The 57,671-nt window shown below is 32.1% G+C and carries 60 protein-coding genes and 1 pseudogene (2 of these 61 running past the window's edge); 59 read left to right on the top strand and 2 right to left on the bottom strand.

Going from position 1 to position 57,671, the window contains the following annotated elements; all coding sequences use genetic code 11:
- The 4 genes in view from ACYQ1E_RS15520 to ACYQ1E_RS15505 are tightly spaced (each overlapping or abutting the next) and all read left to right on the top strand, a layout consistent with a single transcriptional unit that may run on beyond the window.
- A protein-coding gene (locus ACYQ1E_RS15520) for a DUF4178 domain-containing protein (protein WP_459881403.1) crosses the window boundary here: on the top strand, positions 1-23 show its 3' portion. Its footprint begins 505 nt before the window's first position; 23 of the gene's 528 nt are visible here — the last part of the coding sequence; its start codon lies off the left edge, out of view; the stop codon is at positions 21-23.
- Positions 4-357 carry a hypothetical protein gene (locus ACYQ1E_RS15515; protein ID WP_459881400.1) on the top strand — a complete coding sequence of 118 codons (354 nt, stop codon included), beginning with the start codon at positions 4-6 and terminating at the stop codon, positions 355-357. The genes ACYQ1E_RS15520 and ACYQ1E_RS15515 overlap by 20 nt, the downstream gene beginning before the upstream one ends.
- Positions 358-1,200 (top strand): DUF350 domain-containing protein, encoded by an 843-nt coding sequence (locus ACYQ1E_RS15510; RefSeq protein WP_459881397.1) that lies wholly within the window; start codon positions 358-360, stop codon positions 1,198-1,200.
- Complete coding sequence (locus ACYQ1E_RS15505; RefSeq protein ID WP_459881394.1) at positions 1,197-2,729, top strand: polyamine aminopropyltransferase; 1,533 nt, start codon at positions 1,197-1,199, stop codon at positions 2,727-2,729. Before ACYQ1E_RS15510 ends, ACYQ1E_RS15505 begins: the two co-directional genes overlap by 4 nt.
- Before the next feature lie 36 nt (positions 2,730-2,765).
- Here ACYQ1E_RS15505 and ACYQ1E_RS15500 read toward each other — a convergent pair whose 3' ends face one another.
- On the bottom strand, positions 2,766-3,725 hold the full coding sequence (locus ACYQ1E_RS15500; protein WP_459881391.1) for an ABC transporter permease: 960 nt from the start codon (positions 3,723-3,725) through the stop codon (positions 2,766-2,768).
- Positions 3,726-4,214: 489 nt separating this feature from the next.
- Here ACYQ1E_RS15500 and ACYQ1E_RS15495 point away from each other — a divergent pair, with 489 nt between their 5' ends.
- The 4 genes from ACYQ1E_RS15495 to ACYQ1E_RS15480 are packed head-to-tail and all read left to right on the top strand — an operon-like array spanning position 4,215 to position 9,874.
- Positions 4,215-6,191 (top strand): PAS domain-containing sensor histidine kinase, encoded by a 1,977-nt coding sequence (locus ACYQ1E_RS15495; RefSeq protein WP_459881388.1) that lies wholly within the window; start codon positions 4,215-4,217, stop codon positions 6,189-6,191.
- Positions 6,188-7,411 carry an HDOD domain-containing protein gene (locus ACYQ1E_RS15490; RefSeq protein ID WP_459881385.1) on the top strand — a complete coding sequence of 408 codons (1,224 nt, stop codon included), beginning with the start codon at positions 6,188-6,190 and terminating at the stop codon, positions 7,409-7,411. The genes ACYQ1E_RS15495 and ACYQ1E_RS15490 overlap by 4 nt, the downstream gene beginning before the upstream one ends.
- Before the next feature lie 12 nt (positions 7,412-7,423).
- The gene (locus ACYQ1E_RS15485; protein ID WP_459881382.1) at positions 7,424-8,689 is read left to right on the top strand and encodes a cyclic di-GMP phosphodiesterase; all 1,266 of its coding nucleotides are present in this window, start codon (positions 7,424-7,426) and stop codon (positions 8,687-8,689) included.
- Positions 8,690-8,704: 15 nt separating this feature from the next.
- On the top strand, positions 8,705-9,874 hold the full coding sequence (locus ACYQ1E_RS15480; protein ID WP_459881379.1) for an HD domain-containing phosphohydrolase: 1,170 nt from the start codon (positions 8,705-8,707) through the stop codon (positions 9,872-9,874).
- 16 nt (positions 9,875-9,890) lie between these two features.
- On the opposite strand, the gene ACYQ1E_RS15475 is transcribed toward ACYQ1E_RS15480, so the two are convergent.
- Positions 9,891-10,049: a hypothetical protein gene (locus ACYQ1E_RS15475; protein WP_459881377.1), complete on the bottom strand. Its 159-nt coding sequence runs from the start codon at positions 10,047-10,049 to the stop codon at positions 9,891-9,893.
- 377 nt (positions 10,050-10,426) lie between these two features.
- On the opposite strand from ACYQ1E_RS15475, the gene ACYQ1E_RS15470 reads away from it, so the two are divergent.
- From ACYQ1E_RS15470 to ACYQ1E_RS15220, 51 genes and pseudogenes are all read left to right on the top strand, one after another.
- Positions 10,427-11,158, top strand: a complete 732-nt coding sequence (locus ACYQ1E_RS15470) for an HD domain-containing protein (protein WP_459881374.1) — start codon at positions 10,427-10,429, stop codon at positions 11,156-11,158.
- A 5-nt stretch (positions 11,159-11,163) separates the two neighbouring features.
- Entirely contained in the window at positions 11,164-11,901 is a 738-nt protein-coding gene (locus ACYQ1E_RS15465) for an ATP-binding protein (RefSeq protein WP_459881371.1), read from the top strand.
- Between the two features lie 33 nt (positions 11,902-11,934).
- A complete protein-coding gene (locus ACYQ1E_RS15460) occupies positions 11,935-12,129 on the top strand; it encodes a hypothetical protein (RefSeq protein ID WP_459878957.1) in 195 nt (64 codons plus the stop codon).
- 15 nt (positions 12,130-12,144) lie between these two features.
- Positions 12,145-12,546 carry a helix-turn-helix domain-containing protein gene (locus tag ACYQ1E_RS15455; RefSeq protein WP_459879352.1) on the top strand — a complete coding sequence of 134 codons (402 nt, stop codon included), beginning with the start codon at positions 12,145-12,147 and terminating at the stop codon, positions 12,544-12,546.
- Positions 12,543-12,992 (top strand): transposase, encoded by a 450-nt coding sequence (locus tag ACYQ1E_RS15450; RefSeq protein WP_459879350.1) that lies wholly within the window; start codon positions 12,543-12,545, stop codon positions 12,990-12,992. The genes ACYQ1E_RS15455 and ACYQ1E_RS15450 overlap by 4 nt, the downstream gene beginning before the upstream one ends.
- Before the next feature lie 41 nt (positions 12,993-13,033).
- Positions 13,034-14,692 (top strand): hydroxylamine reductase, encoded by a 1,659-nt coding sequence (gene hcp, locus ACYQ1E_RS15445; RefSeq protein WP_459881368.1) that lies wholly within the window; start codon positions 13,034-13,036, stop codon positions 14,690-14,692.
- 708 nt (positions 14,693-15,400) lie between these two features.
- Positions 15,401-16,008 (top strand): annotated as a pseudogene (locus ACYQ1E_RS15440) (DUF3373 family protein).
- A gap of 31 nt (positions 16,009-16,039) precedes the next feature.
- Positions 16,040-16,381 (top strand): YeeE/YedE thiosulfate transporter family protein, encoded by a 342-nt coding sequence (locus ACYQ1E_RS15435; RefSeq protein WP_459881812.1) that lies wholly within the window; start codon positions 16,040-16,042, stop codon positions 16,379-16,381.
- 192 nt (positions 16,382-16,573) lie between these two features.
- On the top strand, positions 16,574-16,726 hold the full coding sequence (locus ACYQ1E_RS15430) for a hypothetical protein (RefSeq protein WP_459881365.1): 153 nt from the start codon (positions 16,574-16,576) through the stop codon (positions 16,724-16,726).
- 122 nt (positions 16,727-16,848) lie between these two features.
- Positions 16,849-17,169 carry a hypothetical protein gene (locus tag ACYQ1E_RS15425; protein WP_459881362.1) on the top strand — a complete coding sequence of 107 codons (321 nt, stop codon included), beginning with the start codon at positions 16,849-16,851 and terminating at the stop codon, positions 17,167-17,169.
- Between the two features lie 386 nt (positions 17,170-17,555).
- Entirely contained in the window at positions 17,556-18,872 is a 1,317-nt protein-coding gene (locus ACYQ1E_RS15420; protein ID WP_459881359.1) for a nucleotide sugar dehydrogenase, read from the top strand.
- A gap of 331 nt (positions 18,873-19,203) precedes the next feature.
- Positions 19,204-19,734 (top strand): coiled-coil domain-containing protein, encoded by a 531-nt coding sequence (locus ACYQ1E_RS15415; protein ID WP_459881356.1) that lies wholly within the window; start codon positions 19,204-19,206, stop codon positions 19,732-19,734.
- A gap of 342 nt (positions 19,735-20,076) precedes the next feature.
- Positions 20,077-20,946, top strand: a complete 870-nt coding sequence (locus ACYQ1E_RS15410; protein WP_459881353.1) for a PD-(D/E)XK nuclease family protein — start codon at positions 20,077-20,079, stop codon at positions 20,944-20,946.
- A 308-nt stretch (positions 20,947-21,254) separates the two neighbouring features.
- Positions 21,255-21,467 carry a hypothetical protein gene (locus ACYQ1E_RS15405; RefSeq protein WP_459881297.1) on the top strand — a complete coding sequence of 71 codons (213 nt, stop codon included), beginning with the start codon at positions 21,255-21,257 and terminating at the stop codon, positions 21,465-21,467.
- Positions 21,451-21,864 (top strand): PIN domain-containing protein, encoded by a 414-nt coding sequence (locus tag ACYQ1E_RS15400; protein ID WP_459881350.1) that lies wholly within the window; start codon positions 21,451-21,453, stop codon positions 21,862-21,864. Before ACYQ1E_RS15405 ends, ACYQ1E_RS15400 begins: the two co-directional genes overlap by 17 nt.
- A 238-nt stretch (positions 21,865-22,102) precedes the next feature.
- Entirely contained in the window at positions 22,103-22,468 is a 366-nt protein-coding gene (locus ACYQ1E_RS15395; protein WP_459881347.1) for a hypothetical protein, read from the top strand.
- 353 nt (positions 22,469-22,821) lie between these two features.
- Positions 22,822-23,772, top strand: coding sequence for a hypothetical protein (locus ACYQ1E_RS15390; protein ID WP_459881344.1), 951 nt, complete (start codon positions 22,822-22,824; stop codon positions 23,770-23,772).
- Positions 23,773-24,034: 262 nt separating this feature from the next.
- Entirely contained in the window at positions 24,035-24,229 is a 195-nt protein-coding gene (locus ACYQ1E_RS15385; protein WP_459881341.1) for a hypothetical protein, read from the top strand.
- A 150-nt stretch (positions 24,230-24,379) separates the two neighbouring features.
- A complete protein-coding gene (locus ACYQ1E_RS15380; RefSeq protein ID WP_459881338.1) occupies positions 24,380-24,892 on the top strand; it encodes a coiled-coil domain-containing protein in 513 nt (170 codons plus the stop codon).
- A 106-nt stretch (positions 24,893-24,998) separates the two neighbouring features.
- Complete coding sequence (locus ACYQ1E_RS15375; protein ID WP_459881335.1) at positions 24,999-25,133, top strand: four helix bundle protein; 135 nt, start codon at positions 24,999-25,001, stop codon at positions 25,131-25,133.
- A gap of 805 nt (positions 25,134-25,938) precedes the next feature.
- On the top strand, positions 25,939-26,730 hold the full coding sequence (locus ACYQ1E_RS15370) for a PD-(D/E)XK nuclease family protein (RefSeq protein WP_459881332.1): 792 nt from the start codon (positions 25,939-25,941) through the stop codon (positions 26,728-26,730).
- 202 nt (positions 26,731-26,932) lie between these two features.
- Positions 26,933-27,301: a four helix bundle protein gene (locus tag ACYQ1E_RS15365; RefSeq protein ID WP_459881329.1), complete on the top strand. Its 369-nt coding sequence runs from the start codon at positions 26,933-26,935 to the stop codon at positions 27,299-27,301.
- Between the two features lie 1,147 nt (positions 27,302-28,448).
- Entirely contained in the window at positions 28,449-29,339 is an 891-nt protein-coding gene (locus ACYQ1E_RS15360; protein WP_459881326.1) for a PD-(D/E)XK nuclease family protein, read from the top strand.
- A gap of 760 nt (positions 29,340-30,099) precedes the next feature.
- On the top strand, positions 30,100-30,513 hold the full coding sequence (locus tag ACYQ1E_RS15355; RefSeq protein ID WP_459881323.1) for a hypothetical protein: 414 nt from the start codon (positions 30,100-30,102) through the stop codon (positions 30,511-30,513).
- Between the two features lie 259 nt (positions 30,514-30,772).
- Positions 30,773-31,111, top strand: a complete 339-nt coding sequence (locus ACYQ1E_RS15350; protein WP_459881318.1) for a hypothetical protein — start codon at positions 30,773-30,775, stop codon at positions 31,109-31,111.
- 598 nt (positions 31,112-31,709) lie between these two features.
- A complete protein-coding gene (locus ACYQ1E_RS15345; protein ID WP_459881321.1) occupies positions 31,710-32,123 on the top strand; it encodes a hypothetical protein in 414 nt (137 codons plus the stop codon).
- A 259-nt stretch (positions 32,124-32,382) separates the two neighbouring features.
- Positions 32,383-32,721 (top strand): hypothetical protein, encoded by a 339-nt coding sequence (locus tag ACYQ1E_RS15340; RefSeq protein ID WP_459881318.1) that lies wholly within the window; start codon positions 32,383-32,385, stop codon positions 32,719-32,721.
- 360 nt (positions 32,722-33,081) lie between these two features.
- The gene (locus ACYQ1E_RS15335; protein WP_459881315.1) at positions 33,082-33,549 is read left to right on the top strand and encodes a hypothetical protein; all 468 of its coding nucleotides are present in this window, start codon (positions 33,082-33,084) and stop codon (positions 33,547-33,549) included.
- A gap of 357 nt (positions 33,550-33,906) precedes the next feature.
- Positions 33,907-34,353: a hypothetical protein gene (locus ACYQ1E_RS15330; protein ID WP_459881312.1), complete on the top strand. Its 447-nt coding sequence runs from the start codon at positions 33,907-33,909 to the stop codon at positions 34,351-34,353.
- 337 nt (positions 34,354-34,690) lie between these two features.
- Positions 34,691-35,266, top strand: a complete 576-nt coding sequence (locus tag ACYQ1E_RS15325) for a hypothetical protein (RefSeq protein ID WP_459881309.1) — start codon at positions 34,691-34,693, stop codon at positions 35,264-35,266.
- A 600-nt stretch (positions 35,267-35,866) separates the two neighbouring features.
- Entirely contained in the window at positions 35,867-36,652 is a 786-nt protein-coding gene (locus ACYQ1E_RS15320) for a UDP-N-acetyl glucosamine 2-epimerase (protein WP_459881306.1), read from the top strand.
- Positions 36,653-36,819: 167 nt separating this feature from the next.
- A complete protein-coding gene (locus tag ACYQ1E_RS15315; protein ID WP_459881303.1) occupies positions 36,820-38,136 on the top strand; it encodes a nucleotide sugar dehydrogenase in 1,317 nt (438 codons plus the stop codon).
- 94 nt (positions 38,137-38,230) lie between these two features.
- Positions 38,231-39,412, top strand: coding sequence for a coiled-coil domain-containing protein (locus tag ACYQ1E_RS15310; protein ID WP_459881300.1), 1,182 nt, complete (start codon positions 38,231-38,233; stop codon positions 39,410-39,412).
- Between the two features lie 336 nt (positions 39,413-39,748).
- On the top strand, positions 39,749-39,961 hold the full coding sequence (locus tag ACYQ1E_RS15305) for a hypothetical protein (protein WP_459881297.1): 213 nt from the start codon (positions 39,749-39,751) through the stop codon (positions 39,959-39,961).
- Positions 39,945-40,220, top strand: a complete 276-nt coding sequence (locus ACYQ1E_RS15300) for a PIN domain-containing protein (protein WP_459881294.1) — start codon at positions 39,945-39,947, stop codon at positions 40,218-40,220. Before ACYQ1E_RS15305 ends, ACYQ1E_RS15300 begins: the two co-directional genes overlap by 17 nt.
- Positions 40,221-40,251: 31 nt before the next feature.
- Complete coding sequence (locus tag ACYQ1E_RS15295) at positions 40,252-40,464, top strand: hypothetical protein (protein WP_459881292.1); 213 nt, start codon at positions 40,252-40,254, stop codon at positions 40,462-40,464.
- Positions 40,461-40,913, top strand: a complete 453-nt coding sequence (locus tag ACYQ1E_RS15290) for a type II toxin-antitoxin system VapC family toxin (protein WP_459881289.1) — start codon at positions 40,461-40,463, stop codon at positions 40,911-40,913. Before ACYQ1E_RS15295 ends, ACYQ1E_RS15290 begins: the two co-directional genes overlap by 4 nt.
- 354 nt (positions 40,914-41,267) lie before the next feature.
- Positions 41,268-41,909 (top strand): hypothetical protein, encoded by a 642-nt coding sequence (locus ACYQ1E_RS15285; RefSeq protein WP_459881286.1) that lies wholly within the window; start codon positions 41,268-41,270, stop codon positions 41,907-41,909.
- Positions 41,910-42,075: 166 nt separating this feature from the next.
- Positions 42,076-42,630 (top strand): hypothetical protein, encoded by a 555-nt coding sequence (locus ACYQ1E_RS15280; protein WP_459881283.1) that lies wholly within the window; start codon positions 42,076-42,078, stop codon positions 42,628-42,630.
- An 82-nt stretch (positions 42,631-42,712) separates the two neighbouring features.
- Positions 42,713-42,859: a four helix bundle protein gene (locus ACYQ1E_RS15275; RefSeq protein ID WP_459881280.1), complete on the top strand. Its 147-nt coding sequence runs from the start codon at positions 42,713-42,715 to the stop codon at positions 42,857-42,859.
- Positions 42,860-43,006: 147 nt separating this feature from the next.
- Positions 43,007-43,540 carry a hypothetical protein gene (locus ACYQ1E_RS15270; protein ID WP_459881277.1) on the top strand — a complete coding sequence of 178 codons (534 nt, stop codon included), beginning with the start codon at positions 43,007-43,009 and terminating at the stop codon, positions 43,538-43,540.
- 1,142 nt (positions 43,541-44,682) lie between these two features.
- Entirely contained in the window at positions 44,683-45,762 is a 1,080-nt protein-coding gene (gene wecB / locus ACYQ1E_RS15265; RefSeq protein ID WP_459881274.1) for a non-hydrolyzing UDP-N-acetylglucosamine 2-epimerase, read from the top strand.
- Between the two features lie 168 nt (positions 45,763-45,930).
- Positions 45,931-47,247, top strand: a complete 1,317-nt coding sequence (locus ACYQ1E_RS15260; RefSeq protein WP_459881271.1) for a nucleotide sugar dehydrogenase — start codon at positions 45,931-45,933, stop codon at positions 47,245-47,247.
- 761 nt (positions 47,248-48,008) lie between these two features.
- Positions 48,009-48,761 (top strand): class I SAM-dependent methyltransferase, encoded by a 753-nt coding sequence (locus ACYQ1E_RS15255; protein WP_459881269.1) that lies wholly within the window; start codon positions 48,009-48,011, stop codon positions 48,759-48,761.
- Positions 48,762-48,843: 82 nt separating this feature from the next.
- Positions 48,844-50,343 (top strand): flippase, encoded by a 1,500-nt coding sequence (locus tag ACYQ1E_RS15250; RefSeq protein ID WP_459881266.1) that lies wholly within the window; start codon positions 48,844-48,846, stop codon positions 50,341-50,343.
- Between the two features lie 229 nt (positions 50,344-50,572).
- Positions 50,573-51,808: a TolB family protein gene (locus tag ACYQ1E_RS15245; RefSeq protein ID WP_459881263.1), complete on the top strand. Its 1,236-nt coding sequence runs from the start codon at positions 50,573-50,575 to the stop codon at positions 51,806-51,808.
- Positions 51,809-51,877: 69 nt separating this feature from the next.
- A complete protein-coding gene (locus ACYQ1E_RS15240; RefSeq protein ID WP_459881260.1) occupies positions 51,878-52,903 on the top strand; it encodes a polysaccharide deacetylase family protein in 1,026 nt (341 codons plus the stop codon).
- A gap of 15 nt (positions 52,904-52,918) precedes the next feature.
- Positions 52,919-54,208, top strand: a complete 1,290-nt coding sequence (locus ACYQ1E_RS15235) for a polysaccharide pyruvyl transferase family protein (RefSeq protein ID WP_459881257.1) — start codon at positions 52,919-52,921, stop codon at positions 54,206-54,208.
- Between the two features lie 15 nt (positions 54,209-54,223).
- Complete coding sequence (locus tag ACYQ1E_RS15230; RefSeq protein WP_459881254.1) at positions 54,224-55,111, top strand: sulfotransferase domain-containing protein; 888 nt, start codon at positions 54,224-54,226, stop codon at positions 55,109-55,111.
- 52 nt (positions 55,112-55,163) lie between these two features.
- Entirely contained in the window at positions 55,164-56,498 is a 1,335-nt protein-coding gene (locus ACYQ1E_RS15225) for an O-antigen ligase family protein (RefSeq protein ID WP_459881251.1), read from the top strand.
- A 1-nt stretch (position 56,499) separates the two neighbouring features.
- A protein-coding gene (locus ACYQ1E_RS15220) for a hypothetical protein (protein ID WP_459881248.1) crosses the window boundary here: on the top strand, positions 56,500-57,671 show its 5' portion. Its footprint extends 652 nt past the window's final position; 1,172 of the gene's 1,824 nt are visible here — the first part of the coding sequence; the start codon lies at positions 56,500-56,502; its stop codon lies off the right edge, out of view.

Here is a 57,671-nt window from a genome sequence, read left to right as displayed (position 1 = left end):
AAGATGTCTTTTCTAAAAAATAATAAAGGGCTCTCTTCTGTTGAAGTAATAATCATAATAGTAATTTTGTTTATTATTATCAGTGTAATCTCTTCAATATACTCTTTTGTCCGTCCAAGAATTTGGCCAGGATATTATGGCTATCCAGGATATTATTACGGTTCCACTTATTATGGGGATCATAGATACAAAGACAAATATTCGAAAAAATATCCTACAACATCCAGAGGTTCAAAATTTAATGAGAGGTTTTCGTCAAAGTCACAATCCTCATCTTTTGCATCTAGATTTTCTTCAAAATACAATAGAAGTAGGGTATCAGGATTTAGATCATCAGGATTTTTTGGAGGTAAATAAATGATTTCAACAGTAAATTTAGTAGCAATATTGGCATGGATATTTATATGGATTATAATAGGCAAATTTGTGTTTGATAAAATTTATTATAAAAAAATCTCCCTGGAAATGGAATTGCTCTCAAAAAATAATATGGCACTTGCAATATCATTCTCAGGATTTATACTCGGCTTTTCCATTGCTTTAATACATTCCATTGATCCCATATATCCTATTTATATAAATGGAATAACAGGGACCCTAATGATAGTACTAATCCTTCTGTTCACCAGGATATTTGACTGGATCTTTTTACAAAAAATTAACCTGCCAACAGAAATAATTGACCACAACAACCATGCCTCAGGACTTGTTGAAGGTAGCTTTTTTCTATCAATGGGATTGGTTATATCTGGAGCATTCTCAGGTTATGATGTTATAACATCATGGTCTTATATGTACTTTGAATCTATTTTATATTGTCTCTTGGGATTAATTCTCCTCTTTATAAGCTCTATAATCCTTTCTTTTATACTTAAGGTTAATATGCAAGAGGAGCTTTTAAAAAATAACAGTGCTGTTGCAATTAGCTTTTCAGGGATTTTCATAGCAACAGCTATGGTGATTAAAGATGCCATCTCAGGACCTACACAAGATAAAATATTATATGATATTTTAATAACTTCACTTGATTGGATTGTTGCTCTGGCTATAATGGTTATCTTATTCTTTTTGTTTGACTTAGTACTTTTTAGAAAATTTTCTTTTAAAGATGAATTAAAAGAACCAAATATTGGTACAGGCATTATTATTGGTATTATATTTATCTCTTCTGCCTTAATCTCATCTCTCCTTATACCGTGATAAGCAAAAAGACCACCTTAAAGCTCTCCATCTTTTTTACAGGATTTGCAGGTATTGTTGCAGAATACCTGCTATCTACCCTTGCATCATACTTGCTTGGCGATACCATATTCCAATGGACAATGACTATCTCTCTAATGCTTCTTGCCATGGGAATAGGTGCAAGGATAAGCAAGAAGATAAAAAAACAGGATTTAGTTAATTCTCTTATATTGATTGAAATATGTATTAGTCTCACTGTTAGTTTTTCTGTGTATTTATCTTACATCCAGGCCCCATACTCAGATAGACTCTCTTTTTTCATCTATTTTATGTGCTTCTTAGTGGGTAGTTTAATTGGAATGGAAATACCGCTGGCAGTTAGGATAAATGATTCCTTTGAAGACCTAAAGGAAAATATCTCTAATATTCTTGAAAAAGACTATCTTGGAGCCCTACCTGGTGGTATTTTATATGGTTATTTTTTCCTTCCAAAATTAGGACTTATCTATACTCCAATTATTGTAGGGTCTATTAATTTATTAGTGGCAGGACTAATTTTTATTAGTTTTTCAAAAGAGATCTCAAAAAAAATTTTATCATTGTATATCCTATCCATCCTAATAATAGGAACTTTTACCCTTATTGCAAAACCTATTTATTTAAAGGCTGAACAAAAGTTTTATAGAGACCCAATTGTTTCAATCAAACAAACCAAGTATCAAAAGATCGTGTTAACTAAATGGCAAGATAACTACCTCCTTTATTTAGATGGACATCTTCAACTAAACACTGTTGATGAAAAAAGATATCATGAACCAATTGTACATATACCAGTCAGTATTGTTAAACCTTCTAAAGTGCTGGTAATAGGAGGTGGAGATGGATGTGTAATAAGGGAACTTGAGAAATACAAAGATATAAAAAAAATAGTATTAGTAGATTTAGATAAAGAATTTGTGAAATTTTCAAAAAATAATGTTATAATGAAAAAAATAAACAAAAATAGCTTTTTTGATAAAAGAGTAAAGGTTTATTTTGAAGATGGATTTAAGTTTGTTAAAGTTTATAATAAAAAAAATAGAGATTGCTTTGATTTAGTTATAGTAGATTTAACAGACCCACGAAATATAAGGAGTGCAAGATTATATACAAAGGAATTTTATACCTTTTTATACAACATAATATCTCCCAAAGGAGCTATAATAACTCAGGCCTCTAGCCCATTTTTTGCAGAAAAGACATTTTGTTGCATTATAAAAACCATAGAATCAGGTAATTTTTATACATATCCAATGTACATTTCTATTCCATCCTTTGGTGAATGGGGATTTGTGCTCGGATTAAAGGAAAATATATCTACTCAAAGATTAAAAAAAATTATTTATAAAAATTTTAATGAAACATGTACTAATTACTTAACAAAACAAATAGCTATTTCTCTTTTTAATATGCCCAAAGATTTTGGTTGTAATAATATAAAAATAAATACATTGATAAATCGTATAATAATACAATATTATGATGATAAGATGTGGGATCTGCTTTAAGTAACTATTTTTTTCTTAAGTGAAGAAAATAACTTGTTAAATTCTTATTCTTGGATCAACAATCATATACAAAAGGTCTGATATAAATGTCCCAATTAACACAAGTACTGCTGATATAAAATTCAGGGTCAAAATAACAGGATAGTCTCTGGCCAATATTGCCTGATAGGCCATAAGACCAATCCCTGGCCATGAAAAAATAGATTCAATTATCACAGATCCACCTATTAGGCCAGGTATAATCAGGCCAAACATTGTGACAAAGGGTAGGAGTGCATTTTTTAAGGCGTGTTTATAAATTACATCGTCTTCAGACAGCCCTTTTGCCCTTGCTGTCCTTATGTAATCTGCATCTTGCACCTCAATCATCTCATTTCTAACATATCTGGACAAAATAGCTATCCCACCAGCTGCTGATAAAAGAGATGGAATAAGCAGATGCCAGAGTCTATCCATTAGAGAGATAAAAAAATTTTTAGACAAAACACCAAAGGTCTTCATGCCAATGACAGGTACATGGAGGTAAGTTACAACCAGGATTATCAGAACATATGCAAAGAAAAATCCAGGGATGGATATCAGCACATAGGCAATAAATGTGGTGGTCCTATCAAATAGAGAACCCCGATGTAGGGCGCTTTTTATGCCAACAGGAAAGGACAATGTCCAGGTTATCAATGTACCTATTAAAAATAAAGGAAAGCTATTTAAAAACCTCTCCCAAATCTTTTTTAAAACTGGTTGATTGTCCTGCCAGGACAGACTTCTTCCTGTAAAAAGGTCTCGATAAAAAAGAAAATATTGCTCATATAATGGCTTATCTAAATGAAAATGTTGCCTATATCGCTTTAAAAGCTCTGGGGTAAATTTTGGATTCATTGGATCTATTTGAGATGGCTTGCCTGGAGCAAGATAAATAATTAAAAAGGATATAATTGAAACAAAAACAAGGGTTATGGACTTTTGCACTAAATTTCTCAGAATAAAATCAAACATTATCCACCTACACACCTTTTTTAATTAAAATACTTGCCTTTAACTGAATAAAAGTAATCTTAATCAACTTTCTTTTATCTTTCAATATTCAATAATAAGTGGATAATGATATTATAGTGTTTAATTAGAACCGCCAAATCTTGGAGAACACCTTGACTAACCATTCAAATTATGTCATTTTTTTTGACGAATAATAAACTATTTTTTTTTAGTCAAATTAATAAAAATTCTTTGAAGTGCAATTAAAAGAAATTAATCCAAGTAAACAAGGTCATTATTGCTAAGGACTATATGGGGCATCGGTGATTAAAACATTTATTAATTCAGATTTTTAAAAATGTTAAAGAAATTGTGGAAATTTCAATGCCTCTATTTCTCATTATGAACCCATTAGTTTTACCAGATTTAAAAATATTTTAAAAGACAGAGCTTTAAGGGCAATAGCATTTTTTCTTATTTTTTTACTTTAGAGTAAAAGAGGAGATAAATATGAAGTGTATTATTTTAGGACAAATAAAGGAAGATCCTGGTTTTTGTAAACTTTTGAATGACCTAGGATTAGAGATAAAGTCATATCCTAATGAAGAAAATATACTGTCTTTCATTAAAAAAAATGAGTTGCCAGAAATTTTTATAGTTGATAGTAAACTAAAAGAAAACGAGACGATTATAGCTTCAATAAAAAAGAGTGAATTTTTTAAAGAAAAATACCCTTATATATTTGTGTGTTTATATAAATTTGACTTTGATGAATATATAAAGTTTTTAGAGTTGGGTATAGACGACTTTTTCTTGTATCCCTTTAGAGAACAGGAAGTATTAAAAAAGATTAAGCGTGCCAAAGATTTTATAAACACAAAAAATAAAGCAACTGATAGTAGTAAATTCTATTTACATTTATTTAAAGATAACATGCGTCCTATGGTAATCTTTGACCATAATAAGGTAATTAAAGACATTAATTTATCTGCATGCACATTTTTTAATATAAATAATCAAGAAGCAAAAAATAAAGGTCTTTTTGAATTAATCCAAGTAGATGATAAAAAAGAATCATTTTTATGGGATCATATTAAAAATAAAAAGAGAAGACGTCTTTTAATTGATTGTTTAATAAATAATAGAAAAAAATATTTAGATATTAGTGTTGGAGAGATTTTTTTAAAAGGAACTTCTTATTTTTATGCATGTATAAGTGATATTACAGAGCTAAAAGAAATAGAACAAGAATTAAAAAAGGCATATTCAGAAAATGAACTTATTATAAATTCAATAAATTCAATCTTGATATCTATTGATTTTGAAAAGTGCATATTTAGATGGAATAAAGAGGCGGAAAATTTATTTGAAATCCCTGCAGAAAAAGCAGTTGGTTATAAATTGATGGATTTAAATATTAATTGGGAAATAGATAAAATTTTAAATGTATTGGATAATTGCAAAAAGGATTCAAAACATTTATCAGATATTACATTTATTGATAAAGATGGAAATGTAAGAATTTTAGCAATAACCATTTACCCTATTATTAAAAATGCGAATTTACAGGGATATCTGATTTTAGGAAAGGATATAACTGAGAAAAAAATAATTGAATCTCAGTTAGTTCATTCTCAAAAATTAGAAGCAATTGGAGGATTAGCTGCAGGAATAGCCCATGAAATAAATACCCCGGTTCAATATGTTTATGGGAATATAACTTATTTAAAAGATATATTGCTTAATATATTGGCTTTAATGGAAAAATATAAAATTGCTATATCCCAAATTTCAAATAATAAAGATTTAATTAATAATGATCTGATAAAAGAGATTTTAGAAAAAGAACAAGATATTGATATAGAATTTTTACAAGAAGATATTCCCAATGCATTAGATGAAAGTATTCAAGGTTTAGAACAGGTAATACGAATTGTAAAATCCATGAGGGATTTTTCTCATCCAGGTAAACGGGAGAAAAAATTATTTGATGTTAATAAAGCTATCGAGGATACTATTACAATAAGTAGAAATGTGTGGAAATATCATTCAGAAATAAAATTAGAATTAGCACAAGACTTGCCTCCAGTTTATGGTTATGGAGATGAGATAAATCAGGTACTCTTAAATATAATTGTAAATGCTGCACATGCAATCACACAAAAAGTAGAAGAATCTAGTTCTGAAGAAAAAGGTATTATCACAATACGAACCCTGCAAAAGCAAGATCTTGTAGAAATCCAGATACAAGATACGGGAACTGGTATACCAGAACAAATTAGAGACAAAATATTTGATCCATTTTTTACTACTAAAGAAGTGGGTAAAGGAACAGGCCAGGGACTGTATCTGGCATATAATATAATAAAAAAACATAACGGGAGGATATTTTTTGAATCACAAGTAGGAAAAGGTACTACATTCTATATCCAGATTCCTGTTGCTGAATCATCTCAGGAAAATATGGATTTAGAGGAGCTTATATGAAATTAAAAGTTTTATTTGTTGATGATGAAAAAAAAGTATTAAGTTCATTAAAAAGATTATTTTATAATAAAAAAGATGAATGGGAAATGGATTTTGTTTTAGATGGAAGGGATGCACTTAAGCAGGTTAAAGAAATAGAATATGATGTGGTAATTTCTGACATGCATATGCCTGGTATAGATGGTGCTTATTTATTAGAACAAATTCAGACAATTTCACCTTATACACTTAGATTTATATTATCTGGATATAGTGATATAGATCTTGTAAAAAAGACATTAAGAGTTACTCATAAATTTTTTCACAAACCTTGTCCTAAGGATAAATTAGAAAAGGTTATTAATAGAGTTGTTTTCTTAAGGAAATTGTTACCAGATAAGGGTTTGAGAGAAAAAATAAATCAAATAGGTGTATTACCATGTAATCCCTTGATATATGCAATGTTAGTAGAAGCACTTTCAAAATCTGATTTAAAAATTTTTCAAGATACTTTGTATTATGATGTTTGTATGTTTTTAAATATATTTAAAATTATCATGAATTCTTTTTTTGTTGAGACAAAAGGAATATCTAGTTTCTTTAAATTGCTGCACAATATAGATTTATCTATTTTGGAAACAATTTTTTTATCTCAGGAAATCTTTTTAGATTATAGTGATTTTACATTTAAAGATTTTTCAATAAATGAAATATGGAGACATTCTAGACTTGTTGCATATCTTTCAAAGGCAATAGCTCAAACTTTATATAAAGATTATAAATTTATAGAGGACTGTTTTATAGCGGGATTACTGCATGATATTGGTATATTTTTGATGCTTTTAATATTTAAGGAAAGATATTTAAATTTTTTAAAAAAAAGTTTTTATAAATCCAATTTTGTTAAAAAAGAACTTGATGAATTTAAATGTTCTCATGCCTTAGTAGGTGCATATTTAGCAGGTTTATGGGGAGCTAATTTAAATATTGTAGAAGCAATAGCTTTTCATGCACAGCCATCTTTAATTAAAAAAAAGAAATTAAGTCCTCTCAGTATTATTCACTATACAGGTGTATATAGTTTAAAAAATATAAATCCCTTTGAAGAAGAAATAGATATAAATTTAGATTTTACACATTATAAAAATATGATATCTCCTTCTACATTAAAAAAATGGAATGATATATGTGAAAATTTTTTAAAAATGATTATTAATAGAATTAATAAAAAAATTTTATAACTTTTATAGTATATGGAAGAAAAGGAAATATTTGTATCACAATTACAAGTAGGATTATTTATTAAACTAAATTTGCCGTGGTTTTCTCATCCATTTATGTTTAATTCTTTTAAGATAAAGAATCAGGAGCAAATTGATACAATAAAGTCCCTTGGAATAAAAAAGGTAATATATATACCAGAAAAGAGTGATGTAGAGCCCTTGTCAAAGGTTGAGGAAAAAACCATTGCAGAAGCAGAAAAAGAACCACAAGAATCTAAGATTATTAAACAAAATATAGAGAAAAAATTAATAAAAATTAAAGAGCTTAAAAATATTAAAGATTCCTTAGCTTTTACTCAAAAAATATACTTATCTAAGTTAAAACAATTAAATAATTCTTTTAGATTATTATTAGGAAAAGATGAAAGGGGACTTAATCTCATTCATGAAATAGTAAAAGATGGGGTGGAGTTAATATTTTCCAAATCAGACATTGTTATACACTTAGTTGCTGAAGGAAGTATGGATGTAGAGGACTATTCTCATGCTATAAATGTAATGATATTATCTTTGTTGATTGGCAAAGAGTTAGGTATTGAAGAGGAAAAAATGGAGTATTTGGGAATCGGAGCTTTATGTCATGATATAGGTAAATTAAAAATTGAAAAGAAATACTGGAGAAAATCTGTTGATAAAATGACAACCTCAGAAAAGGATTTGGTAAGGCTCCATCCTAAATATGGATTAGAGCTTTTAAATTCCATAAGGCCCTGCCATAAAGATATATGTGATATAGTTTATCAACATCATGAGAGATTTTTAGGGGGCGGATTTCCTCAAGGACTCAAAGGGGAAAAAATAAATCAATTGAGCAGAATTGTTTCATTAGCTAATATTTACGATAGACTATGTAATACATACGATGTTGAAAAAAGATTAGGTCCTTTAGAGGCTTTGCAGCGCCTTTTCAAAGAATATTATTTTGTTATTGATTTAAAATTATTTGATGTAATGGTCAAAGTATTGGGTATCTATCCTCCTGGAACTATTGTAAAATTAAATAATGGCATGATAGGAAAGGTATTAACCATTAGATTAAATGATTTATTTAGGCCATGTCTTATGATATATGATCCAGATATTCCTAAAAGAGAAGCAGTTCTATTTGATTTAATGGAACATCCTGACCTACATATTGTATCAAGTGTTAGTTTAAAGGACTTAGATATAAAAATAGTTCGTTATTTAGATGCAACTAATAGAGTTAATTTTTCTATTGACAGTTTAGATAATTAATAGGAGTTGCTGATTATGGATAAAATCCTGTTTGTAGATGATGAAAAAAATATTTTATCATATTTTAGACGGAAATTTCACAAAAAATACAAGGTTCTAACCAGTGAAGATCCAATTGAAAGTTTGAATATAGTAAAAAAGAATAAAGATATTGCTGTGGTTGTATCTGATATGAAGATGCCTAATATGGATGGCATTACTTTGTTAAATCATATTTCTAAAATCTCACCAAAAACAGTTAGAGTCCTATTAACAGGTTATGCTGATTTAGAAACAGCAATTTTGGCAGTTAATAAGGGAAATGTTTTTCGTTTTTTGACAAAACCATGTGAAGACACCTTATTGGAACAAGTATTAAGTCAATGTGTTAAACAATATAAACTTGTTATCGCAGAAAGGGAATTACTACATGGCACTTTGAAAGGAAGTATTAATCTTTTATCAGATATCCTCTCACTCACAAATCCAGAAGCATTTGGGAGAGGGGCGCGTATAAAGAGAATGGTTAGATGGTTTGCTATTTATTTTAAGGTTAAAGATGTTTGGAAATATGAGCTTGCGGCTCTGTTGTCCCAAATCGGATGTGTTACCATATCTTCAGAAACCTTGCTAAAGATATACAAAGGGAAAAAACTTACAGAAGAGGAAATACAATTGTATGAGATGCATCCAGGAATAGGGCATAGTCTTTTAAAAAATATACCGAGGCTTGGCGATATTTCTCGGATGATATTGTACCAAAATAAATGTTATGATGGTAAAGGAATGCCACAGGATGGGATAAAAGGAGAGGATATACCCCTAGGAGGAAGATTCCTCAAAGTTGCATTAGATTTTGACTTATTACAAAATCGAGGAATGAGCAAGGCTGAGGTTTATAAATTCATGATTAATCAAAAGGGAGTTTATGATCCAAAAGTCTTGAAGGCATTAGAAGAATTCTTAGGAGAAGAAGCAAAATTTGAAGTTAAGGAGCTATATTTAAAAGACATATTACCTGGAATGATCTTTGGCGAGGAGGTAAAAACCAATAATGGTTTATTACTCTTGGCAAAGGGACATGAGGCCAATTGGACTGTTCTTTTAAAATTAAAGGAGTTTGGAAAACGGTTTGGCATAAAAGAACCCATAAAGGTGTTAATTCCCATAAAATCAGATGTTGAGAGTGAAGAACTTGATGAATAAGGAAAGGAGTCTAATATTATTTGTGGATAATAAAGTCATGGTTGAAAAAAAGTGAAATGCCATTAGAATCCTTTCCCAAAAGATTAACTCTTTTCAACTTGTCAGGATACATTGCAAGGTCTTCAAGTATTTCTTCTACAGCACCTGTTTTCACCTTCAATTCAGAATAAATCATTCCTCTTTTGGGCAAGGGCATCCCAGTAATAAAGGTTTTGTTAAATATTTTTTATTCCATAGGGGGAAAATTTTCTTTGTATCTTCCCTATTGTCTCATTTTTAATTTGGAACACCCAATTTTTTTTAATAACTAATTATAAATATTAGTTATTTATAAAGGTGTCTCATTTAAATGTATCATAAAGAATCCCTTTTTAAAAAAGGTGTTTCAAAAATACTAAAAAAATTTTATAAAATTTTCATAAAACTTATATTTTCAAAAGCTTTTAATAATAAAGGTTTTGTTTGGCACATTAGTTGCTTAATTTTTTAAGAGCGTAATCTAAAAAAAATAAGCTAGAAATATTTAAGATTCAAAATTTAGGAGGTAAAAATATGAAATGTCCAGGTCAAGATACACAATTCTGGGATCAATCTGCGGTTTTTGAAGTACGATGTCCAAATTGTGGAAAAGAAGTAGAATTTTTTAAGGATGATACAATGAGAAAATGTCCCCATTGCGGATATAAGTTTTTAAATCCAAAGATGGATTTTGGTTGTGCTGCATATTGTCAGTATGCTGAACAGTGCCTTGGAAATCTCTCCCCTGAGCTTTTGGCACAGAGAAAAGACATGCTAAAAGATAGGGTTGCAATAGAGATGAAGCGAAGATTTGGTCAGGATTTTAAAAGGATTGGACATGCTGTTAAAGTTGCCAGATATGCTGAACAGATTGCAAGGGATGAAGGAGCAGACATGGGAGTTGTTTTAATAGCTGCATATCTACATGACATAGGAATAAAAGAAGCAGAAAAAAAATATAACTCTTGTGCTGCAAAATATCAGGAAGAATTAGGGCCTCCTCTAGCTGAGGAAATCCTTAAAAAACTGGGGGCAGAGGATGCTCTTATAAAAGAGGTATGTAATATAATAGCACATCACCATCATCCAGGGGAAGATGAAACAGTTAATTTTAAGTGCCTATTTGATGCAGACACTATTGTGAATTTGGAAGAAAAAATAAAAAAACAGGAAATTTCCAAAGAAAAAGTAGAAGAAATTATAAATAAAACATTTTTCACAAAAACTGGAAAAAATTTAGCAAAAAAGGTATTAATTAAGGAGTAATTTTTATGAAGGTACTGAGAAAAATAATAGAAATTGATGAAGAAAAGTGTGATGGCTGCGGGCAATGTGTGCCAGCATGTGAAGAAGGGGCCATTCAAATTATTGATGGAAAGGCAAGACTGATTGCTGAAAAATACTGTGACGGACTTGGAGCCTGCCTTGGGGAATGCCCAAATGACGCAATTAAGCTAGTTGAGAGGGAAGCAGAAGACTTTGATGAAGAAGCAGTTCAGGAATATTTAAAATCCAATCCTAAACATAAGGACCAACTAGCCTGTGGTTGTCCATCCAGCCAGGTTCAAATTCTGTGTAAAGATATATCTCAATCCGATGCTGGAGCCAAACTAACCTCTGCCTTATCTCATTGGCCAGTTATGATCAAGCTTATTCCCCCACATGCACCTTTTTTACAAAATGCAGATATTCTCGTAGTAGCTGATTGTGTTCCTGTTGCCTATCCAAATCTTCACAGAGATTTTTTGCCAGGAAAGGTGATTATGATTGGGTGTCCAAAATTTGATGATCCCAATGAATATGTAGAGAAATTCAAGCAGATCTTTTCTAAAAACAATATAAATTCTGTTGAAGTCCTTATTATGACGGTTCCATGCTGCTCTGCTCTGCCCTCAATTGTAAAAAAAGGGATGGAATTTAGTGGGAAAAATATCCCAATTAAACAGAGGGTTATAAGTCCAGAAGGCAACATTGTTGATAATTTAATTATAGTATCCTTCAGAACTTGATATAATAGGAACGATTTGATATAATGAATATTTATGAAAGGGGAACGTATTAAGGTTAAAAATTTAGAAGAGCTAAAAGAAAAATTAAAGAGTGAGAAGAAAGACAATATTTTAGTAAAACTTATTTTTCTAAATTTTATAGGAGAAGGGGTAAATTTTGAAAAGGCGTGTAGCAGTTGTGGGATAGCCCAATCGACAGGATACTTAGGGATAAGGGAATGGAACTAAGAGGGTTATAAAGGGATAAAAGGTAAAGGAAGAGGAAAAGGGGGAGGAAGGCCAAGTAGGCTGTCAGAGGAAGATTTAAAAAAGCTTAAGGAATTACTTAAAAAGAGAGCCTATTGGACTACAAAAGAAATAAGGGCATTGCTAAAAGACACTTTTGATATAGAATACTCCCAAGACCATGTAGTAAGGATACTGAGAGATAAGCTTAAGATGCATTTTTCTAAACCATATCCGATGGATTATAGGAAACCAAAAGATGGAGAGAAGATATTAGAGAATCAACTTCAACTTACTTTTTCTCTGTTAAAGGAGAAAGGATTTAAAGAAGAGGAGATAGCAATAGGTTTTATAGATGAAACAAGTCCGCAGAACACCGCCAATACAGTAAGGGTATGGAGTTTTGAGAAGACAAGATAAAAAATACAACAAAGTTCAAGACAAACACAATAGGTTTTTATGCTATAAAAGGAGAAAGTGTAAAATCATTTTTAGAAGATTCAAAAGGCTTATCAATAGCTAAGTTTTTAGAAAAGATAAGAGAAGTAAATAAGAAATATAAAGCGATAGTAGCAATAATAGATAATTTTTCATCCCATAAGAGTAAAGTAGTAAGAGAGAAGGCATCTGAGTTAGATATTTATCTAGTCTATCTTCCCCCTTATTCACCAGAGTTAAATCCTATTGAGTATATCTGGAAAAGTATAAAAAGAGTGCTTTCATTAGTTTTTGTAAAAGATATAAAAGAGATGAAGGAGGTTATATCAGAAGCATGGAATAGGTTATGTAAAAAACTAAGTTTTGCTAAAAGTTGGATAGAAAAATTTTTAAAGGGCACCCCATATTATATGAAGTTGTGCGGATAACTATAAATAGTTAACAAATAAAACTAAAAAAGGAGTAGTCTATGTTTTGTAATCAGTGTCAGGAAACTGCAAGAAACCAGGGTTGTACAAAGGTCGGGGTATGCGGCAAAAAAGAAGATTTAGCGAATCTTCAGGATCTTTTAATTTACCTGGTAGAAGGCATATCCATTTATGCAAAAAAACTAAAAGAATTAGAGGATGTGGACAGTAGTGTTGGTAGATTTGTATGTGAAGCCATGTTTAGCACCATTACAAATGTAGGATGGGATAATAAAAAGTTTGAAGATTGGATTAAGAGGGCCCTTAAAGTAAGAGAAGGGGTAAAGGAAAAATTCCTTGCTGCGTACAAGAACAAATATGGGAAGGAATTTAATGAGCCCTTAGATGATGCTGCCACATGGACAAGCTCAGACCCAAAGGATTTTTATGAAAAGGCCAAAGAAGCAGGCTGGCTCAGGTTTGAAAATGAAGATTTAAGGTCGTTAAAACAAACTATCTGTTTTGGCATTAAAGGCATATGTGCCTATGCTGACCATGCCGCACTTCTGGGGTTTGAGGACAAGGATATCTATAATTTTATCTTTGAGGCAATGGCAGCTATGACAGAAGACCTCTCGGCTGATGAGTTATTTAATTTAACACTCAAGACTGGTGAATATGGCGTTAAGACCATGGCGCTTCTAGATGAGGCAAACACATCAACCTATGGCCATCCAGAAATCACAGAAGTATATTTAGGCGTTAGAAATAATCCAGGTATCTTGATAAGTGGCCATGACCTAAAGGATTTGGAAGAGCTTCTTGAACAGACAAAGGGAACAGGAATTGATGTATATACTCATGGAGAGATGCTCCCTGCACATTATTATCCTGCATTTAAAAAATATGACCATTTTGTTGGAAACTATGGTAGTTCCTGGTGGCATCAAAACAAGGAATTTGAATCTTTTAATGGACCAATTATCCTTACAACCAACTGTCTAATACCTGTTAAAGGTAATTATTTAGACAGATTGTTTACAACTGGTGTGGTTAATTATCCAGGGGCAATACATATTGAAGATAGGCCAAAAGGTGGAGCTAAGGACTTTTCAAAAGTGATTGAAAGGGCAAAATCCTGTCCAGCCCCGACACCTTTAGAAGACAAAAAAATTGTTGGTGGCTTTGCCAGAAATCAGGTACTTGGACTTGCTGATAAGATAGTGGATGCAGTTAAGTCTGGAGCCATTAAAAGATTTATAGTCATGGCAGGATGTGATGGTCGGCAGAAAAAAAGGGAATATTACACAGAAGTAGCAAAAAACCTCCCAAAAGACACTGTTATCTTAACAGCTGGGTGTGCAAAATATAGATATATAAAACTAGATCTCGGAGATATTGGCGGGATTCCAAGGATTTTAGATGCTGGACAGTGTAATGATTGTTATTCCCTTGCAGTTATTGCCCTTAAATTAAAAGAAGTTTTCGGTGTTGATGATATAAATGAGTTACCAATATCCTTTGATATTGGATGGTATGAACAAAAGGCCATAACTGTATTTCTGGCACTTCTTTACCTTGGCTTTAAAGGACTAAGGGTTGGACCAACTTTTCCTGGATTTTTCTCACCAAATATTGCAAAAACTTTAGTAGAAAAATTTGATCTAAAGCCAATAGGCGATCCCAAAGAAGATATTGAAGCAATGATGCAGGGGAAATAGTTAGTTAATTAAATCTTATTCCAGTACCCGGGCATAGTTTTGTCCGGGTTTTTGATTTTATTAACTAAATTCAAAAAATTGGTTAACTTAATTGTAATGGTCTGGGTCTATATTTTGATGTTGACCAATAAAAATATAAAGGGCAATAACGTTAACGAAACACATTATTAAAAACTTTAAGGTGGTATGGTTTTAAGGAAATTTTTGTTAATGGCGTGGGTTTGTTGTAGTTTTTTGGGTTTTATCCTGTCCCCTATTTTTGGATGAGACCCTTTCACTCCTAATGGGAATCAGAGAAAGGGCAAGTATCTCTACACAAAGTATTGTAGAAAATGCCATGATGGTTCAGCAGCAGAAGAACTTTCCCCAAGCTCTAAAAATATGGGTGATTGGGAACAGGTCTTTGCTAATTATCAGAATTTAGAGTGCAAGGATGAGTGGAATAAGTTAAAACACAAGGATTTGAATGATATTTTCACCTATTATCTTTTCTCCTCTTATTTTTTTCATATGGTTATGCAAAAACAGATACTGAAGGGCTTTTAAAACAAACCCAGGAGCTAAAATCCCAGTTAAATAAGCTTCAAAAACAGATGTTGCTCCTTCAACAAAAATTAATGGAGACTCAAAAGAAGTTAGAGCAGAGGCAAAAACAACAAGAAATGGCTAACAAAAAGTAGAGACCTTAAAGACCAGGGTTGTCAAGGCATAGAAACACGCAGCTGGCGACAAAATGTTGGCAGATCTCCGCTTGCCACAATTATCAACTGGGAATTTGACGGGGCACCCCTTGGATTTAACTTTGAAGACCTTCCAGGAATCCCCGGGCTTGCCTTTAAGCGCTGTTATGGACGGCCTTTGATAGCCAGTATGGAACCACTAATGCATTTGTGAGTCAGCCAGTCTTAGATGATGTTGATCTCTTTGTGTTTATTGGAACATTGTATAATGGGTGGATGGATTCACTTAATATGGATTTAAAAGTCATGTTCAATTATGCATATGCACCTGATATATCTGATGGATTTACTGATCTCACTGTCATGCCTTTTAATATTTACAAAGATTCCGAAGGGAAATATCATTTTGAGCAAAATACAGGACTCTTTGTAGATAGGGTTGAACCTCAAACTGACATTGGTAAATGGCAGGCAGCTAGTTTGCTTATTCAAACCAATATGTTAGAGGGTGCCCTTGATCTATTTCTCTTTGGATCATGGTCACACACAGAAGCAGAAAGGGTATCAAAAATACCTCTATATCAAATGTTGGGGTATAGTTTATTTTCCCTAAAAGGAGAACCACCAAATGTCTGACAATTGATTTTTTAGTTTTGCTAAAAATGAAATAAAACAAGGATATTCTTTTATTTTTGAGCAAAAATGGCCTGCGTGGTTGGCAGGTATTTTTCTTGCTTTTCTGGCTATTATAATCTTTTTGTGGTGGCATACATGGGGTGTTGCTGGTGGGTACAGGAACTGGGGGGATTGGTTTTATTATTTAATTGGCCTGTACAACAAACCTCCACAAAAATCGCCCTTACAAAATGGAATGAGTGTATCCAATATTGGAATCATCCTTGGTGCCTTTGCGTCTGCCCTTTACAGTAAACAATTTAAAATAAACCCTGTCCCTAAGTGGGAATATCTAAAGGGTATTAATAGAATATATTCTCAAATTGAGATTTAAAAAGGAAAAACCATTGACTCATTTACACATTTACTAATATACTCATAAACCCATTAGAAATAAAATATTAGCTGGTGGTAACATGGGTGGAAGGGATAAATGAGTGTATATGTGATGCCTATAAGTGTATCCATTAGCTTCACGCATTTACCCATTTACCCATGTAGGAGGGTTGTGGGGGATGTTAATTCTATGGCTTGTTCAGTAGTGGCTAAAAAGTTAAGAATTAAAAGGGCGAAAGAGTGGCGAAGGAGAAAAATAAAAATAAAAACATATCGGGAAGTTCCTTATATAGAAAACTGGGTATATGATGAAATACTTTTTTACGATCTCCTTGAGCTTTAAGATAAGGGGAAATAGCAGGAGATGTGAAAAAGGCATGAAGTTGTTTTTAGAAAAAGGGAAAAAAACAGAAAAGAGAGAGTAAATTATGTTAATTAAGGATATCAAAAAAGGAAATAAGAGATATGTCTGTTATAACTGTTAATCTTTTTAAGAAATTAGAAACAGTAGAGCCCGGTTTAAGAGGGGTTTTGCTGGCAATACTAGAAGAGATAGAAAAGCAGCAAAAAGAAAGAGTAACAAAAGATGAATTCAGAGAGTTAAGAGAGATTGTTGCAGAACTTGCACAAGCTCAGAAGAAGACAGAGGATCGGGTTAAAGAGCTTGCCGAGGCTCAGAAGAGGACAGAGCAGCGGTTGAATGAACTAGCGGAGGCTCAGAAGAAGACAGAAGAGGAGTTAAAAAAACTTGTATCTGAACACAGAAAGACAAGAGAGCAACTTTGAGGGCTTTCTCATACTGTGGGATATGTATTTGAAGATAGGGCATATATAGCACTTCCCCAAATTTTGGGCATTACATAGCTGCCTTGTCAGCTATTATAAAGTTGATGTTAAAATAAAAATTCCCTCATGTGTGGATGGGTAAATGTGTGGATGGGTGAGTGGGTGATGCATAAGGGTTTGGATATTTGGAGTTTATTCAATTTTTATATATCAGTCTTGGCTCATTGGGTTAACTGGAAGCTCAGATCATCTGAATTAGGATATATTTCTTCAAATAATAGAATATTTTCTCAAATTGAAATTTTAAGACGAAAACCCATTGACTTAATTACACATTTACTCATAAACGCATAAAGCCATTACCCCAAGAATGTGGAGAAAATAATATGTATTCAGTGGAGGATTTTTTATCTCAGAAGCACAAAATAATAATAGTTGGTTTAGGTTATGTTGGTCTTCCTCTTGCGGTATTATTGAATAAAAAGTTTGATGTAATAGGCTTTGATATCAGTGCTCAAAGAATAGAGGAATTAAAAAAAGGATTTGATAGGACCAGAGAAATAAGTAGTGAAGAGCTTAAAAATTGCTCAATAGATTTTACAGACAACCCTGAGAAAATTTCTGAGTGTAAATTAATTATTGTTACAGTTCCAACCCCTATTAATCAACACAAGATGCCAGAGCTCCATCCCATAAAATCCGCTTCAGGTACAATTGGCAAATATTTATCCAGAGGCTCAATTGTGGTGTATGAATCAACGGTATATCCAGGAGTTACTGAAGATATATGCGTGCCAATACTTGAAAAAGAGAGTGGGCTTAAGTGGAAGAAAGATTTTCAGGTAGGTTATTCCCCTGAAAGGGTGAATCCTGGAGACAAAAAACATACCGTAGATAAAATAACAAAGGTTGTAGCTGGTGATACAGAGGAGGTCAGGGATTTTCTTGCTGGAATTTATGGCAGTGTTATTAGTGCAGGAATATTTAAAGCCACAGATATAAAAACAGCAGAAGCAGCAAAGGTTATAGAAAATACTCAAAGGGATTTAAACCTTGCCCTTATAAATGAGTTATCCATAATTTTTAATAAAATGGGACTTGATACAAAATCTGTGTTAGAAGCAGCAGCAACAAAATGGAATTTTTTGAAGTTTGAACCAGGACTTGTTGGGGGACATTGTATCGGAGTAGATCCCTATTATCTTACATTTAAAGCTCAAGCATTAGGCTATCATCCACAGGTCATTTTAGCAGGTAGAAGAATAAATGACTATATGGGCAAGTTTGTTGCAGAAATTACAGTAAAAAAATTGATCGCAGCTGGAAAAGCAGTAAAAGGTTGTAAGGTTTTGATTCTGGGATTTACTTTTAAAGAAAATATAAGTGATATAAGAAATACAAGGGTAATAGATATTTATAATGAGTTAAGAGAATATGGAATAGATGTTTTTGTATATGACCCATATGTTTATAAAGATGAAGTAAAAGCAGAGTATGGGATTGATTTGATAGAAGATATACAGGAATTCAGTCCATACGATGCAATAGTAGTTGCTGTAAAGCATGATGTTTTTTGTAAAGAATTAGATTTTAAAAGATTAAAGGAATTATCAAATACAGGTAAACCAATTTTAATTGATGTTAGGGGAGTTTATAATAGAGAAAAGGCAAAAGGGGAAGGGTTTTTGTATTGGAGGTTGTAGATTGCTTTTGGGTGCGATATCATCAATAGTATTAATAAATTTATATGACTTAAGGAGTTTGAAGATGTCCATGTTTTAATGGTTGATGGGTGGATGGGTTAATGCGTTTAATTTTTTTATATCAGGGTGGGGTCATTGGCGGAATTGGAAACTCAGATGGTAATATCATCAGAATTAGGATATATTTCTTCAAATGAGAGAATATTTACGCAAATTGAGATTTTAAAACGAAAACCTATTGACTTAATTACACATTTACTCATATACTTATTGACCCATTAACCCATAAACTCATTAACTCATACACATTTATAACATAAGGGGTTTGAAGATGTCAGTGCATTTACCTTATGAACTAACAAAATCAATAGAAGGAGTAATATTAGATCCTGAGGTAGCTAAAAAGGTAATAAGGTCCATAGAAGAAGGTCTTCTGAGTATTGAAAATAAAGCAAAAGAACAAAAAATAGTAATAAAAAATGAGCTAAAAGATGAATTAACAAAAGAATTGGTGACTAAGGATGAACTTAAGGCTACAGAAGAAAGACTGAAAGGAGAGATAAAATCAACAGAGGAAAAACTGAGGGGGGAGATAAAAGAGATTAGAGGAGAAATAAAGGCTACAGAGGAAAAATTGAGAGGAGAGATAAAAGATGTAAGAGGAGAGATAAAAGATGTAAGGGGAGAGATAAAAGATGTAAGGGGAGAGATAAAAGATGTAAGGGGAGAGATAAAAGCCACGGAAGAGCGTTTAATGAGAGAGATCCATAAGTGGAGAGCTGATACAATTAAATGGATGTTTATCTTCTGGATAGGTCAAATAGCTGCGTTGACGGCCATTATAAAATTGATATTGAAATAAAAAATCCCTCTTTTGGGGATGGGTTAATGGGTAAATGTGTGAATGTGTGAATGGGTGAATGGGTGGACACGTGTATGTGAGCAACACCACATTCTAAAAAAGGGATTTATTCAACAACCTATTGACTCATTTACTCATATACCAATTTAAAAAATGGCACTTCTTTAGGTTCACTATTTACAGTGATCAGTGTGAGTGCGAGAAACAGATCACACACACAGATCACAGACACTAACAAGAGTGACCAGTGTGGGTGATCAGTGTGTGTGGAAAACAGATAACAGATCACACACACAGATAACAGATAACAGAGACTGATCTAAATTATGGAGTGTAAATTTTATGACTTTTTATGATGTTGAGAATTTATCAGAAGAAGTAAAGAAGATAATTTATAAAGAGATTCCAAATATTTTAGAAAAACATCCTGAGGTGAAATTGATATTGTGGAAGAAACTTGTGGATAGTTTTGCGGACAAAAAGGAATCAGAGTCAAAATTTGATACTTTGCTTAGAGAATTGAAAGAGCTAAAACAGGAATCAGATCGGAAATGGAGGGAACTAAAACAGGAATCAGAAATCAAATGGAAGGAATTAAAAGAGGAGTCAGATCGGAAATGGAAGGAATTAAAAGAGGAGTCAGATCGGAAATGGAGGGAACTAAAAGAGGAGTCAGATCGGAGATGGGAAGAATTTCAACGGAAGTGGAAAGAACTAAAAGAGGAGTCAGAGAGCAGGTGGAGGGAACTAAAACAGGAATCAGATCAGAGGTGGGAGACTTTGTTAAAGGAACTTCGAAATGTAAATAAAAGGATAGACAGAACCATTGGTGCTCTTGGTGCAAGATGGGGATTGAATACAGAAAGGGCATTTAGACAGGCAATTAAATCTATTTTAGAGGAATTAACTGATTTAAAAGTTGAGAATTATCCAGGGTATGATGAAAAGGGAGAAGTATTTGGACATCCAGATCAAATAGAATTGGATGTTGTTTTAAAGAATGGAGAGGTGTGGGTTATAGAGATAAAGTCTTCTATGAGCAAAGCTGATATGTATATATTTGATAGAAAAGTGAAGTTTTATGAGAAAAAAGAAGGAAAAAAAGTAAATCGTAAGATGGTGATATCTCCTATGATAGAAGAAAAAGCGTATGAGGTGGCAAGGAGATTGGGAATAGAAGCGTATAAGGAACCAGAGGATTTAATGGAGTAAATAAAAGAGGAGGATGTAAGGGTATGTAACAAAAAGTGTGGAAATACTTTAATAAGAGTGATCTGTGTGAGTGATCAGTGTGTGTGGATAACAGATAACACACACAGATAACAGACACTAACAAGAGTGACCAGTGTGGGTGATCAGTGTGTGTGGATAACAGAAAACAGATCACACACACAGATAACAGATAACAGTAACCAGTGTGAGTGCGAGAAGACGAAAACTCATATACTCTTTTACCCATTTACCCATATACTCATTTACCCATTAACGCAAGAAAGTGATGAAGAAATAGGGAGAAAATTATGAGAGAACTAACAATTAAAATACCCGTTAATTTGTTAGAGATGGACTTTGTAAAAAAATTTGTTGAAAGAGTAAAATTAGAATTAGCAGTAAATGAGTTAGATCTTGATGAAGATGAATTATTGTGTTTTGCAGAAGAGATTAAAAAATTGTGGTGGGAGAGGAATGGGAATAAGTTTTTGGAAGGAATTAGAGATGAAAATAGTTGTTGATACTAATATAATTTTCTCCGCTCTTTTAAAAAAGAAAAATAAGATTAGAGATATTTTGCTTGAAGGTGAAAATTTTTCTTTTTACAGCTGTAATTTTGTTTTTGTGGAACTTTTTAAACATAAAGAGAAATTATTGAAACTAACACGTAATAAAGAAGAAATTTTAACTTCTTTAGAGGTTATCTTGAAAAGAATTACCTTAATCAACGAGGGAACTATATCTCTCTTTTCAAGAAAAAGAGCCTATAAACTGGTAAAAGATGTTGATTTAAAAGATTTACCATTTGTATCTCTTGCTTTGGAGCTGGATGCTTTTTTATGGACTGGAGATAGAAAATTGCAGAGGGAATTGGGGAATAAGGGTTTTAATAAATTTTTTATTTTAAAGAATTTTTAACAAAATGGCTTTTTAAAAATTTGTCAAAAAGTGGATTAGTTATATATATGGCTCCCCTAAAAAATTGAATGAATAAACAATATAGAGTTATATAAACAAGACTTAAAAAGGGGGGTAGAAGCAAGAAGGGGAGGTAATAAAGTCCATAGAAGAAGGTCTTCTGAGTATTGAAAATAAAGCAAAAGAACAAAAAGTAATAATAAAAAATGAGCTAAAAGATGAATTAACAAAAGAATTGTTGACTAAAGATGAACTTAAGGCCACTGAAGAGAGATTAATGGGCGAAATAAAAGAGGTTAGAGGGGAGATAAAGGCCACAGAGGGAAAATTGAGAAGGGAAATAAAATCAACTGAAGAGAAATTAAGAGGAGAGATAAAGGCTATAGAGGGAAAATTGAGAGGAGAGATAAAATCAACTGAGGAGAAATTAAGAGGGGAGATAAAATCAACTGAGGGAAAATTAAGGGGAGAGATAAAAGCCACGGAAGAGCGTTTAATGCGAGAAATCCATAAATGGAGAGCAGATACAATTAAATGGATGTTTATCTTTTGGATAGGTCAAATAGCTGCCTTGACGGCTATTTTAAAATTGATGTTGAAATAAAAAATCCCTCATTTGGGGATGGGTGAATGGGTGGATGCGTGTATGGGTACATGGGTAAATGCGTGGATGGATGAGTAAATGAGTACATAGATGACGCATAAGGATTTGGATATAGGCTTAGGTTCTTTGGCGGAATTGGACACTCAGACGGTAATACCATCCAAATTAGGATATATTTCTTCAAATAATAGAATATTTTCTCAAATTGAGATTTTAAGACGAAAAACCCATTGACTTAATTACACATTTACCCATATACTCATTAACCCATTAACTCAAAAATTCATTAACCCATTAACCCATAAACTCATTAACTCATTAACTCATATACACATAAAAGGGAAATAAGAGATATGTCTGTTATAACTGTTAATCTTTTTAAGAAATTAGAAACAGTAGAGCCCGGTTTAAGAGGGGTTTTGTTGGCAATACTAGAAGAGATAGAAAAGCAGCAAAAAGAAAGAGTAACAAAAGATGAATTCAGGGAATTAAGAGATATTGTTGCAGAGCTTGCACAAGCTCAGAAGAAGACAGAAGAGCGTCTTGATTCACTTACTCAAAAGGTAAATGAATTAGCGGAGGCCCAGAAGAAAACAGAGCAACGGTTAAATGAATTGGCTGAGGCTCAGAAGAAGACGGAAGAGCGTCTTGATTCACTTACTCAAAAAGTAAATGAATTGGCCGAGGCCCAGAAGAAAACAGAGCAACGGTTAAATGAATTGGCTGAGGCTCAGAAGAAGACAGAAGAGCGTCTTGATTCACTTACTCAAAAAGTAAATGAATTGGCCGAGGCCCAGAAGAGAACAGAGCAACGGTTAAATGAATTGGCTGAGGCTCAGAAGAAGACGGAAGAGGAATTGAAAAAACTTGTATCTGAACACAGAAAGACTAGAGAGCAACTTGGAGGGCTTTCTCATACCGTGGGATATGTACTTGAAGACAGGGCATATATAGCACTTCCCCAAATTTTGAACAAAGATTTGGGACTAGAAGTTAGAGAAATAAAAAGAGATTTTATAGAATTATCTCCGAATAATTATGAAGAACTAAACATTATAGGAAAAGGGAAAAAGAATGGATCAGTGGTATGGATCCTTGGAGAATGTAAGACTCAGCTAAAGAAAAAAGATGTAGATAATTTTCTTAAAAAACTATCCAGAGTGGAGCATCTTTTTCCTGGAGAAAAGGTGTTAATAATGGTAACATATCAAACATCGCCCCAGGTAAAAAGGTATGTCCAAGAAAAAGGAATAAGACTTTATTTTTCATATCAGTTGCAAAATGCAATTTTGGATTTACTTTAAATGTGTGAATGTGTAAATGTGTGGATGGGTGGATGGGTAAATGGGGGACGCATAAGGAGTTGGATATAAGCTTAGGCTCTTTGGCGGAATTGGACACTCAGACGGTAATACCATCTGAATTAGGATATATTTCTTCAAATGAGAAAATATTGTCTCAAATTGAGATTTCAAGATGAAAAACCCATTGACTTAATTACACATTTACTCATATACTCATTAACCCATATACCCATTAACCCATTAACACATTTACCCATAAATAATGGGCGAAATAAAAGAGGTTAGAGGAGAAATAAAGGTTACAGAAGAAAAACTGAGGGGAGAGATAAAAGCCACGGAAGAGCGTTTAATGCGAGAAATCCATAAATGGAGAGCAGATACAATTAAATGGATGTTTATCTTCTGGATAGGTCAAATAGCTGCCTTGACGGCCATTCTAAAATTGATGTTGAAATAAAAAATCCCTCTTTTGGGGGATTGATTTTCCTTGATTAGTTAAAAAAAGCATATCTAAAAAAGAATAAGCTCTTATTTTTGTATAACTCGCTTTTTTTTAATTCCCAGGGATGGAGAAGTTAAATTTTATTGAAAATTCCAGGAGAAAATAATGTTCTATTTATTAATAGAAAAATCAAAGCTAAAAAAGACAATAATATTTTTATTATTCATTTTATTTGGGAGTTCCTCTGTATTTGGCATGACGCCGTCAGAGGAAAAGAAACTTTTTCAGGACATCTCAGAGATAAAGGCAACTTTAAAGATATTTATGGAACAGACAGATAAGAGATTTAGAGAGCTTAGAGAGGATGTAAATAAGCGGTTTGAACTGATAGATAAGCGATTTGAACAGATGGATAAAAGATTTGAAGACGTGAACAAGAGATTTGATGAGATAATAAATTTTTTGTGGATATTAACTGCTATATTCACAACCCTCACAGCTACAGTAATAGGATTTGCTTATTTGGACAGGAGGACCATAATAAAAAAATCAAGGGATGAAGCAATAGAGGCAATTGAAAGACAAGGGAAATTGAGAGATCTCATAAATGCCTTAAGAGAACTCGCAGAGCAAAAACCAGAACTCAGAACAGTATTAAAACAATTTAATCTGTTATGACATGTGGATGGGTAGATGAGTAAATGCGTTAATGGGTTAATGGGTAAATGTGTGGATGCGTTAATGGGGGGATGGGTGAGTGGGTGACTCATAAGGGTTTGGATATTTGGAGTTTATTCAATTTTTATATCTTGGTCTGGGGTCACTAGCTGAACTAGAAACGCAAATGATAATATCATCCAAATTAGGATATATTTCTTCAAATAATAGAATATTTTCTCAAATTGAGATTTTAAGATGAAAACCCATTGACTTAATTACACATTTACCCATATACTCATATGCCCATTTAGAGTAAACAGGGTCAGTAGATTACAGATAACACACACAGATAACAGACACTAATAAGAGTGACCAGTGTGAGTGATCAGTGTGTGTAGAAAACAGAAAACAGATAACAGACACAGATCACAGATAACAGTAATCAGTGTAAGTAGATTCCAGATTACAGATCACACACACAGCTCACAGACACTAATAAGAGTGACCAGTGTGAGTGATCAGTGTGTGTAGAAAACAGAAAACAGATAACAGACACAGATCACAGATAACAGTAATCAGTGTAAGTAGATTCCAGATTACAGATCACACACACAGCTCACAGACACTAATAAGAGTGACCAGTGTGAGTGATCAGTGTGTGTAGAAAACAGAAAACAGATAACAGACACAGATCACAGATAACAGTAATCAGTGTAAGTAGATTCCAGATTACAGATAACACACACAGCTCACAGACACTGACAAGAGTGACCAGTGTGGGTGATCAGTGTGTGTGGAAAACAGAAAACAGATCACACACACAGCTCACAGACACTAATAAGAGTGACCAGTGTGGGTGATCAGTGTGTGTAGAAAACAGAAAACAGATAACAGACACAGATCACAGATAACAGTAATCAGTGTAAGTAGATTCCAGATTACAGATCACACACACAGCTCACAGACACTAATAAGAGTGATCAGTGTGTGTGGAAAACAGAAAACAGATAACACACACAGATAACAGATAACAGAGATTGATCTAAATTATGGAGTGTAAATTTATGACCTTTTATGAAGTTGAGAATTTATCAGAAGAAGTAAAGAAGATAATTTATAAAGAAATTCCAAATATTTTAGAAAAACATCCTGAGGTGAAATTGATATTGTGGAAGAAACTTGTGGATAGTTTTGCGGACAAAAAGGAATCAGAGTCAAAATTTGATACTTTGCTTAGAGAATTGAAAGAGCTAAAAGAGGAATCAGATCGGAGATGGGAAGAATTTCAACGGAAGTGGAAAGAACTAAAAGAGGAATCAGATCGGAGATGGGAAGAATTTCAACGGAAGTGGAAAGAACTAAAAGAGGAATCAGAGAGCAGGTGGAGGGAACTAAAACAGGAATCAGATCAGAGGTGGGAGACTTTGTTAAAGGAACTTCGAAATGTAAATAAAAGGATAGACAGGACCATTGGTGCTCTTGGTGCAAGATGGGGATTGAATACAGAAAGGGCATTTAGAGAGGCAATTAAATCTATTTTAGAGGAATTAACTGATTTAAAAGTTGAGAATTATCTAGGGTATGATGAAAAGGGAGAAGTATTTGGACATCCAGATCAAATAGAATTGGATGTTGTTTTAAAGAATGGAGAGGTGTGGGTTATAGAGATAAAGTCTTCTATGAGCAAAGCTGATATGTATATATTTGATAGAAAAGTGAAGTTTTATGAGAAAAAAGAAGGAAAAAAAGTAAATCGTAAGATGGTGATATCTCCTATGATAGAAGAAAAAGCGTATGAGGTGGCAAGGAGATTGGGAATAGAAGCGTATAAGGAACCAGAGGATTTAATGGAGTAAATAAAAGAAGAGGATGTAAGGGTATGTAACAAAAAATGTGGAAATACTTTAATAAGAGTGATCTGTGTGAGTGATCAGTGTGAGTGGAAAACAGATAACACACACAGATCACAGACACAGACAAGAGTGATCAGTGTGAGTGGATAACAGAAAACAGATCACACACACAGATAACAGATAATTGAGCCCTGGCACATCTAAAATGAAAAGCATAGAAGAGTTAGAAGTTTTTAAAAAAGTTCATATTTTGACTTTAAAGTTATATAAAATTACAGCTAGTTTCCCTCAAGAAGAGAAGTTTGGGTTGATATCTCAGATAAGAAGAGCAAGTAGCTCAGTTGGTGCTAATTTAATAGAGGGAAGTCATAGAATTAATAAAAAGGAATTTAGGCAGTTTGTAGGAATTGCAAGGGGCTCTATTGGAGAACTAAAATATCATTTATTATTGGCAAAAGATTTGGGATACATAAAAGAGGATTTATATCGACAAATAAAAGAGGAAATAAATATAATTAGTAAGATGCTATATGGACTTATTCAGTCCCTTACTCATACAGATAACAGACACTAATAAGAGTGACCTGTGTGAGTGATCTGTGTGTGTAGAAAACAGAAAACAGATAACAGACACAGATCACAGATAACAGTAATCAGTGTAAGTAGATTCCAGATTACAGATAACACACACAGATCACAGACACAGACAAGAGTGATCTGTGTGAGTGATCAGTGTGTGTAGAAAACAGATAACAGACACAGATCACAGATAACAGTAATCAGTGTAAGTAGATTCCAGATTACAGATAACACACACAGATCACAGACACAGACAAGAGTGATCTGTGTGAGTGATCAGTGTGTGTAGAAAACAGATAACAGACACAGATCACAGATAACAGTAATCAGTGTAAGTAGATTCCAGATTACAGATAACACACACAGATCACAGACACAGACAAGAGTGATCTGTGTGAGTGATCAGTGTGTGTAGAAAACAGATAACAGACACAGATCACAGATAACAGTAATCAGTGTAAGTAGATTCCAGATTACAGATAACACACACAGATCACAGACACAGACAAGAGTGATCTGTGTGAGTGATCAGTGTGTGTAGAAAACAGATAACAGACACAGATCACAGATAACAGATAACAGATAACAGATAACAGTAATCAGTGTAAGTAGATTCCAGATTATAGATAACACACACAGATCACAGACACAGACAAGAGTGATCTGTGTGAGTGATCAGTGTGTGTAGAAAACAGAAAACAGACACAGATAACAGATAACAGTAATCAGTGTAAGTAGATTCCAGATTACAGATAACACACACAGATCACAGACACTGACAAGAGTGATCAGTGTGAGTGGAAAACAGATAACACACACAGCTCACAGACACTAATAAGAGTGACCAGTGTGAGTAACCAGTGTGTGTAGAAAACAGAAAACAGACACAAATCACAGATAACAGATAACAGATAACAGTAATCAGTGTAAGTAGATTCCAGATTACAGATAACACACACAGATCACAGACACAGACAAGAGTGATCTGTGTGAGTGACCAGTGTGTGTAGAAAACAGAAAACAGATAACACACACAGATCACAGACACTAATAAGAGTGACCAGTGTGAGTGGATAACAGAAAACAGATCACACACAGCTCACAGATAACAGAGATTGATCTAAATTATGGAGTGTAAATTTATGACCTTTTATGAAGTTGAGAATTTATCAGAAGAAGTAAAGAAGATAATTTATAAAGAAATTCCAAATATTTTAGAAAAACATCCTGAGGTGAAATTGATATTGTGGAAGAAACTTGTGGATAGTTTTGCGGACAAAAAGGAATCAGAGTCAAAATTTGATACTTTGCTTAGAGAATTGAAAGAGCTAAAACAGGAATCAGAAATCAAATGGAAAGAGCTAAAAGAGGAATCAGATCGTAGATGGGAAGAATCTCAACGGAAGTGGAAAGAACTAAAAGAGGAATCAGATCGGAAATGGAAGGAATTAAAAGAGGAGTCAGATCGTAGATGGGAAGAATTTCAACGGAAGTGGAAAGAACTAAAAGAGGAATCAGATCGGAAATGGAAGGAATTAAAAGAGGAGTCAGAGAGCAGGTGGAGGGAACTAAAACAGGAATCAGATCAGAGGTGGGAGACTTTGTTAAAGGAACTTCGAAATGTAAATAAAAGGATAGACAGAACCATTGGTGCTCTTGGTGCAAGATGGGGATTGAATACAGAAAGGGCATTTAGACAGGCAATTAAATCTATTTTAGAGGAATTAACTGATTTAAAAGTTGAGAATTATCTAGGGTATGATGAAAAGGGAGAAGTATTTGGACATCCAGATCAAATAGAATTGGATGTTGTTTTAAAGAATGGAGAGGTGTGGGTTATAGAGATAAAGTCTTCTATGAGCAAAGCTGATATGTATATATTTGATAGAAAAGTGAAGTTTTATGAGAAAAAAGAAGGAAAAAAAGTAAATCGTAAGATGGTGATATCTCCTATGATAGAAGAAAAAGCGTATGAGGTGGCAAGGAGATTGGGAATAGAAGCGTATAAGGAACCAGAGGATTTAATGGAGTAAATAAAAGAAGAGGATGTAAGGGTATGTAACAAAAAATGTGGAAATACTTTAATAAGAGTGATCTGTGTGAGTAACCAGTGTGTGTAGAAAACAGATAACAGATAACAGACACAGATCACAGACACAGACAAGAGTGATTTGTGTGAGTGATCAGTGTGTGTAGAAAACAGATAACAGATAACAGACACAGATCACAGACACTAATAAGAGTGACCTGTGTGAGTGATCTGTGTGTGTAGAAAACAGATAACAGATAACAGACACAGATCACAGACACTAATAAGAGTGACCTGTGTGAGTGATCTGTGTGTGTAGAAAACAGATAACAGATAACAGATAACAGATAACAGACACAGATCACAGACACTAATAAGAGTGATCTGTGTGAGTAACCAGTGTGTGTAGAAAACAGATAACAGATAACACACACAGATCACAGACACAGACAAGAGTGATCAGTGTGAGTGGAAAACAGAAAACAGATAACAGACACAGATCACAGATAACAGTAATCAGTGTAAGTAGATTCCAGATTACAGATCACACACACAGATCACAGACACTGACAAGAGTGACCAGTTGAATTAGGATATATTTCTTCAAATAATAGAATATGTTCTCAAATTGAAATTTTAAGACGAAAAACCCATTGACTTAATTACACATTTACTCATATACTCATTAACGCATTAACCCATATACCCATTAACTCATTAACCCATTTACGCATACACACATTTATAACATAAGGGGTTTGTAAATGTCAGTGCATTTACCATATGAGCTAACAAAATCAATAGAAGGAGTAATATTAGATCCTGAGGTAGCTAAGAAGGTAATAAAGTCTATAGAAGAAGGTCTTCTGAGTATTGAAAATAAAGCAAAAGAACAAAAAGTAATAATAAAAAATGAGCTAAAAGATGAATTAACAAAAGAATTGGTGACTAAAGATGAACTTAAGACCACTGAAGAAAGATTAATGGGCGAAATAAAAGAGGTTAGAGGAGAAATAAAGGTTACAGAAGAAAAATTGAGAGGAGAGATAAAAGCCACGGAAGAGCGTTTAATGCGAGAAATTCATAAATGGAGAGCAGATACAATTAAATGGATGTTTATCTTCTGGATAGGTCAAATAGCTGCCTTGACCGCCATTCTAAAATTGATGTTGAAATAAAAAATCCCTCTTTTGGGGGATTGATTTTCATTGATTTTTAATTTAGACCACTTAATAAAAAAGCATATCTAAAAAAGAATAAGCTCTTATTTTTGTATAACTCGCTTTTTTTTAATTCCCAGGGATGGAGAAGTTAAATTTTATTGAAAATTCCAGGATAAAATAATGTTCTATTTATTAATAGAAAAATCAAAGCTAAATAAAAAAGACAATAATATTTTTATTATTCATTTTATTTGGGAGTTCCTCTGTATTTGGCATGACGCCGTCAGAGGAAAAGAAACTTTTTCAGGACATCTCAGAGATAAAGGCAACTTTAAAGATATTTATGGAACAGACAGATAAGAGATTTAGAGAGCTTAGAGAGGATGTAAATAAGCGGTTTGAACTGATAGATAAGCGATTTGAACAGATGGATAAAAGATTTGAAGATATGAACAGAAGATTTGATCAAATGATGAATTTTTTATGGATATTAACAGCTATATTTACTACATTGACAGCCACAGTAATAGGAGTTGCTTATTGGGACAGAAGGACCATAATAAAAAAATCAAGAGATGAAGCAATAGAGGCAATTGAAAGACAAGGAGTGTGAGTGCGAGAAACAGATCACACACACAGATCACAGACACTAATAAGAGTGACCTGTGTGGGTGATCAGTGTGTGTAGAAAACAGATAACAGATAACAGACACAGATCACAGACACTAATAAGAGTGATCTGTGTGAGTGATCAGTGTGTGTAGAAAACAGAAAACAGATAACAGACACAGATCACAGACACTAATAAGAGTGATCTGTGTGAGTAACCAGTGTGTGTAGAAAACAGATAACAGATAACACACACAGATCACAGACACAGACAAGAGTGATCAGTGTGAGTGGAAAACAGAAAACAGATAACAGACACAGATCACAGATAACAGTAATCAGTGTAAGTAGATTCCAGATTACAGATCACACACACAGATCACAGACACTGACAAGAGTGACCAGTTGAATTAGGATATATTTCTTTAAATGATAGAATATTGTCTCAAATTGAGATTTCAAGATGAAAAACCCATTGACTCATTTACACATTAACACATATACTCAATAACCCATTAACTCATGAACGCATTAACCCATTAACACATATACCCATTAACCAAATAACGCATACACACATTTATAACATAAGGGGTTTGTAAATGTCAGTGCATTTACCCTATGAATTAACAAAATCAATAGAAGGAGTAATATTAGATCCTGAGGTAGCTAAGAAGGTAATAAAGTCTATAGAAGAAGGTCTTCTGAGTATTGAAAATAAAGCAAAAGAACAAAAAGTAATAATAAAAAATGAGCTAAAAGATGAATTAACAAAAGAATTGGTGACTAAAGATGAACTTAAGGCCACTGAAGAAAGATTAATGGGCGAAATAAAAGAGGTTAGAGGAGAAATAAAGGTTACAGAAGAAAAATTGAGAGGAGAGATAAAAGCCACGGAAGAGCGTTTAATGCGAGAAATTCATAAATGGAGAGCAGATACAATTAAATGGATGTTTATCTTCTGGATAGGTCAAATAGCTGCCTTGACCGCCATTCTAAAATTGATGTTGAAATAAAAAATCCCTCTTTTGGGGGATTGATTTTCATTGATTTTTAATTTAGACCACTTAATAAAAAAGCATATCTAAAAAAGAATAAGCTCTTATTTTTGTATAACTCGCTTTTTTTTAATTCCCAGGGATGGAGAAGTTAAATTTTATTGAAAATTCCAGGATAAAATAATGTTCTATTTATTAATAGAAAAATCAAAGCTAAATAAAAAAGACAATAATATTTTTATTATTCATTTTATTTGGGAGTTCCTCTGTATTTGGCATGACGCCGTCAGAGGAAAAGAAACTTTTTCAGGACATCTCAGAGATAAAGGCAACTTTAAAGATATTTATGGAACAGACAGATAAGAGATTTAGAGAGCTTAGAGAAGATGTAAATAAGCGGTTTGAACTGATAGATAAGCGATTTGAACAGATGGATAAAAGATTTGAAGATATGAACAGAAGATTTGATCAAATGATGAATTTTTTATGGATATTAACAGCTATATTTACTACATTGACAGCCACAGTAATAGGAGTTGCTTATTGGGACAGAAGGACCATAATAAAAAAATCAAGAGATGAAGCAATAGAGGCAATTGAAAGACAAGGAGTGTGAGTGCGAGAAACAGATCACACACACAGATCACAGACACAGATCACAGACACTAGGAAATTTAAGCGTTAATGCGTGTATGGGAGCAGCACGACATTCTAAAAAGGAGTTTATTCAATTTTTACTCTATGGTCTTTGGCGGAACCGGAAACTCAGATGATAATATCATCTGAATTAGGATATATTTCTTTAAATGATAGAATATTTTCTCAAAGTTAAATTTTAAGACGAAGACCCATTGACTCATTTACACATTAACACATATACTCAATAACCCATCAACTCATGAACGCATTAACCCATATACGCATATACACATATACACATTAACGCATACACATTTATAACATAAGGGGTTTGTAAATGTCAGTGCATTTACCCTATGAGCTAACAAAATCAATAGAAGGAGTAATAGTAGATCCTGAGGTAGCTAAAAAGGTAATAAAGTCCATAGAAGAAGGTCTTCTAAGCATTGAAAATAAAGCAAAAGAACAAAAAGTAATAATAAAAAATGAGCTAAAAGATGAATTAACAAAAGAATTGGTGACTAAAGGGGAACTTAGAGCTACAGAAGAAAGACTTAGAGGAGAGATAAAATCAACAGAGGAAAAACTTAGGGGTGAGATAAAAGAGGTCAGAGGAGAAATAAAAGAGGTTAGAGGGGAAATAAAGGCCACAGAGGAAAAACTGAGGGGAGAGATAAAATCAACAGAGGAACGTTTAAGGAGAGAGATCCATAAATGGAGAGCGGATACTATTAAATGGATGTTTATCTTCTGGATAGGTCAAATAGCTGCCTTGACGGCCATTATAAAGTTGATGTTGAAATAAAAATTCCCTCATTTGGTGATGGATACATGGGTAAAAGTGTGGATGGATGAGTAAATGAGTACATGGATGACGCATAAGGATTTGGATATAAGTATAGGTTCTTTGGCGGAATTGGACCCTCAGACGGTAATATCATCTAAATTAGGATATATTTCTTCAAATAATAGAATATTTTCTCAAATTGAGATTTTAAGACGAAAAACCCATTGACTTAATTACACATTTACTCATATACTCATTAACCCATTAACTCAAAAACTCATTAACGCATTAACCCATATACCCATTAACTCATATACGCATTTACACATTAACCCAATAACGCATACACACATTTATAACATAAGGAGTTTGTAAATGTCAGTGCATTTACCATATGAGCTAACAAAATCAATAGAAGGAGTAATATTAGACCCTGAGGTAGCTAAAAAGGTAATAAAGTCCATAGAAGAAGGTCTTCTAAGTATTGAAAATAAAGCAAAAGAACAAAAAGTAATAATAAAAAATGAGCTAAAAGATGAATTAACAAAAGAATTGGTGACTAAAGATGAACTTAAGGCCACTGAAGAAAGATTAATGGGCGAAATAAAAGAGGTCAGAGGAGAAATAAAGGTTACAGAAGAAAAATTGAGAGGAGAGATAAAATCCATAGAGGGAAAACTGAGGGGAGAGATAAAATCTACGGAAGAGCGTTTAATGCGAGAAATCCATAAATGGAGAGCTGATACAATTAAATGGATGTTTATCTTTTGGATAGGTCAAATAGCTGCCTTGACGGCCATTCTAAAATTGATGTTGAAATAAAAAATCCCTCTTTTGGGGGATTGATTTTCATTGATTTTTAATTTAGACCACTTATAGTTATCCCTATAACTTTATATAATGTCTATCATATTGTTTTTCTTAAAAAAATCTTTCATCTATAATTTTTTTATAAAACTTCCCTCTTTCTCGCTCTTAATCTACTTTTATCTGTTTATGAATTCTAGGGCATAATGTCTCAATTATATCGAATTCTGCAGGATACTATAATAAAAAAGCATATCTAAAAAAGAATAAGCTCTTATTTTTGTATAACTCGCTTTTTTTAATTCCCAGGGATGGAGAAGTTAAATTTTATTGAAAATTCCAGGATAAAATAATGTTCTATTTATTAATAGAAAAATCAAAGCTAAAAAAGACAATTATATTTTTATTATTCATTTTATTTGGGAGTTCTTCTGTATTTGGCATGACGCCGTCAGAGGAAAAGAAACTTTTTCAGGACATCTCAGAGATAAAGGCAACTTTAAAGATATTTATGGAACAGACAGATAAGAGATTTAGAGAGCTTAGAGAGGATGTAAATAAGCGGTTTGAACTGATAGATAAGCGATTTGAACAGATGGATAAAAGATTTGAAGATATAAACAGAAGATTTGAGGATATAAATAAAAGATTTGAAGATATGAATAAAAGATTTGAAGACGTGAACAAGAGATTTGATGAGATAATAAATTTTTTGTGGATATTAACTGCTATATTCACCACCCTCACAGCTACAGTAATAGGATTTGTTTATTGGGACAGGAGGACCATAATAAAAAAATCAAGGGATGAAGCAATAGAGGCACTTGAAAGACAAGGGAAATTGAGAGATCTCATAAATGCCTTAAGAGAACTCGCAGAGCAAGAACCAGAACTCAAAACAGTATTAAAACAATTTAATCTGTTATGACATGTGGAGGGGTAGATGGGTTAATGGGTTAAAGCGTGTATGGGAGCAGCACGACATTCTAAAAAGGAGTTTATTCAATTTTTAGTCTATGGTCTTTGGCGGAATTGGAAACTCAGATAATAATATCATCTGAATTAGGATATATTTCTTCAAATGAGAAAATATTGTCTCAAATTGAGATTTCAAGACGAAAAACCCATTGACTTAATTACACATTTACTCATATACTCATATGCTCATTTAGAGTAAACAGGGTCAGTAGATGACAGATAACAGACACTAACAAGAGTGACCAGTGTGAGTGATCAGTGTGTGTGGAAAACAGATAACAGATAACACACACAGATCACAGACACTTGGAAATTTAAGGGTGGATGGGGGACGCATAAGGATTTGGATATAGGCTTAGGTTCTTTGGCGGAATTGGACACTCAGACGGTAATACCATCCAAATTAGGATATATTTCTTCAAATAATAGAATATTTTCTCAAATTGAGATTTCAAGACGAAAAACCCATTGACTTAATTACACATTTACTCATATACTCATATGCCCATTAACCCATTTCTTTGGACGGTGATGGGGGGAGGTTAATTCTATGGCCTGTTCAATAGTGGCTAAAAAATTAGGAATTAAAGTACCTCATGTAGAGGCTGGGCAAAGAAGCAGAGATATGAGTATGCCTGAAGAGATAAAGAGGATTGTAACAGACTCTATTTTTGATCTTTTCTTTGTAACAGAAAAATCAGCCATAGAAAATCTTTTAAAGGAAGGAAAGCCTGAGAAAAATATCTTTTTTGTAGGTCATGTGATGATAGATAATTTGTTTTATCAGTTAAATAAACTTGAAGAAAGACAGATTAAACCATATTTTATACAATTAAAGCAAAGATTAAATAAATATACCTTTCTCACACTTCACAGGCCATCAAATGTAGATAAAAAGGATAAATTGGCAAAGATCTTAGATGTATTGAGCAGGCTTCAGGTGCCTATAATATTTCCAATTCACCCAAGGACAAAGAAAAGATTAGAAGAATTTGATTTAAAACTTCCAGAAAACATTATCTCATTTCAGCCCCTAAGTTTTTCTGACTCCCTTTTTTTATGGAAAGATGCATTATGCGTTTTAACAGACAGTGGTGGTCTTCAGGAAGAAACAACAGCATTAGGTATTCCCCGCTTAACATTAAGGGAAAATACAGAAAGGCCAATAACAGTAGAAATAGGTTCTAATACAATTATTGGAGAATATCTTGAAAAATTACCGAGATTAGTAAAAGATATAGAAGAAGGCAGGTATAAAAAAGGCAAAATTCCAGATAAATGGGATGGAAAGGCTTCAAAGAGAATAATAGAGGTTTTAGCAAAATTTTTAAATTAACAGGGAATGTAGTATTTAACTGCTGCATCTGGAAGCCTTAAAGATTGCCTAAAAATGTTAAAAATACATTAAACGAAAAAACACAATATCCCTGACTTTAAATTTGTATGTTATGAATTTATGGTCTAATATTATTTCCAGTGTCACTTAAATGTGGAGAAAATAATATGTATCCAGTGGAGGATTTTTTATCTAAAAAGCATAAAATAATAGTAGTTGGTTTAGGTTATGTTGGTCTTCCTCTTGCGGTATTATTGAATAAAAAGTTTGATGTAATAGGCTTTGATATCAGTGCTCAAAGAATAGAGGAATTAAAAAAAGGATTTGATAGGACCAGAGAAATAACCTCTAAAGAACTTAAAAATTGCTCAATAGATTTTACAGACAACCCAGAGAAAATTTCTGAATGTAAGTTAATTATCGTCACTGTCCCGACACCTATTAATGAACACAAGATGCCAGAGCTCCATCCCATAAAATCCGCTTCTGGTACAATTGGCAAATATTTATCCAGAGGCTCAATTGTGGTGTATGAATCAACGGTATATCCAGGAGTTACTGAAGATATATGCGTGCCAATACTTGAAAAAGAGAGTGGGCTTAAGTGGAAGGAAGATTTTTATGTAGGTTATTCCCCTGAAAGGGTGAATCCTGGAGACAAAAAACATACTGTAGATAAAATAACAAAGGTTGTAGCAGGCGATACACACGAGGTCAGGGATTTTCTCGCAGGAATTTACGGCAGTGTTATTAGTGCAGGAATATTTAAAGCCACAGATATAAAAACAGCAGAAGCAGCAAAGGTTATAGAAAATACTCAAAGGGATCTAAACCTTGCCCTTATAAATGAGTTATCCATAATTTTTAATAAAATGGGACTTGATACAAAATCTGTGTTAGAAGCAGCAGCAACAAAATGGAATTTTTTAAAGTTTGAACCAGGACTTGTTGGGGGACATTGTATCGGAGTAGATCCCTATTATCTTACATTTAAAGCTCAAGCATTAGGCTATCATCCACAGGTTATTCTAGCAGGTAGAAGAATAAATGACTACATGGGCAAGTTTGTTGCAGAAAATACAGTAAAAAAATTGATCGCAGCTGGAAAAGCAGTAAAAGATTGTAAGGTTTTGATTCTGGGATTTACTTTTAAAGAAAATATAAGTGATATTAGAAATACAAGGGTAATAGATATTTATAATGAGTTAAGAGAATATGGCATAGATGTTTTTGTATATGATCCATATGTTTACAGAGATGAAGTAAAAGCAGAATATGGAATTAATTTAATAGAAGATATACAGGAATTCAGTCCATACGATGCAATAGTAGTTGCTGTAAAGCATGATGTTTTTTGTAAAGAATTAGATTTTAAAAGATTAAAGGAATTATCAAATACAGGTAAACCAATTTTAATTGATGTTAAGGGAGTTTATAATAGAGAAAAGGCAAAAGGGGAAGGGTTTTTGTATTGGAGGTTGTAGATTGTTTTTATGAAGTTGTTTTTAGAAAAAGCGAAAAAAACAGAAAAGAGATAGTTAATTATATTAAGGATATCAAAAAAAGGAAATAAGAGATATGTCTGTTATAACTGTTAATCTTTTTAAGAAATTAGAAACAGTAGAGCCTAGTTTAAGAGATGTTTTGTTGGCAATACTAGAAGAGATAGAAAAGCAGCAAAAAGAAAGAGTAACAAAGGATGAATTCAGGGAATTAAGAGATATTGTTGCAGAGCTTGCACAAGCCCAGAAGAGAACAGAGCAACGGTTAAATGAATTGGCTGAGGCTCAGAAGAAGACAGAGCAGCGTCTTGATTCACTTACTCAAAAAGTAAATGAATTGGCTGAGGCTCAAAAGAGAACAGAGCAGCGGGTTAACGAGCTTGCTGAGGCTCAGAAGAAGACAGAGCAGCGTCTTGATTCACTTACTCAAAAAGTAAATGAATTGGCTGAGGCTCAAAAGAGAACAGAGCAGCGGGTTAACGAGCTTGCTGAGGCTCAGAAGAAGACGGAAGAGCGTCTTGATTCACTTGCTCAAAAAGTAAATGAATTGGCTGAGGCTCAAAAGAGAACAGAGCAGCGGGTTAACGAGCTTGCTGAGGCTCAAAAGAGAACAGAGCAGCGGGTTAACGAGCTTGCTGAGGCTCAGAAGAAGACGGAAGAGCGTCTTGATTCACTTGCTCAAAAAGTAAATGAATTGGCCGAGGCTCAAAAGAGAACAGAGCAGCGGGTTAACGAGCTTGCTGAGGCTCAAAAGAGAACAGAGCAGCGGTTAAATGAGTTAGCTGAGGCCCAGAAGAAGACAGAAGAGGAATTGAAAAAACTTGTATCTGAACACAGAAAGACTAGAGAACAACTTGGAGGGCTTTCTCATACCGTGGGCTATGTGCTTGAAGACAGGGCATATCTTGCACTTCCCCAAATTTTGAATAAAGATTTGGGACTAGAAGTAAGAGAAATAAAAAGAGATTTTATAGAATTATCTCCGAATAATTATGAAGAACTAAACATTATAGGAAAAGGGAAAAAGAATGGATCAGTGGTATGGATCCTTGGAGAATGTAAGACTCAGCTAAAGAAGAAAGATGTAGATAGTTTTCTTAAAAAACTATCCAGAGTGGAGCATCTTTTTCCTGGAGAAAAGGTGTTAATAATGGTAACATATCAAACATCGCCCCAGGTAAAAAGGTATATCCAAGAAAAAGGAATAAGACTTTATTTTTCATATCAGCTGCAAAATGCAATTTTGGATTTACTTTAAATGGGTGGATGGGTAGATGTGTGGATACGTGAATTGGTGAGCGGGTGCCGCATAAGGCCTTGGATATTTGGCATTTATTCAATTTTTATATATCAGTCTGGGGTATTTGGCGGAACTGGAAGCTCAAATGGTAATATCATGTGAATTAGAATATATTTCTTCAAATAATAGAATATTGTCTCAAATTGAGATTTCAAGACGAAAAACCCATTGACTCATTTACACATTAACACATATACTCAATAACCCATTAACTCATGAACGCATTAACCCATTAACACATATACCCATTAACCCAATAACGCAAGAAAGTGATGAAGAAATAGGGAGAAAATTATGAGAGAACTAACAATTAAAATACCCGTTAATTTGTTAGAGATGGACTTTGTAAAAAAATTTGTTGAAAGAGTAAAATTAGAATTAGCAGTAAATGAGTTAGATCTTGATGAAGATGAATTATTGTGTTTTGCAGAAGAGATTAAAAAATTGTGGTGGGAGAGGAATGGGAATAAGTTTTTGGAAGGAATTAGAGATGAAAATAGTTGTTGATACTAATATAATTTTCTCCGCTCTCTTAAAAAAAAGTAAGATTAGAGATATTTTGCTTGAAGGTGAAAATTTTTCTTTTTACAGTTGTAATTTTGTTTTTGTGGAACTTTTTAAACATAAAGAGAAATTATTGAAACTAACTAATAATAAAGAAGAAATTTTAACTTCTTTAGAGGTTATCTTGAAAAGAATTACCTTAATCAAGGAGGAAACTATATCTCTCTTTTCAAGAAAAAGAGCCTATAAACTGGTAAAATAGGATGTAAAACTTCTCAAATAGGAGTTTTTTTATGAAAATAAAAGATTATATAATTGAACAGATTAACAATATGGAAAGAGAAGATTTGTTGTTACTATATCAAATTTTAAATATCACAAAAAAAACAAAAAAAGGACAAAATTTATCAAAGCGAAGAGGGTATTTAAAGGTTAGAGAGAGCTTAAAAAATTTAAAAGAACCATTAAGTAACACGATAATTAAAGATAGAGCTGAGAGAATATGAATTACTTTTTTGATACTTCAGCATTAGTTAAACATTTCTATGATGAGAAAGGAAGCGAGATTGTAAGTGGTATAATTTTAAAAAAGACTAATAATATTTGGATATCAGAGTTGGCTCTTATTGAAATATTTAGTGCGTTATACAAAAAATATAGAATGAAAGAGATAGATGAAAGTAATTTGGAAATAGCAATTGAAGGGATAAAGCTGGAAATGGAATATTTTTATGTAGAACCTCTGAACTCTCTAATTATAAAAGAAGGAATAGATTTGTTAGAAAAATATGGAAGATACTATAGTTTAAGGACGTTGGATTCTTTGCAAATTTCAACATTTATATTATTAGCAGAAGAAAAAGATTGGTTTTTTGTAGCATCAGATGAAGTTCTTTGTAAAATTGTTGAGGAGATAGGTTATCCTGTTTTAAATCCTGAAAAAATAACACTATAAAAGCTTAATAATAGTAGTTTACAAAATAAAAGAAAACATTTTTTGCCTGGCACTTCTCAAGGTTCACTATTTACAGTGATCAGTGTGTGTGATCAGTGTGTGTGGAAAACAGAAAACAGATCACACACACAGATCACAGACACTGACAAGAGTGATCAGTTGAATTAGAATATATTTCTTCAAATAATAGAATATTTTCTCAAATTGAGATTTTAAGACGAAAAACCCATTGACTTAATTACACATTTACTCATATACTCATTAACCCATTAACTCAAAAACTCATTAACGCATTAACCCATATACGCATATACACATTAACGCATACACATTTATAACATAAGGAGTTTGTAAATGTCAGTGCATTTACCATATGAGCTAACAAAATCAATAGAAGGAGTAATAGTAGATCCTGAGGTAGCTAAGAAGGTAATAAAGTCCATAGAAAAAGGTCTTTTGAGTATTGAAAATAAAGCAAAAGAACAAAAAGTAATAATAAAAAATGAGCTAAAAGATGAATTAACAAAAGAATTGGTGACAAAAGATGAACTTAAGGCCACTGAAGAAAGATTAATGGGCGAAATAAAAGAGGTCAGAGGAGAAATAAAAGAGGTTAGAGGAGAGATAAAAGCTATAGAGGGAAAACTGAGGGGAGAGATAAAATCAACTGAGGAAAAATTGAGAGGAGAGATAAAATCCATAGAGGGAAAACTGAGGGGAGAGATAAAATCAACTGAAGAGAAATTAAGAGGGGAGATAAAGTCAACTGAAGAAAAATTGAGGGGAGAGATAAAAGATGTAAAAGGAGAGATAAAATCCATAGAGGGAAAACTGAGGGGAGAGATAAAAGATGTAAGAGGAGAGATAAAAGCCACGGAAGAGCGTTTAATGCGAGAAATCCATAAATGGAGAGCAGATACAATTAAATGGATGTTTATCTTCTGGATAGGTCAAATAGCTGCCTTGACCGCCATTCTAAAATTGATGTTGAAATAAAAAATCCCTCTTTTGGGGGATTGATTTTCATTGATTTTTAATTTAGACCACTTAATAAAAAAGCATATCTAAAAAAGAATAAGCTCTTATTTTTGTATAACTCGCTTTTTTTTTAATTCCCAGGGATGGAGAAGTTAAATTTTATTGAAAATTCCAGGATAAAATAATGTTCTATTTATTAATAGAAAAATCAAAGCTAAAAAAGACAATTATATTTTTATTATTCATTTTATTTGGGAGTTCCTCTGTATTTGGCATGACGCCGTCAGAGGAAAAGAAACTTTTTCAGGACATCTCAGAGATAAAGGCAACTTTAAAGATATTTATGGAACAGACAGATAAGAGATTTAGAGAGCTTAGAGAGGATGTAAATAAGCGGTTTGAACTGATAGATAAGCGATTTGAACAGATGGATAAAAGATTTGAAGATATAAACAGAAGATTTGAGGATATAAATAAAAGATTTGAAGACGTGAACAAGAGATTTGATGAGATAATAAATTTTTTGTGGATATTAACTGCTATATTCACCACCCTCACAGCTACAGTAATAGGATTTGCTTATTGGGACAGGAGGACCATAATAAAAAAATCAAGGGATGAAGCAATAGAGGCACTTGAAAGACAAGGGAAATTGAGAGATCTCATAAATGCCTTAAGAGAACTCGCAGAACAAAAACCAGAACTCAGAACAGTATTAAAACAATTTAATCTGTTATGACATGTGGAGGGGTAGATGGGTAAATGGGTGGATGCGTTAATGCGTGGATGGGTGAGTGGGTGACTCATAAGGGTTTGGATATTTGGAGTTTATTCAATTTTTTTATATTAGGCTGGGGTCTTTGACGGAATTGGAAACTCAAATGATAATATCATCCAAATCAGGATATATTTCTTCAAATAATAGAATATTTTCTCAAATTGAGATTTTAAGACGAAAAACCCATTGACTTAATTACACATTTACTCATATACTCATTAACCCATTAACTCAAAAACTCATTAACCCATCAACTCATGAACGCATTAACCCATATACGCATATACACATATACACATTAACGCATACACACATTTATAACATAAGGAGTTTGTAAATGTCAGTGCATTTACCCTATGAGCTAACAAAATCAATAGAAGGAGTAATATTAGATCCTGAGGTAGCTAAAAAGGTAATAAGGTCCATAGAAGAAGGTCTTTTGAGTATTGAAAATAAAGCAAAGGAACAAAAAGTAATAATAAAAAATGAGCTAAAAGATGAATTAACAAAAGAATTGGTGACTAAAGATGAACTTAAGGCCACTGAAGAAAGATTAATGGGCGAAATAAAAGAGGTCAGAGGAGAAATAAAAGAGGTTAGAGGAGAAATAAAGGTTACAGAGGAAAAATTGACGGGAGAGATAAAATCCATAGAGGGAAAACTGAGGGGAGAGATAAAATCAACTGAGGAAAAATTGAGAGGAGAGATAAAATCCATAGAGGGAAAACTGAGGGGAGAGATAAAATCTACGGAAGAGCGTTTAATGCGAGAAATCCATAAGTGGAGAGCTGATACAATTAAATGGATGTTTATCTTCTGGATAGGTCAAATAGCTGCCTTGACGGCCATTCTAAAATTGATGTTGAAATAAAAAATCCCTCTTTTGGGGGATTGATTTTTTATTGATTTTAAATTTAAGCCGTTGAGGAAAAAACAACACTAACAGCTCCAATAATAGGATTTGCATATGGGGATAGAAAAACCATAATAAATTAAGGAATTACCTTTAATGGTAATGGAGAAATGGGTAGATGGATGATGCATAAGGGTTTGGATATTTGGAATTTATTCAATTTTTATATCATCGGTCTGGGGTCACTAGGTGAACTGGAAACTCAAATGGTAATATCATCTAAATTAGGATATATTTCTTCAAATAATAGAATATTTTCTCAAATTGAGATTTTAAGATGAAAAACCCATTGACTTAATTACACATTTACTCATATACTCATATGCCCATTTAGAGTAAACAGGGTCAGTAGATAACAGATAACAGACACTAAGAAGAGTGACCAGTGTGAGTAACCAGTGTGTGTGGAAAACAAAAAACAGATAACAGACACAGATCACAGATAACAGTAATCAGTGTAAGTAGATTCCAGATTACAGATAACACACACAGATCACAGACACTAATAAGAGTGACCAGTGTGAGTAACCAGTGTGTGTGGAAAACAAAAAACAGATAACAGACACAGATCACAGATAACAGTAATCAGTGTAAGTAGATTCCAGATTACAGATAACACACACAGATAACAGACACTAATAAGAGTGACCAGTGTGAGTAACCAGTGTGTGTGGAAAACAAAAAACAGATAACAGATAACAGACACAGATCACAGATAACAGTAATCAGTGTAAGTAGATTCCAGATTACAGATAACACACACAGATCACAGACACTAATAAGAGTGACCAGTGTGAGTGATCAGTGTGTGTGGAAAACAAAAAACAGATAACAGATAACAGACACAGATCACAGACACTGGGAAATTTATTCAATTTTTATATATCGGTCTGGGGTTATTGACGGAATTGGAAACTCAAATGGTAATATCATCTAAATCAGGATATATTTCTTCAAATAATAGAATATTTTCTCAAATTGAGATTTTAAGACGAAAAACCCATTGACTTAATTACACATTTACCCATATACTCATATGCCCATTAACTCAAAAACTCAAAAACTCATTAACTCATTAACTCATAAACCCATTAACTCAAATGATACATCTAATAGCAGGAGCAAGGCCGAATTTTATGAAAATAGCCCCTATTGTTAGGGAACTAAAAAGACAAAAGATCCCTTATGGGATAATCCATACAGGCCAGCATTATGATTATGAGATGTCAGAGTCTTTTTTTAAGGATTTAGAAATCCCACAACCTGATTATTATTTAGGAGCAGGCTCTGGCACACATGCAGAGCAAACAGCAAAGATAATGGTAGAATATGAAAAAATATGTGTTCAAGATATGCCTGATCTTTGCATGGTGGTTGGGGATGTTAATTCCACATTGGCCTGTTCAATAGTGGCTAAAAAATTAGGAATTAAAGTAGCTCATGTAGAGGCTGGGCTAAGAAGCAGAGATATGAGTATGCCTGAAGAGATAAACAGGATTGTAACAGACTCTATTTCTGATCTTTTCTTTGTAACAGAAAAATCAGCCATAGAAAATCTTTTAAAGGAAGGAAAGCCTGAGAAAAATATCTTTTTTGTAGGTCATGTGATGATAGATAATTTGTTTTATCAGTTAAATAAACTTGAAGAAAGACAGATTAAACCATATTTTATACAATTAAAGCAAAGATTAAATAAATATACCTTTCTCACACTTCACAGGCCATCAAATGTAGATAAAAAGGATAAATTGGCAAAGATCTTAGATGTATTGAGCAGGCTTCATGTGCCTATAATATTTCCAATTCACCCAAGGACAAAGAAAAGATTAGAAGAATTTGATTTAAAACTTCCAGAAAACATTATCTCATTTCAGCCCCTAAGTTTTTCTGACTCCCTTTTTTTATGGAAAGATGCATTATGCGTTTTAACAGACAGTGGTGGTCTTCAGGAAGAAACAACAGCATTAGGTATTCCCTGCTTAACATTAAGGGAAAATACAGAAAGGCCAATAACAGTAGAAATAGGTTCTAATACAATTATTGGAGAATATCTTGAAAAATTACCGAGATTAGTAAAAGATATAGAAGAAGGCAGGTATAAAAAAGGCAAAATTCCAGATAAATGGGATGGAAAGGCTTCAAAGAGAATAATAGAGGTTTTAGCAAAATTTTTAAATTAACAGCGAATGTAGTAATTAAAGTGTTGCATCTGGAAGCCTTAAAGATTGCGTAAAAATGTTAAAAATACATTAAATGAAAAAACACAATATCCCAGATTTTAAATTTGTATGTTATGAATTTAGGGTCTAATATTATTTGCAGTGTCACTTAAATGTGGAGAAAATAATATGTATCCAGTGGAGGATTTTTTATCTAAAAAGCATAAAATAATAGTAGTTGGTTTAGGTTATGTTGGTCTTCCTCTTGCGGTATTATTAAATAAAAAGTTTGATGTAGTGGGCTTTGATATCAGTGCTCAAAGAATAGAGGAATTAAAAAAAGGATTTGATAGGACCAGAGAAATAACTTCTGAAGAGCTTAAAAATTGCTCAATAGATTTTACAGACAACCCAGAGAAGATTTCTGAATGTAAGTTAATTATCGTCACTGTCCCGACACCTATTAATGAACACAAGATGCCAGAGCTCCATCCCATAAAATCCGCTTCAGGTACAATTGGCAAATATTTATCCAGAGGGTCAATTGTGGTGTATGAATCCACGGTATATCCAGGAGTTACTGAAGATATATGCGTGCCAATACTTGAAAAAGAGAGTGGGCTTAAGTGGAAGGAAGATTTTTATGTAGGTTATTCCCCTGAAAGGGTGAATCCTGGAGACAAAAAACATACTGTAGATAAAATAACAAAGGTTGTAGCAGGCGATACACACGAGGTCAGGGATTTTCTCGCAGAAATTTACGGCAGTGTTATTAGTGCAGGAATATTTAAAGCCACAGATATAAAAACAGCAGAAGCAGCAAAGGTTATAGAAAATACTCAAAGGGATCTAAACCTTGCCCTTATAAATGAGTTATCCATAATTTTTAATAAAATGGGACTTGATACAAAATCTGTGTTAGAAGCAGCAGCAACAAAATGGAATTTTTTAAAGTTTGAACCAGGACTTGTTGGGGGACATTGTATCGGAGTAGATCCCTATTATCTCACTTTTAAAGCTCAAGCACTAGGCTATCATCCACAGGTTATTCTAGCAGGTAGAAGAATAAATGACTATATGGGCAAATTTGTTGCAGAAAATACAGTAAAAAAATTGATCGCAGCTGGAAAAGCAGTAAAAAATTGTAAGGTTTTGATTCTGGGTTTTACTTTTAAAGAAAATATAAGTGATATTAGAAATACAAGGGTAATAGATATTTATAATGAGTTAAGAGAATATGGAATAGATGTTTTTGTTTATGATCCATATGTTTATAGAGATGAAGTAAAAGCAGAATATGGAATTAATTTAATAGAAGATATACAGGAATTCAGTCCATACGATGCAATAGTAGTTGCTGTAAAGCATGATGTTTTTTATAAAGAATTAGATTTTAAAAGATTAAAAGAATTATCAAATACAGGTAAACCAATTTTAATTGACGTTAAAGGAGTTTATGATAGAGAAAAGGCAGGAAAGGAAGGGTTTTTGTATTGGAGGTTGTAGATTGCTTTTATGTGCGACACCATCAATAGTACTAATAAATTTATATGACTTAATGAGCTTGAAGACTTGCATGTTTTAATGGTTAATGTGTGGATGGGTACATGGGTGGATGGATTAAGCGTTGAACCCAATAAACTCACAAACCCATAAACTTTGGAACATAGAACGTAGAACTTCTCATAATGGTTAAAGAAAGTCTAAAAAATATAAAAGAACCATTAAGTAATACGATAATTAAAGATAGAGTTGAGAGAATAGAGGAAACATTTTTCGCTCACTTTTTACAGTGGTCAGTGCGAGAAACAGATCACACACACAGATCACAGACACTGGGAAATTTATTCAATTTTTAGTCTATGGTCCTTGAGGGAACTGGAAACTCAAATGGTAATATCATCCAAATTAGGATATATTTCTTCAAATAATAGAATATTTTCGCAAATTGAAATTTTAAGACGAAAAACCCATTGACTTAATTAGACATTTACCCATATACTCATTAATCCATTAACCCATTAACTCAAAAACTCATTAACGCATTAACCCATGGACGCATTAACTCATATTCGCATTTACCCATTAACCCAGAAACTCATATACGCATTAACACATTTTTTAATTGATGTTAAAGGAGTTTATAATAGAGAAGAGGCAGGAAAGGAAGGGTTTTTGTATTGGAAGTTGGAGACTGCTTGTGTGTAATGTAGTTACATATCTATTTTACAAAAATTTGTCAAATTTAATTTGAGAGGACTGTTATTATGTATTCAGTAATGAAAAATTTATTTAAACTGTATAAAGATTTTTGTAATTTTAGCAGTAGAATGATTTTGACTAATGGAATAAAAAAAATCCATGCATTACCTCAAGGAGTAGTGTTGGATGTGGGATGTGGTCACAAACCTTATAAAAATTATTTTTCAGGTAATATTAGTAAGTACGTAGGTTTAGATTTAGATAGTCACCAAGAAGTAGATGTAGTTGGAAATGCAATTTATTTGCCTATATTGGACAATTCAATTGATACTGTTTTATGCTTTAATGCTTTAAATGTGTTCAGAAATCCTTTTATGTTTTTTAGAGAAGCGAATAGAGTATTGAAATCAGATGGTTATTTAATAATCACAACTGGTTTTATGTATCCTATATGGTGTGAAGGGTATGACTGTTGGCGAGCTACAAAATTTGGATTAAAAGTAATGGCAGAAGATAATGGATTTGTAATTGATAAAATTGTTCCATTGGGAGAAGGATTTTGGATAACAAGTGCAATCTCTTTCAAACAATATATATTTTCCATGTTGTCAGATGGTATCAAAGTATTTTTAAAACCTTCAAATGAAAATTGGCATATTGGTCTGAAGAAAATAATATCCACAATAGTTGTTATACCTTTTACTCCTCTTTTACCAATCACTACCAATTTGTTTGTTGTAATTGCATTGTTTTTAGATAAAATATTTCCTAGTGATAAGCATGCTGTTTACTATTTATTAATTGCGCAAAAGAGATAATTTTGATGAATAATTATTTTTTCTAATTAACAGGTGAAAGATATATGAAAAACAACTTTGGTTACTGAAATTAAAGGGTTATATGAATAAGATAGATAAGCATTCATTAAAATTAGCAAAAGGGGCTGCGATAAATTTTACAGGTTTTATTGGCGGAAGAGGATTACTTTTTTTATATACAATATTTTTGGCAAAGGTTTTAAAAATCAGTGATTTAGGGTTTTATTTTTTGGGTGTTACAATTGTTGATATTCTTACTGTGCTTGCTAATATGGGGTTAGTATATGGCATTGTAAGATACATTTCCATATATAGAATACAAGATAATTCTTCAAAATTAAGAGGCACAATTCAAATAGCGTACTTAATAAGTTTATTAGCAAGTATAACGCTGATATTTATTATATTTTTAGCAAAAACCGTTATATTTAATAATTCAAATCTTGCAAATATTCTTGTAATACTATCTTTATCAATTCCTTTTACAGCGTTGATGAGAATAGCTAATGCTGTTACACGTGGATTTAAAATTATGAAATATACTGCTTATATAGAAAATTTTATATGGATTGGATTTCGTGTTCTTCTGGGAGTGTTGTTTATATTAGTCTTTAATATGGGATTAAATGGAGCTTTATTTGCTTATATAAGCTCCTCATTTTTATCATGTGTTGTGGCGATATGTGTTGCTACAAAGTTCCTTCCTCCTAAGAAAGGAAAACTAAAGTATGAACTCAGAGAATTATTAAAATTTTCCATCCCTATGGTATTATCTTCGTTGACATTACGATTAAATAGACAAATAGATATTATAATTTTGGGCATGTTAGTTCCTGCGTATCAAATTGGTATATATGGAGTAGCAGTTAGATTAATGAGATTTGTTCAAATTATTAGCAATTCATTTCAACCAATCTTTGAACCTTTTGTATCAGAGTTTCAATCCAGAAAAGATTTGTTTGCATTGTCTGATTTATTTAAAACTGCTACTAAATGGAATGTTATTATAATTACCCCGATTTTTTTATCTTTACTATATTTCCCGGAATTCTTTTTGCGGATAGTTGGGAGTTCTTTTGTTGAAGCCTCTAACTGTGTTAGAATTTTAAGTGTAGCATATTTTTTTATTTCTTTTTTAGGGCTTACAAATCAGATAATATATATGTCTGGAAGATCTGATATTACTTTTAAAAATAATATTGGTATGCTTTTGGTGAATGCTATCCTTAATTATATTTTAGTTTCTTATTTAGGTATCATGGGGGCAGCAATTAGTATTGGTATCTCGCTTGTTTTACTAAATTTACTTAGATTAGTAGAAATCTATTATCTTTATCATATTCATCCTTTTAGTAAGGATCTTTATAAGATAATTAGTATAGGAATAATTTCACTACCGACGCTTTTTATAAAGAATTTATTTAACATGCCTATTATGTTGTCAATATGTATATTTATTATGTATATTTTGTTAACTTACTATTTTTTCCTTGACAAAGAAGAAACTTATATTAGGATTTATTTTCAAAAAAAAATTAAAGATCTTACGGCACGATCTTGTAAATCTTTAGGTAATAAATGAGGTATATGTAAAAAATATATCGTCAGAAAAATCTAAAATTTTCAGAGGTCAGATTATACTATCCCGCAGAATTCGATATAATTGAGACATTATGCCCTGGAATTCAAAAAACAGATAAAAGTAAGATTAAGAGCGAGAAAGAGGGAAGTTTTATAAAAATATAGATAAAAGATTTTTTTTAAGAAAAACAATATCATAGACATTATATAAAGTTATAAGGATAACTATAATGACAAACAAAAGTGAGTTTTTAACAAAAGAAAAAATTTATCCTTCTGAGAAAATAATTCTTGAAGATTCGGTTACAGGAGTTCCTATCTATCAAATAACAAATTGGCCAGCTAATCATTCTAATTTGTATTATACTAAAACTTCCTTTATGCCTAATGATCAAAATAAAGTTATAATTTTATCCTGTAGAACAGGATACTCAAATCTATTTTTGGTCTCACTTGAAGATAGTAAAATTATACAATTAACAAATCATAAAGAAGATATTGTTCGGATTTCACCGTGTATTTCTCCAGATGGAAAATATGTTTACTATGCAGTAGGTAGCACTATAAGATCCCTTGAGCTTTTAACATTAAAAGAAAGTGTTATTGCTGAATTTCCAAATTGCTATGCGGGACATTTAAGTATAAGCAAGGATGGAGAATTTTTACTAACGCAGATAAAGCCAACTTTATCTATTAGAAGAAACATAAAAAAGTTATTTTATTGTTTCAAGTCACCTTTTAAAAAGGAATCGTCTTTTTGCACTACTTTTAATAACTTATTTATAGCAGTATTATCTCGCTATGTTCCCAAAAATTACCGAGTTGTGACTGTTTCTACAAGAAAACCATTTACAATTCGCGTGATAAAAGAAGTAGATGCTTCTGGAATTACTCTTCTGTCTCCAAACAATGAGCATATATTAATACATAAGGTTGAAAGAGAGATATGGGTATGTGATTTAGATGGAAAAAATTATCGTCATTTATATGGACAGGGAACGGGAAAATGGATTACTCATCCAAATTGGCTTTCAGATGACGAAATTATTGCTATAAATTGGCCAAACGGGCTAATCGGGATTAATATGAAAGGTGAAGTAAGAATGATTAGTCAGTTTAATTTTAGACATCCTACTGTAAGATCTGATAGAAATCTAATTGTCTGTGATACTACTTTACCTGATACTGGTATTTACGCAATAAATCCATTAAATGGAGAGAAAAAACTACTTTTTCATTCCAAGTCATCTGAGCAGAAACAATGGAAGAAAAAAACACCAGCAAAAAAAAATAAAATTTTCCCTTTCTTTGTGAGAGAGCCATACGGTTCGGAATGGCATCATCCACATGCTTCATTTAGTCCTGATGGTTCTAAGATTATTTTTAATTCAACAAGAGGTGGTAAATATTCTCAGGTTTATATTGCCGAAGTTAAGCAAATTTTAAATGACTTTATGCAAAGTTGATTTAATTGTTTTAAATAAAGTAAAGAGTTAAATATGGAATAATAGACGTGTTCAATATTAAAAGCAATTATGAATATATTAAATAAAATTTTAAGTAATTTAATTTATTATAGTGGTTTTAATTGGATTTATAAAAAAATTACAGATAGAGATATCCCTATAATCTTTTATCATGAGGTAGGAAATAACATTTTATCCAGTTTTTCTACACCGCAGGATATTTTTGAAGCACAAGTCAGATGGTTATCAAAACACTATAATATAGTTTCAATAGATAATTTAGTGAAACATGTTAAGGGTGAAATTAAATTAAAAGGAAAAATTGCGGCTATTACCTTTGATGGAGGATGGATAGGAACTTATAAGACAGCTTTTCCTATTTTAAAAAAATATAATGCACCTGCTACAGTGTATATCATTACTGATTTGATAGAAGGTAATTTACCGTGGAATATGGGATTAATTTTTATCATTCATCTAACATCAAAGAAGTCTTTTAAGTTTCAATTTGACTCTGAAACATATGAATTTGGCCTTCATACAAGAGAACAAAAGCGATTTGCAAGATTAAAGATTAATGCTTATATGATAAAATTAGATAATGAAGAGAGAAAAAAAATAATATTGGAATTAGCTGATAAATTAGAAGTAGATATTTCGCAGCTTCCAAAAAAATTGTTTATGTCATGGAAACAAGTGCAAAAATTGAATAATGATTCATTAATAACCATAGGCTCACATACATTGACTCATCAAAGATTAACAGAGCTTTCATATAAAGAATGTTGGGCTGAAATTTATGAATCTAAGATTAAGATTGAGAATAAATTAAATTCTAAGGTTACTTCATTTTGTTATCCGGATGGGCGTGTATCAGAAGAAATAAAATCCTTAGTAAAAAAGGCAGGATATGACTCTGGATTGGGTGTAAGAAATAAAAATATAAAAAGCGACTTAAATAAAATTGGAGATGATGTATATGAGTTAAAACGAATATCATTACCTAATTTAGTTTTTAATCCAGCAATTGCAACTGAAGTTTCAGGAGTTATGAGGATTATTAAAAATACAGTGAGATCAATTATACAAAAATGATAAAAGGGGAAATTTATGAATAAAAGAATCAAAATTTACATACCCGAATCAATTCCAAGCGAAAATAAGGGTGAAGAAGCTATTTTGCTAGGTTTGATAACAGGAATAAAAGCTATTAATCTAGATCCAAAGATATATTTATTTTCTAATAATAAAGAAGTGGATTCTAAAAATTATGGAAATGATGTTAAGGTAGTTTCAGGAATATCATTTAGACCTTCAGGCGCGAAAGGAAAGTCTGTTTTCCAACGAATTGTTAATGCAATAAATATTTGGTTTAAACATATATTTTTTGCAATTATGTATAAAACATTAAAAGAGAAAGCCTTTTACTTCTTTAAATCTGAAAATTGGAAAGCATATTCAGAAGCTGATATTATTTTGACAGGACATGATGGTTGTATTTCAGATTTAAACATATTTTTTGCTATGTTTTGCAAAGCCATAGAAAAGAAAATTCTAATTTTTGGGGGGGGATTTAAAAAATTTAGATTTTCTATTACAGAGAAATTGGCAAGATTTGTTATTCCAAAAATAGATTTAATAGTAGTAAGACAAAAACATTCCTATGAATACCTAAAATTTTTAATTAATGCTCCAAATATATATTGGTATCCTGATCCTGCTTTTTTAATGGAACCCTATAATAAATCGGATCTTGAAGAATTATTCCAAAAGGAAAATCTTGTTGGAGCAAAAAAGCCTTTAATAGGAATGATAGCTGTTCGAGGAACTTCTTATTATCCTTATTTTTATGGTATAAAAGATGAAGAGTTGCGATATCAAACTCATATTAGTTTTTTTGCTAGGATGATTGAATATATTATAAAAATTACAAATGGCACAGTTATATTTATACCACATTGTATCAGGTCAGCTCTTAAAAATGATGATCGTGAAGTAGCTCGTGATATAAAGTCTAAATTGACTTGTTATCAGGATAGAGTAATTTTAGTTGAAAAAGAATATGATGCTAGGACATTGAAGTCTTTTATTGGAGAGCTTGATTTTTTAATTTCTCAAAGATTACATGCAGTTATTGGTGCTGCTACTGTAGGAACACCTTTTATACAACTTACTGTAAAACAAGATTTTAGATCCCATGATATTATAGAAGAAACAATTGGTCGAAAGGATTTAGTTTATGATTTAGATAATAACGATATAGAAGCCTTTATCAATGTTTTTGAGGATAAATGGAATACAAAAGAAGAAATAAAAAAATATCTTTTAGACAAATCAAAGGAAATAAAAGAGAATTGTTATGATGCTTTTAAATTATTAGCTAAAGTAATAGAAAAATAATATGGAGAAAAGCTTATGTTGACAAATTTTCTTATAATTGGGGTTCAAAAAGCAGGAACTACTTCCTTAATTAATTACTTAGCAAAGCATCCAGATGTATTTGTCCCTTTTGAAAAAGAAATTCCCTATTTTCACAGAGATGCTTTTTATAAAAAAGGAATAAAATATTATAAAAAATTTTTTAAGGATTGGAAAGGAGAAAAATTAGTTGGGCATGCACCTGTAAATACTCTATTTTATGCAAAAAAAGCAGCAAAAAGGATATATGATTTTAATAGAGAAATGAAATTGATTGTGATCTTTAGAAATCCTATAGATAGAGCATATTCTCATTATTGGTATTGTAAAAGAAATTGTTTAGAAGATGCTTTAACTTTTGAGGAAGCGATAGAAAGAGAATTAGAATTATTAAAACAAAATAAAGAATTAGAAGAGCTTCAATGTGTTTACTATTTAAGTCATGGTTTGTATTATAATCAGATTAAAGAATACTTAAAGTATTTTCCTCAAGATCAAATGCTTTTTTTGCTTTATGAAGATATGAAAAAAGACTTAAAATCTACTTTAAAAAAGGTTTATACTTTTTTAGGAATAAAAGATTATTTTCCAGAAGATTTGCTTTCAAAAAAATATAATGTAGCTTCTATGCCAAAGATAAAAATTTTACAAAAGATTATTTATAAAGATAACATAATTAAAAATTTATATAAAAGTCTTGTACCAGAAACATTGCGTTTTTTTCTTAAAGAAAAATTAATATCTCCTCTTGTATCAAAGAATTTACAGAAATTTCAATACGAACCTATGAAACCAAGTACAAGAAAATTTTTGCAAAATTTTTTTAAAGAACATAATAAAAATTTACATGAGTTGATAGGAATAGATATATCGCAATGGAATTGAATTTTATTTTCCTATTTTTTGTAAAGTTAGTCAATAAAAGAGTATATAAAATATGAAAATAGTTTTTTGGATTATAACTATAATCATATTTATTTTACTTTTTTTTGAAATTGATTATTTAATTATTTATTTCTGTATTATATCTTTACTAATACAGTGGCTTTATACTGTAAAGTTTAAAGCGTTTTCAGGCATTGATATTATAGCCATTATTCTTCCTTTGTCTCTATTAATTAAATTATTTTTTACAAGAAGAGATTCTATAAAAGTAAGAAAATCTTTTACAGATGGTCTCGTAATATTATATTATTTCTTATTAGTTTCATTACTTATCTGTGGTTTTATCCCATTAGCATTAGGTAGTCATACCAGAGCTCCTTTAGACGCAGTAACTGCCTGGGCAAAATTTTCCAGCGGATTTATAATGTTTTTTGTTTTCAGCTCTTATATAACAGATAAACAGAAGGTAGAAAAGGTTTTCTTTTCATTACCTTTTACTTTGCTGCTACCCGGAATTTATTTTTTTTGGCAGTTAATCACAGGTGATATGACATTAATAGCTAAGCGTTTGATACCAAAAGCAGGATTTCATAATCCTCATATTATTACCTATGCTATAGTTATGATTTTGCCAACAGTTATTTTTAAAATTTTTTTATTGAGGGATTCTATTATTAGATTAAGATGGTTTATAATTTTTATGATAATGTTAATTATTACATATTACTCTTATGCAAGAACTGGATGGCTAGCAGTAACTACAGAATGTATGATACTTATTTTATTACATGAAAACAAAAAAATTAAATTTTTTATAATTGCTATGCTTTTAGTTTGCTTACCTTCTTTTTATTTCTTGGGCTTATTAAATACAGCCTTGGATAAACTTGCAGATATTTATTACTTTTTTTCACATTTAGATGAGGTATGGAATAGCAATAGTCGAGAAATTTTGGGTCTTTTTACTGGGAGATGGGGTATATGGAGAGCAGATATAAAGGAACTTTTACATAGTAATCTTTTAGAGATATTACTTGGGAGAGGAATTGGAGGTGCTAATTTTATTGCGGTAAAAGCTGGTATAAATGCTGGAGAAGCTCATAATGCTTACATTATTCTTCTTATTGATTTTGGATTGATTAATTTTCTTTTATTTTTGTTTTTGATATTTTTAATGATAATTAGAGCTATTAGGATGATAAGGTCTTCTGATAATTTTTATAAGAATATTGGTAAGACATGGATTGTTCTGATATTTGGTTATAGTGTATTGGGTATGGGGACTCATATATTTTATCAGCTTGTTACTGGAGTTTGGCTATTTTGGGCGATTTGCGGAATATGTAATGGTGTTTATATAAATATCTTTTTGAAAGAGACTTATTGAGATGTTTTATTTAAGGTTTGGAATATTTCTTTTTCTTTTTGTTATTGGATGTTTTTCATCTATTCATCCTTCAAATTTTTGTCCAAATGGAAGTTTTGAAATAACTACCGTGCCGGATATTCCAGATTGTTGGGATCAGTATTTAGGTCCTAAAAAAATAAAGGGTTGGTATTCTTTTTGGAAAGTAGATAAAAATATGAGTTTTCACGGAAAGAATTCACTAAATATTATAGTTCCTAATAAAAGTTTAGTGGGCAATTTATATGCTGAATCTTGTTTTAGTGATTGGTTAATTAGAAAAAGAAAATGGAAACGCTTAAAGAAAAATAAATTTTATGTTTTATCACTTTATATGAAGAGCGATCGACCTTCTTTTCCTGTAAAGATAAGGTTTCAAAAAGATTATTATGTTAAGGTTACTACTCACTGGAAGCGTTATTATTTTCGCACTTTTTTGACTTATAAAGAAAAATTTGGAGCAATTCGCATTACTCCAATGGGGATTGGAAAATTGTGGATAGATGCAGTTCAACTTGAACCTGGAGTATCACCGTCCAAATTTAAACCATCCATTTATGATAGTAATCTTTCAAAAATGCCAAAACCTTTATCAGTAGATAAAGTTCATAAAAGAATATATAAAATAGGCTGGAAGGAAAATTTTGGTGATGTAAAATTAAATGAATTAAAAGAAAATGGTGCTTGTCCGGTTAAAGTTGATTCAGAACGACGTTGTCTCTTGGTTAACAGGAAGCCTTTTTTCTTCTTTGCAGCATGTTTTATGCGGGCACATCTTTATAAAACTAGATGGAAAGAACTTTTAAATATCTTAAAAGAACATGGATATACAACAGTAATTGCTTCTTTTAGTTGTAGGTGGAACAATTCACATGCTTCTCTTCCAGAGATTAGAAGTTTTCTTCATCTTGCGTATAGATATGGCTTAAAAGTTATTATTTGGATAAACCCAAATGCCATTAGAGATAAAAATGGTAAATTTAGACCTGTAAAAAAATATTTCCCTCCAGAAATAGTTTTACGAGAATACAAGAAAGAAATAAAACGAATTATCGTCCCTTTATTAAAAAATCATCCAGCTTTACTTGGGTGGTATTTATGCGATGAACCATGCAAAAAGTCATTGATTAGGTCTGGATTTACAAAGAAGATAAT

This window comes from Desulfothermus naphthae (genome assembly GCF_054657475.1).
The sequence above is the reverse complement of the archived record's forward strand: the minus strand, read 5'-3'. Positions and strand labels throughout refer to the sequence as shown.

What these genes read in the sequence shown, in the direction of transcription:
- ACYQ1E_RS15515 (WP_459881400.1), top strand. Translation starts at nt 4, where the DNA reads ATGTCTTTTCTAAAAAATAATAAAGGGCTCTCTTCTGTTGAAGTAATA.
- ACYQ1E_RS15310 (WP_459881300.1), top strand. Translation starts at nt 38,231, where the DNA reads ATGTCTGTTATAACTGTTAATCTTTTTAAGAAATTAGAAACAGTAGAG.
- ACYQ1E_RS15510 (WP_459881397.1), top strand. Translation starts at nt 358, where the DNA reads ATGATTTCAACAGTAAATTTAGTAGCAATATTGGCATGGATATTTATA.
- ACYQ1E_RS15390 (WP_459881344.1), top strand. Translation starts at nt 22,822, where the DNA reads ATGTCTGTTATAACTGTTAATCTTTTTAAGAAATTAGAAACAGTAGAG.
- ACYQ1E_RS15345 (WP_459881321.1), top strand. Translation starts at nt 31,710, where the DNA reads ATGTCAGTGCATTTACCCTATGAATTAACAAAATCAATAGAAGGAGTA.
- ACYQ1E_RS15420 (WP_459881359.1), top strand. Translation starts at nt 17,556, where the DNA reads ATGTATTCAGTGGAGGATTTTTTATCTCAGAAGCACAAAATAATAATA.
- ACYQ1E_RS15245 (WP_459881263.1), top strand. Translation starts at nt 50,573, where the DNA reads ATGACAAACAAAAGTGAGTTTTTAACAAAAGAAAAAATTTATCCTTCT.
- ACYQ1E_RS15240 (WP_459881260.1), top strand. Translation starts at nt 51,878, where the DNA reads ATGAATATATTAAATAAAATTTTAAGTAATTTAATTTATTATAGTGGT.
- ACYQ1E_RS15475 (WP_459881377.1), bottom strand. Translation starts at nt 10,049, where the DNA reads ATGATTTATTCTGAATTGAAGGTGAAAACAGGTGCTGTAGAAGAAATA.
- ACYQ1E_RS15335 (WP_459881315.1), top strand. Translation starts at nt 33,082, where the DNA reads ATGTCAGTGCATTTACCCTATGAGCTAACAAAATCAATAGAAGGAGTA.
- ACYQ1E_RS15470 (WP_459881374.1), top strand. Translation starts at nt 10,427, where the DNA reads ATGAAATGTCCAGGTCAAGATACACAATTCTGGGATCAATCTGCGGTT.
- ACYQ1E_RS15320 (WP_459881306.1), top strand. Translation starts at nt 35,867, where the DNA reads ATGGCCTGTTCAATAGTGGCTAAAAAATTAGGAATTAAAGTACCTCAT.
- ACYQ1E_RS15360 (WP_459881326.1), top strand. Translation starts at nt 28,449, where the DNA reads ATGACCTTTTATGAAGTTGAGAATTTATCAGAAGAAGTAAAGAAGATA.
- ACYQ1E_RS15400 (WP_459881350.1), top strand. Translation starts at nt 21,451, where the DNA reads ATGAAAATAGTTGTTGATACTAATATAATTTTCTCCGCTCTTTTAAAA.
- ACYQ1E_RS15465 (WP_459881371.1), top strand. Translation starts at nt 11,164, where the DNA reads ATGAAGGTACTGAGAAAAATAATAGAAATTGATGAAGAAAAGTGTGAT.
- ACYQ1E_RS15250 (WP_459881266.1), top strand. Translation starts at nt 48,844, where the DNA reads ATGAATAAGATAGATAAGCATTCATTAAAATTAGCAAAAGGGGCTGCG.
- ACYQ1E_RS15315 (WP_459881303.1), top strand. Translation starts at nt 36,820, where the DNA reads ATGTATCCAGTGGAGGATTTTTTATCTAAAAAGCATAAAATAATAGTA.
- ACYQ1E_RS15480 (WP_459881379.1), top strand. Translation starts at nt 8,705, where the DNA reads ATGGATAAAATCCTGTTTGTAGATGATGAAAAAAATATTTTATCATAT.
- ACYQ1E_RS15230 (WP_459881254.1), top strand. Translation starts at nt 54,224, where the DNA reads ATGTTGACAAATTTTCTTATAATTGGGGTTCAAAAAGCAGGAACTACT.
- ACYQ1E_RS15225 (WP_459881251.1), top strand. Translation starts at nt 55,164, where the DNA reads ATGAAAATAGTTTTTTGGATTATAACTATAATCATATTTATTTTACTT.
- ACYQ1E_RS15285 (WP_459881286.1), top strand. Translation starts at nt 41,268, where the DNA reads ATGTCAGTGCATTTACCATATGAGCTAACAAAATCAATAGAAGGAGTA.
- ACYQ1E_RS15280 (WP_459881283.1), top strand. Translation starts at nt 42,076, where the DNA reads ATGTTCTATTTATTAATAGAAAAATCAAAGCTAAAAAAGACAATTATA.
- ACYQ1E_RS15340 (WP_459881318.1), top strand. Translation starts at nt 32,383, where the DNA reads ATGACGCCGTCAGAGGAAAAGAAACTTTTTCAGGACATCTCAGAGATA.
- ACYQ1E_RS15260 (WP_459881271.1), top strand. Translation starts at nt 45,931, where the DNA reads ATGTATCCAGTGGAGGATTTTTTATCTAAAAAGCATAAAATAATAGTA.
- hcp (WP_459881368.1), top strand. Translation starts at nt 13,034, where the DNA reads ATGTTTTGTAATCAGTGTCAGGAAACTGCAAGAAACCAGGGTTGTACA.
- ACYQ1E_RS15270 (WP_459881277.1), top strand. Translation starts at nt 43,007, where the DNA reads ATGTCAGTGCATTTACCCTATGAGCTAACAAAATCAATAGAAGGAGTA.
- ACYQ1E_RS15380 (WP_459881338.1), top strand. Translation starts at nt 24,380, where the DNA reads ATGTTCTATTTATTAATAGAAAAATCAAAGCTAAAAAAGACAATAATA.
- ACYQ1E_RS15355 (WP_459881323.1), top strand. Translation starts at nt 30,100, where the DNA reads ATGTCAGTGCATTTACCATATGAGCTAACAAAATCAATAGAAGGAGTA.
- ACYQ1E_RS15405 (WP_459881297.1), top strand. Translation starts at nt 21,255, where the DNA reads ATGAGAGAACTAACAATTAAAATACCCGTTAATTTGTTAGAGATGGAC.
- ACYQ1E_RS15365 (WP_459881329.1), top strand. Translation starts at nt 26,933, where the DNA reads ATGAAAAGCATAGAAGAGTTAGAAGTTTTTAAAAAAGTTCATATTTTG.
- ACYQ1E_RS15460 (WP_459878957.1), top strand. Translation starts at nt 11,935, where the DNA reads ATGAAAGGGGAACGTATTAAGGTTAAAAATTTAGAAGAGCTAAAAGAA.
- ACYQ1E_RS15255 (WP_459881269.1), top strand. Translation starts at nt 48,009, where the DNA reads ATGTATTCAGTAATGAAAAATTTATTTAAACTGTATAAAGATTTTTGT.
- ACYQ1E_RS15425 (WP_459881362.1), top strand. Translation starts at nt 16,849, where the DNA reads ATGTCTGTTATAACTGTTAATCTTTTTAAGAAATTAGAAACAGTAGAG.
- ACYQ1E_RS15415 (WP_459881356.1), top strand. Translation starts at nt 19,204, where the DNA reads ATGTCAGTGCATTTACCTTATGAACTAACAAAATCAATAGAAGGAGTA.
- ACYQ1E_RS15300 (WP_459881294.1), top strand. Translation starts at nt 39,945, where the DNA reads ATGAAAATAGTTGTTGATACTAATATAATTTTCTCCGCTCTCTTAAAA.
- ACYQ1E_RS15370 (WP_459881332.1), top strand. Translation starts at nt 25,939, where the DNA reads ATGACCTTTTATGAAGTTGAGAATTTATCAGAAGAAGTAAAGAAGATA.
- ACYQ1E_RS15485 (WP_459881382.1), top strand. Translation starts at nt 7,424, where the DNA reads ATGGAAGAAAAGGAAATATTTGTATCACAATTACAAGTAGGATTATTT.
- ACYQ1E_RS15330 (WP_459881312.1), top strand. Translation starts at nt 33,907, where the DNA reads ATGTCAGTGCATTTACCATATGAGCTAACAAAATCAATAGAAGGAGTA.
- ACYQ1E_RS15325 (WP_459881309.1), top strand. Translation starts at nt 34,691, where the DNA reads ATGTTCTATTTATTAATAGAAAAATCAAAGCTAAAAAAGACAATTATA.
- ACYQ1E_RS15500 (WP_459881391.1), bottom strand. Translation starts at nt 3,725, where the DNA reads ATGTTTGATTTTATTCTGAGAAATTTAGTGCAAAAGTCCATAACCCTT.
- ACYQ1E_RS15235 (WP_459881257.1), top strand. Translation starts at nt 52,919, where the DNA reads ATGAATAAAAGAATCAAAATTTACATACCCGAATCAATTCCAAGCGAA.
- ACYQ1E_RS15495 (WP_459881388.1), top strand. Translation starts at nt 4,215, where the DNA reads ATGAAGTGTATTATTTTAGGACAAATAAAGGAAGATCCTGGTTTTTGT.
- ACYQ1E_RS15410 (WP_459881353.1), top strand. Translation starts at nt 20,077, where the DNA reads ATGACTTTTTATGATGTTGAGAATTTATCAGAAGAAGTAAAGAAGATA.
- ACYQ1E_RS15305 (WP_459881297.1), top strand. Translation starts at nt 39,749, where the DNA reads ATGAGAGAACTAACAATTAAAATACCCGTTAATTTGTTAGAGATGGAC.
- ACYQ1E_RS15290 (WP_459881289.1), top strand. Translation starts at nt 40,461, where the DNA reads ATGAATTACTTTTTTGATACTTCAGCATTAGTTAAACATTTCTATGAT.
- ACYQ1E_RS15350 (WP_459881318.1), top strand. Translation starts at nt 30,773, where the DNA reads ATGACGCCGTCAGAGGAAAAGAAACTTTTTCAGGACATCTCAGAGATA.
- ACYQ1E_RS15430 (WP_459881365.1), top strand. Translation starts at nt 16,574, where the DNA reads ATGGCTTGTTCAGTAGTGGCTAAAAAGTTAAGAATTAAAAGGGCGAAA.
- ACYQ1E_RS15385 (WP_459881341.1), top strand. Translation starts at nt 24,035, where the DNA reads ATGGGCGAAATAAAAGAGGTTAGAGGAGAAATAAAGGTTACAGAAGAA.
- ACYQ1E_RS15490 (WP_459881385.1), top strand. Translation starts at nt 6,188, where the DNA reads ATGAAATTAAAAGTTTTATTTGTTGATGATGAAAAAAAAGTATTAAGT.
- wecB (WP_459881274.1), top strand. Translation starts at nt 44,683, where the DNA reads ATGATACATCTAATAGCAGGAGCAAGGCCGAATTTTATGAAAATAGCC.
- ACYQ1E_RS15295 (WP_459881292.1), top strand. Translation starts at nt 40,252, where the DNA reads ATGAAAATAAAAGATTATATAATTGAACAGATTAACAATATGGAAAGA.